At 41.8% G+C, this 57671-nt stretch carries 53 protein-coding genes; 30 read left to right on the forward strand and 23 right to left on the reverse strand.

What is annotated here, in order from left to right; all coding sequences use genetic code 11:
* Positions 1 to 192: 192 nt before the first annotated feature.
* A complete protein-coding gene (locus AAEZ00_RS08245) occupies positions 193 to 759 on the reverse strand; it encodes a GNAT family N-acetyltransferase (protein ID WP_124012408.1) in 567 nt (188 codons plus the stop codon).
* 3 nt (positions 760 to 762) lie between these two features.
* The gene (locus tag AAEZ00_RS08250; protein WP_124012409.1) at positions 763 to 981 is read right to left on the reverse strand and encodes a hypothetical protein; all 219 of its coding nucleotides are present in this window, start codon (positions 979 to 981) and stop codon (positions 763 to 765) included.
* A 122-nt stretch (positions 982 to 1103) separates the two neighbouring features.
* Between AAEZ00_RS08250 and AAEZ00_RS08255 the strand changes: the two genes are divergently transcribed.
* Entirely contained in the window at positions 1104 to 1592 is a 489-nt protein-coding gene (locus AAEZ00_RS08255) for an META domain-containing protein (RefSeq protein WP_335689048.1), read from the forward strand.
* Between the two features lie 195 nt (positions 1593 to 1787).
* Positions 1788 to 2258, forward strand: coding sequence for a transcriptional regulator ArgR (gene argR, locus AAEZ00_RS08260; protein ID WP_101034246.1), 471 nt, complete (start codon positions 1788 to 1790; stop codon positions 2256 to 2258).
* 63 nt (positions 2259 to 2321) lie between these two features.
* Here the strand turns inward: argR and AAEZ00_RS08265 are convergent, their stop codons facing one another.
* The 3 genes from AAEZ00_RS08265 to AAEZ00_RS08275 form a co-directional block, all read right to left on the reverse strand.
* Positions 2322 to 3260, reverse strand: a complete 939-nt coding sequence (locus AAEZ00_RS08265; RefSeq protein ID WP_101034245.1) for a Dyp-type peroxidase — start codon at positions 3258 to 3260, stop codon at positions 2322 to 2324.
* Between the two features lie 293 nt (positions 3261 to 3553).
* Complete coding sequence (locus AAEZ00_RS08270; protein ID WP_101034241.1) at positions 3554 to 4303, reverse strand: ferredoxin--NADP reductase; 750 nt, start codon at positions 4301 to 4303, stop codon at positions 3554 to 3556.
* A gap of 44 nt (positions 4304 to 4347) precedes the next feature.
* Complete coding sequence (locus AAEZ00_RS08275; protein ID WP_101034240.1) at positions 4348 to 4980, reverse strand: DUF5610 domain-containing protein; 633 nt, start codon at positions 4978 to 4980, stop codon at positions 4348 to 4350.
* A 410-nt stretch (positions 4981 to 5390) separates the two neighbouring features.
* On the opposite strand from AAEZ00_RS08275, the gene AAEZ00_RS08280 reads away from it, so the two are divergent.
* Both AAEZ00_RS08280 and AAEZ00_RS08285 read left to right on the forward strand, forming a co-directional pair.
* Positions 5391 to 6878, forward strand: coding sequence for an FMN-binding glutamate synthase family protein (locus AAEZ00_RS08280; RefSeq protein ID WP_351088555.1), 1488 nt, complete (start codon positions 5391 to 5393; stop codon positions 6876 to 6878).
* 148 nt (positions 6879 to 7026) lie between these two features.
* Positions 7027 to 7218: a hypothetical protein gene (locus tag AAEZ00_RS08285; RefSeq protein ID WP_101034238.1), complete on the forward strand. Its 192-nt coding sequence runs from the start codon at positions 7027 to 7029 to the stop codon at positions 7216 to 7218.
* Positions 7219 to 7471: 253 nt separating this feature from the next.
* Here AAEZ00_RS08285 and AAEZ00_RS08290 read toward each other — a convergent pair whose 3' ends face one another.
* Both AAEZ00_RS08290 and AAEZ00_RS08295 read right to left on the reverse strand, forming a co-directional pair.
* On the reverse strand, positions 7472 to 7687 hold the full coding sequence (locus tag AAEZ00_RS08290; protein WP_101034237.1) for a hypothetical protein: 216 nt from the start codon (positions 7685 to 7687) through the stop codon (positions 7472 to 7474).
* A gap of 555 nt (positions 7688 to 8242) precedes the next feature.
* Complete coding sequence (locus tag AAEZ00_RS08295) at positions 8243 to 10036, reverse strand: ABCB family ABC transporter ATP-binding protein/permease (RefSeq protein WP_101034236.1); 1794 nt, start codon at positions 10034 to 10036, stop codon at positions 8243 to 8245.
* Positions 10037 to 10387: 351 nt separating this feature from the next.
* Here AAEZ00_RS08295 and AAEZ00_RS08300 point away from each other — a divergent pair, with 351 nt between their 5' ends.
* The gene (locus tag AAEZ00_RS08300) at positions 10388 to 10564 is read left to right on the forward strand and encodes a hypothetical protein (RefSeq protein ID WP_101034235.1); all 177 of its coding nucleotides are present in this window, start codon (positions 10388 to 10390) and stop codon (positions 10562 to 10564) included.
* Positions 10565 to 10606: 42 nt separating this feature from the next.
* Here the strand turns inward: AAEZ00_RS08300 and aroG are convergent, their stop codons facing one another.
* The 6 genes from aroG to nrfA all read right to left on the reverse strand — a co-directional run bounded on the left by aroG (position 10607) and on the right by nrfA (position 18021).
* On the reverse strand, positions 10607 to 11662 hold the full coding sequence (gene aroG, locus AAEZ00_RS08305) for a 3-deoxy-7-phosphoheptulonate synthase AroG (protein WP_351076377.1): 1056 nt from the start codon (positions 11660 to 11662) through the stop codon (positions 10607 to 10609).
* Between the two features lie 1111 nt (positions 11663 to 12773).
* The gene (locus tag AAEZ00_RS08310; protein ID WP_124012414.1) at positions 12774 to 13994 is read right to left on the reverse strand and encodes a tetratricopeptide repeat protein; all 1221 of its coding nucleotides are present in this window, start codon (positions 13992 to 13994) and stop codon (positions 12774 to 12776) included.
* Positions 13995 to 14185: 191 nt separating this feature from the next.
* The gene (locus AAEZ00_RS08315) at positions 14186 to 14527 is read right to left on the reverse strand and encodes a hypothetical protein (RefSeq protein WP_233768651.1); all 342 of its coding nucleotides are present in this window, start codon (positions 14525 to 14527) and stop codon (positions 14186 to 14188) included.
* 168 nt (positions 14528 to 14695) lie between these two features.
* Positions 14696 to 15946, reverse strand: coding sequence for an ammonium transporter AmtB (locus AAEZ00_RS08320; protein ID WP_124693468.1), 1251 nt, complete (start codon positions 15944 to 15946; stop codon positions 14696 to 14698).
* 10 nt (positions 15947 to 15956) lie between these two features.
* Positions 15957 to 16295 (reverse strand): P-II family nitrogen regulator, encoded by a 339-nt coding sequence (gene glnK, locus AAEZ00_RS08325; protein ID WP_011636110.1) that lies wholly within the window; start codon positions 16293 to 16295, stop codon positions 15957 to 15959.
* Positions 16296 to 16632: 337 nt separating this feature from the next.
* Positions 16633 to 18021: an ammonia-forming nitrite reductase cytochrome c552 subunit gene (gene nrfA / locus AAEZ00_RS08330; protein ID WP_206191826.1), complete on the reverse strand. Its 1389-nt coding sequence runs from the start codon at positions 18019 to 18021 to the stop codon at positions 16633 to 16635.
* 283 nt (positions 18022 to 18304) lie between these two features.
* Between nrfA and narQ the strand changes: the two genes are divergently transcribed.
* Together narQ and AAEZ00_RS08340 are read left to right on the forward strand one after the other, a co-directional pair.
* Positions 18305 to 20020 (forward strand): nitrate/nitrite two-component system sensor histidine kinase NarQ, encoded by a 1716-nt coding sequence (gene narQ, locus AAEZ00_RS08335; protein ID WP_351088556.1) that lies wholly within the window; start codon positions 18305 to 18307, stop codon positions 20018 to 20020.
* Positions 20013 to 20642, forward strand: a complete 630-nt coding sequence (locus tag AAEZ00_RS08340; RefSeq protein ID WP_101034229.1) for a response regulator — start codon at positions 20013 to 20015, stop codon at positions 20640 to 20642. The genes narQ and AAEZ00_RS08340 overlap by 8 nt, the downstream gene beginning before the upstream one ends.
* 54 nt (positions 20643 to 20696) lie before the next feature.
* Here AAEZ00_RS08340 and AAEZ00_RS08345 read toward each other — a convergent pair whose 3' ends face one another.
* Complete coding sequence (locus AAEZ00_RS08345; RefSeq protein ID WP_101034228.1) at positions 20697 to 21068, reverse strand: YacL family protein; 372 nt, start codon at positions 21066 to 21068, stop codon at positions 20697 to 20699.
* A gap of 200 nt (positions 21069 to 21268) precedes the next feature.
* Here AAEZ00_RS08345 and AAEZ00_RS08350 point away from each other — a divergent pair, with 200 nt between their 5' ends.
* Positions 21269 to 22234, forward strand: coding sequence for a zinc transporter ZntB (locus AAEZ00_RS08350; protein ID WP_351076368.1), 966 nt, complete (start codon positions 21269 to 21271; stop codon positions 22232 to 22234).
* 314 nt (positions 22235 to 22548) lie between these two features.
* Here AAEZ00_RS08350 and fkpA read toward each other — a convergent pair whose 3' ends face one another.
* On the reverse strand, positions 22549 to 23301 hold the full coding sequence (fkpA, locus tag AAEZ00_RS08355) for an FKBP-type peptidyl-prolyl cis-trans isomerase (RefSeq protein WP_335686835.1): 753 nt from the start codon (positions 23299 to 23301) through the stop codon (positions 22549 to 22551).
* Between the two features lie 168 nt (positions 23302 to 23469).
* On the opposite strand from fkpA, the gene AAEZ00_RS08360 reads away from it, so the two are divergent.
* From AAEZ00_RS08360 to pepN, 6 genes are all read left to right on the forward strand, one after another.
* Positions 23470 to 24441: a WD40 repeat domain-containing protein gene (locus AAEZ00_RS08360; protein ID WP_351076366.1), complete on the forward strand. Its 972-nt coding sequence runs from the start codon at positions 23470 to 23472 to the stop codon at positions 24439 to 24441.
* Positions 24442 to 24461: 20 nt separating this feature from the next.
* Positions 24462 to 24674: a SlyX family protein gene (locus AAEZ00_RS08365; RefSeq protein WP_101034224.1), complete on the forward strand. Its 213-nt coding sequence runs from the start codon at positions 24462 to 24464 to the stop codon at positions 24672 to 24674.
* Between the two features lie 202 nt (positions 24675 to 24876).
* Positions 24877 to 25389, forward strand: a complete 513-nt coding sequence (gene def / locus AAEZ00_RS08370; RefSeq protein WP_124012420.1) for a peptide deformylase — start codon at positions 24877 to 24879, stop codon at positions 25387 to 25389.
* Positions 25383 to 26753, forward strand: a complete 1371-nt coding sequence (locus AAEZ00_RS08375) for a COG3014 family protein (protein ID WP_124012421.1) — start codon at positions 25383 to 25385, stop codon at positions 26751 to 26753. Before def ends, AAEZ00_RS08375 begins: the two co-directional genes overlap by 7 nt.
* Positions 26754 to 26802: 49 nt before the next feature.
* Positions 26803 to 27396, forward strand: coding sequence for a penicillin-binding protein activator LpoB (gene lpoB, locus AAEZ00_RS08380; protein WP_198554786.1), 594 nt, complete (start codon positions 26803 to 26805; stop codon positions 27394 to 27396).
* 77 nt (positions 27397 to 27473) lie between these two features.
* Complete coding sequence (pepN, locus tag AAEZ00_RS08385) at positions 27474 to 30137, forward strand: aminopeptidase N (protein WP_351088557.1); 2664 nt, start codon at positions 27474 to 27476, stop codon at positions 30135 to 30137.
* Between the two features lie 257 nt (positions 30138 to 30394).
* Here the strand turns inward: pepN and AAEZ00_RS08390 are convergent, their stop codons facing one another.
* A complete protein-coding gene (locus AAEZ00_RS08390; RefSeq protein WP_124012423.1) occupies positions 30395 to 31528 on the reverse strand; it encodes an endonuclease/exonuclease/phosphatase family protein in 1134 nt (377 codons plus the stop codon).
* Positions 31529 to 31892: 364 nt separating this feature from the next.
* Between AAEZ00_RS08390 and AAEZ00_RS08395 the strand changes: the two genes are divergently transcribed.
* The 3 genes from AAEZ00_RS08395 (at position 31893) to AAEZ00_RS08405 (ending at position 33441) form a co-directional block, all read left to right on the forward strand.
* On the forward strand, positions 31893 to 32501 hold the full coding sequence (locus tag AAEZ00_RS08395; protein ID WP_124012424.1) for a CIA30 family protein: 609 nt from the start codon (positions 31893 to 31895) through the stop codon (positions 32499 to 32501).
* 24 nt (positions 32502 to 32525) lie between these two features.
* Positions 32526 to 33131, forward strand: coding sequence for an HAD family hydrolase (locus AAEZ00_RS08400; RefSeq protein WP_124012425.1), 606 nt, complete (start codon positions 32526 to 32528; stop codon positions 33129 to 33131).
* Positions 33132 to 33225: 94 nt separating this feature from the next.
* A complete protein-coding gene (locus tag AAEZ00_RS08405; protein ID WP_124012426.1) occupies positions 33226 to 33441 on the forward strand; it encodes a TIGR02450 family Trp-rich protein in 216 nt (71 codons plus the stop codon).
* Positions 33442 to 33675: 234 nt separating this feature from the next.
* Here AAEZ00_RS08405 and AAEZ00_RS08410 read toward each other — a convergent pair whose 3' ends face one another.
* The 4 genes from AAEZ00_RS08410 to slyA all read right to left on the reverse strand — a co-directional run bounded on the left by AAEZ00_RS08410 (position 33676) and on the right by slyA (position 37778).
* A complete protein-coding gene (locus AAEZ00_RS08410) occupies positions 33676 to 34563 on the reverse strand; it encodes a tetratricopeptide repeat protein (RefSeq protein ID WP_124012427.1) in 888 nt (295 codons plus the stop codon).
* A 506-nt stretch (positions 34564 to 35069) separates the two neighbouring features.
* On the reverse strand, positions 35070 to 36095 hold the full coding sequence (locus tag AAEZ00_RS08415) for a DUF2955 domain-containing protein (RefSeq protein ID WP_124012428.1): 1026 nt from the start codon (positions 36093 to 36095) through the stop codon (positions 35070 to 35072).
* A 143-nt stretch (positions 36096 to 36238) separates the two neighbouring features.
* On the reverse strand, positions 36239 to 37297 hold the full coding sequence (locus AAEZ00_RS08420) for an HlyD family secretion protein (protein WP_101034214.1): 1059 nt from the start codon (positions 37295 to 37297) through the stop codon (positions 36239 to 36241).
* 1 nt (position 37298) lies between these two features.
* Positions 37299 to 37778 (reverse strand): transcriptional regulator SlyA, encoded by a 480-nt coding sequence (slyA, locus tag AAEZ00_RS08425; protein ID WP_124012429.1) that lies wholly within the window; start codon positions 37776 to 37778, stop codon positions 37299 to 37301.
* 438 nt (positions 37779 to 38216) lie between these two features.
* Between slyA and AAEZ00_RS08430 the strand changes: the two genes are divergently transcribed.
* The 3 genes from AAEZ00_RS08430 (at position 38217) to AAEZ00_RS08440 (ending at position 43271) form a co-directional block, all read left to right on the forward strand.
* Positions 38217 to 40505, forward strand: a complete 2289-nt coding sequence (locus AAEZ00_RS08430) for a nitric-oxide reductase large subunit (RefSeq protein ID WP_124012430.1) — start codon at positions 38217 to 38219, stop codon at positions 40503 to 40505.
* A 145-nt stretch (positions 40506 to 40650) separates the two neighbouring features.
* Complete coding sequence (gene norR / locus AAEZ00_RS08435; protein WP_351076350.1) at positions 40651 to 42201, forward strand: nitric oxide reductase transcriptional regulator NorR; 1551 nt, start codon at positions 40651 to 40653, stop codon at positions 42199 to 42201.
* 152 nt (positions 42202 to 42353) lie between these two features.
* A complete protein-coding gene (locus tag AAEZ00_RS08440) occupies positions 42354 to 43271 on the forward strand; it encodes a L,D-transpeptidase family protein (RefSeq protein ID WP_101034210.1) in 918 nt (305 codons plus the stop codon).
* Between the two features lie 148 nt (positions 43272 to 43419).
* Here the strand turns inward: AAEZ00_RS08440 and AAEZ00_RS08445 are convergent, their stop codons facing one another.
* Entirely contained in the window at positions 43420 to 44202 is a 783-nt protein-coding gene (locus tag AAEZ00_RS08445; RefSeq protein ID WP_124012432.1) for a bactofilin family protein, read from the reverse strand.
* Between the two features lie 113 nt (positions 44203 to 44315).
* On the opposite strand from AAEZ00_RS08445, the gene zapE reads away from it, so the two are divergent.
* Entirely contained in the window at positions 44316 to 45518 is a 1203-nt protein-coding gene (zapE, locus tag AAEZ00_RS08450) for a cell division protein ZapE (protein WP_124012433.1), read from the forward strand.
* Between the two features lie 50 nt (positions 45519 to 45568).
* Here zapE and AAEZ00_RS08455 read toward each other — a convergent pair whose 3' ends face one another.
* Entirely contained in the window at positions 45569 to 45853 is a 285-nt protein-coding gene (locus tag AAEZ00_RS08455; protein WP_101034207.1) for a DUF3081 domain-containing protein, read from the reverse strand.
* Positions 45854 to 46245: 392 nt separating this feature from the next.
* Here AAEZ00_RS08455 and AAEZ00_RS08460 point away from each other — a divergent pair, with 392 nt between their 5' ends.
* Positions 46246 to 47199 carry a sodium-dependent bicarbonate transport family permease gene (locus AAEZ00_RS08460; protein WP_101034206.1) on the forward strand — a complete coding sequence of 318 codons (954 nt, stop codon included), beginning with the start codon at positions 46246 to 46248 and terminating at the stop codon, positions 47197 to 47199.
* A gap of 439 nt (positions 47200 to 47638) precedes the next feature.
* Here AAEZ00_RS08460 and glnE read toward each other — a convergent pair whose 3' ends face one another.
* Entirely contained in the window at positions 47639 to 50494 is a 2856-nt protein-coding gene (glnE, locus tag AAEZ00_RS08465; protein ID WP_351088558.1) for a bifunctional [glutamate--ammonia ligase]-adenylyl-L-tyrosine phosphorylase/[glutamate--ammonia-ligase] adenylyltransferase, read from the reverse strand.
* A 161-nt stretch (positions 50495 to 50655) separates the two neighbouring features.
* Here glnE and AAEZ00_RS08470 point away from each other — a divergent pair, with 161 nt between their 5' ends.
* The 8 genes from AAEZ00_RS08470 (at position 50656) to AAEZ00_RS08505 (ending at position 57646) form a co-directional block, all read left to right on the forward strand.
* Positions 50656 to 51618 (forward strand): hypothetical protein, encoded by a 963-nt coding sequence (locus AAEZ00_RS08470; protein ID WP_101034205.1) that lies wholly within the window; start codon positions 50656 to 50658, stop codon positions 51616 to 51618.
* Between the two features lie 13 nt (positions 51619 to 51631).
* The gene (locus tag AAEZ00_RS08475; RefSeq protein ID WP_101034204.1) at positions 51632 to 52531 is read left to right on the forward strand and encodes a DUF350 domain-containing protein; all 900 of its coding nucleotides are present in this window, start codon (positions 51632 to 51634) and stop codon (positions 52529 to 52531) included.
* Positions 52532 to 52534: 3 nt separating this feature from the next.
* The gene (locus AAEZ00_RS08480; RefSeq protein WP_233768622.1) at positions 52535 to 54295 is read left to right on the forward strand and encodes a polyamine aminopropyltransferase; all 1761 of its coding nucleotides are present in this window, start codon (positions 52535 to 52537) and stop codon (positions 54293 to 54295) included.
* 79 nt (positions 54296 to 54374) lie between these two features.
* On the forward strand, positions 54375 to 54788 hold the full coding sequence (locus tag AAEZ00_RS08485; protein WP_101034203.1) for a YjfI family protein: 414 nt from the start codon (positions 54375 to 54377) through the stop codon (positions 54786 to 54788).
* Positions 54789 to 54798: 10 nt separating this feature from the next.
* Positions 54799 to 55488: a PspA/IM30 family protein gene (locus tag AAEZ00_RS08490; RefSeq protein WP_101034202.1), complete on the forward strand. Its 690-nt coding sequence runs from the start codon at positions 54799 to 54801 to the stop codon at positions 55486 to 55488.
* A 6-nt stretch (positions 55489 to 55494) separates the two neighbouring features.
* Positions 55495 to 56148 carry a hypothetical protein gene (locus tag AAEZ00_RS08495; RefSeq protein ID WP_335686819.1) on the forward strand — a complete coding sequence of 218 codons (654 nt, stop codon included), beginning with the start codon at positions 55495 to 55497 and terminating at the stop codon, positions 56146 to 56148.
* Positions 56149 to 56171: 23 nt separating this feature from the next.
* Positions 56172 to 56507 carry a hypothetical protein gene (locus tag AAEZ00_RS08500; protein ID WP_101034200.1) on the forward strand — a complete coding sequence of 112 codons (336 nt, stop codon included), beginning with the start codon at positions 56172 to 56174 and terminating at the stop codon, positions 56505 to 56507.
* A gap of 329 nt (positions 56508 to 56836) precedes the next feature.
* Positions 56837 to 57646, forward strand: coding sequence for a potassium channel family protein (locus AAEZ00_RS08505; RefSeq protein ID WP_101034808.1), 810 nt, complete (start codon positions 56837 to 56839; stop codon positions 57644 to 57646).
* The last annotated feature ends 25 nt before the right edge of the window (positions 57647 to 57671 follow it).

Below are 57671 nucleotides of genomic sequence, written 5' to 3' on the forward strand. Positions count from 1 at the left end.
TGAGCCGTATGCAGTGAAAGTTGCACGTACGGTTCTTAGGAGGGCGGCACTTGGTAACAGGTGTCGCCTATCCGACCTTGTTAGCAAAGCCAATGGCCAGTTTGATATTGCAGACTTGAAATAAATCGGTTTTTATCGATATATCCCTTATACCGCCTTGACGTTAAATAACCACCTTAACGACACAATTGATCAGATACCATTTACCGTGGCAGTGGCAGTGGCAGTGGCCAGTAAACAATAATCACGTTGTTCAAAACTAAATTGATCAATCTCTGTCATCGCCGCTTTTTGTTGATGTGCGGCTAATGAACGCGCATTGTCTGCGGCGACATACGTAATCATAAATGGAAAGGTATTGCTTACTTGTTTTTTTAATTCAGTGACTAACGCCGAAAATACTCCTTTGCCACGTTTTGATTCTTGGATCCAAACCGGCCCATATTGGCATGAATTAGTGGTCGATAAAGTTTGTCCCTCTAAATCGGTAAACTTAATTTTTTGAATAATATGGCGATACAATGGTTGCGCGGAAAGAAAGGACCATTTGGCTGCCATCACATAACCAATGATTTGCTCTTGCTCTTCTGCCACGATAAACCAATGCTGATTGATAAGCTGTATCACCTCGCCTTTGCTGAGTGAATGAGCATGAAGTTGGTTATTTGAACCTAGCAACTCATCATCTACATGAGCACGTTCTAACTGCACAATAGCAGCAACATCGGTTAATAACGCCTTACGGATAATAAATGACAATGATTATTCCTTTGACCCTAAATTGGGAGATTGTTTCTTAGACCATTCTATCACTAGCGCAACAGGCAGCGGAGACATAATTAATGTCCCCACACCAATAAGTAAGGCAATGACTAATATACCACTGACTTGCTGGCCTATATCACTTTGCCAATATAATCCTACGCCCACCAGCAACATGATTAAACCAACGATATGCAACACTTTGAGTAATTTGATCATTTTAGACTCTTTAATACGTTAAATAATGTTCATTAATCCGAAAAATTACAATTATTTACGCTCTTACTCACCTTCAAGTAGTAGAATAACGGCAATTTTTTCGTATTTGGAACTCTCTTCGCATGATAAAGCATATTCTTGGCGCCACCGTTATATTTTTAGGCCTTAGTGCTTGTCAAAACCACACTCAAATTGTCTCAAATGAACAATTAATTGGTACTTGGCATGTAGAAGTCGTCCTTGATACTCCTACCATTAATAATAGCCCAGCAAAATTAGTTTTTGCCCAAAATGGTGAGTTAAGCGGCAATAACAGCTGTAATCAATTTTTTGGTCATTACGATCAACAAGGAAATCGACTCCAAATGGCACCGTCGGGTTCAACTATGAAAGCTTGTGTAGATAGTTTAATGGCCCAAGAAGCGGATTTGATGCACGCTATTGCACAGGTACAACAGATTGATTTCTCAAAAGGCAAACTCAATCTGCTGTCTGAAAAGGGTGATACGCTATTGGTACTAACAAAACAATCATCGCCACGATCGTTATACAAAGAATCGTTATATAACGAGTCGTCCGATAAAGCCTCTTTAAATACTGCACCCTATTAATTTATAGTTTATAACCTCAATACTGTGAATTATTCACTTAAGTCGGTAGACTTATTACTCACCCAAGTGTCAGCTTAAAGTTCCACTGTAAAATGAATTTTTATTCAATAAATCTGATTCTTTCTTGACTTAACAAGCCAATATATTCAAAATATGCTAGTTTTTTGAATAACAACTATAAGATGAATTATCACTATGCCAGCGACAAGAAATCAGGATGAGCTCGTTCGAACTTTTAAGGCGATTCTGAAAGAAGAACGTTTTGGAAGCCAAAGCGAGATTGTTATTGCGCTTCAAGCCGAAGGATTCGGTAATATTAATCAATCTAAGGTCTCTCGCATGCTCAGCAAGTTTGGTGCTGTGCGAACTCGAAATGCTAAGCAAGAGATGGTGTATTGCCTCCCTGCCGAGCTAGGCGTTCCGACTGCGGGTAGTCCAGTTAAGAATTTAGTACTGGATGTTGACCATAACCAAGCCATGATTGTGGTAAGAACCAGCCCAGGTGCAGCGCAATTAATTGCACGTTTGCTCGATTCAATAGGCAAACCAGAAGGCATATTAGGTACCATTGCCGGCGATGATACTATTTTTATTTGCCCAGCAAGCATAAAAACTATTGATGATACTCTCGAAACGGTTAGATCCTTATTCAACTATAGTGAATAAAAAAACCGTTCCAATAAAAAAGCAATGCCATGGCATTGCTTTTTTATTGCCTAGGATCGGCGTTTACACATCATCAAATTGAGTTAAAAAATCCAGTGATGGTACAAAAAATGACGACCCAGTCAACGCTTTAGTAAACGACATTAGATGATCATGATTTCCATGACCATCACCGTGCACCATACTGCGGAGCATTTTTTCGAAGTTATCAGGTGTACGGCATACAGAAAGAAACATTAGCCCTTGTTCTCTAATCGAACCATATGGCATGCTTTGGCGTAAAATCTCTAATGCGTTACCCTGTGGGTCCTTTAAATTGACTCGTTTCGTATGGCTGGTTAATGGCTTATCTTCTGACTCGTACTCAATATCATCAACTTTGGTTCGACCAAAAATATCTTCTTGTTTTTTAAGTGGTAAACGATGCCATTTACTTAAGTTATGCATGTATTTTTGCACATGTAGATAACTACCAGATACAAAGTCTTGATCTTCATCACCGACGAGCGCAACTTGTTGACGATGGCGCCCTTTAGGGTTTTCAGTACCATCAACAAAGCCGGTTAAATCACGACTGTCCATAAATCGAAAACCGCGCTCTTCATCGACTAACTCAACCAAATCCTCAAACATTTGATTAATTTCATTAGCAACAAGATGCAAAATATCATAACGATCGCAACGGATATGAACAAACAGATCATATTCCATCGCGGGAGCATCACGATTACCGTCATTCATTGCAGGAAAAGGTTTCAACAATGCTGGACGAGCTTCTGGATAAAAAGTATCCCAAAAATTGGCCCCAATACCCACAAAGCCATTAAAAGCACTGTCTGCATACTGATCCGTGAGTTCGTAAATGTATTGCGCCACATTAGCAATGGACGGACGTAGTTGATCTTCAACACCGTCATTGGCATTAAACATCAAGTACACACTGTGTAAATTCCCTTCTGCGCAAATCCCTAACTGTTCACGAGGCATAACTTGGTTACCCATATTAACTCATCTACCTTAATACTTTATGTCGGCCTAAATGGTTATAACTTAACGCTTTGATGTAATTAAGTAGTCATTAGATAACCAATAGCTTCTTTTATCAATTCCGCTAATTAATAGCTTATCTTAATTCAATATACATTACCCGAAGTGTACTCACATTTAGCTGATTTGTAATCGATATTGTACTCATATTGGGTCAGGTAAGAGGTTGATCATTCATTACAATTATTATCATACTGTCTGTGAATATGGCGAGCAGGGCCACCACTGCATTCTCATTTACGATACTATTACCAATATTTTTCGACCGTTATTTGCCCAGGAGCACGTCGAAGATTTTTGGCTAATCCTTTATCTACTAGGGCTATTTGAGCGTCACTTATCATCCCTGGGTTACCACAGATCATCACTTGAGAATGTTCTGCATTAATCCCTAACCCCGCTTTTTGTTCAATTAATCCGCTGCTAATGCCATCAGGAATGCGACACGATAACCCTTCAGGATAGTCTTCACGGGTCACAATCGGAATAAACACAAACTGCTGTGGATGTTGTTCAATAAACTGGTTAATGGTTGCTAAATAAGCTAAATCTTCAGCGAACCTGACACCATAAACTAATACGACTTTTTCAAAGCGTTGCCAAGGTTCTGCCGTTGCCAGCATAGAGATAAAAGGACCCACAGCGGTACCGGTAGCAAAGAACCACAAATGTTTGCCTTGCAATACGCCGTTAGGCACTTCATCTAAGGTCATAAATCCAGTCGCTTTGGGCGTCACTTCAATGGTGTCTCCTGGGTTTAATGCTTTTAGATCTGGAGATAATTGCCCATCCTCTACCGACACCGCCAGCACTTCGACATAATCCGTACCTGGAGAATTTACCAGTGAATACGCCCGCGCGACACGCTTTTCATCACGCATTTGGCTGAGCTTAATAAACTGACCTGCGATAAAAGGTTCGACATCGGCTTTGATGCGCAATGAGAATAATTTATCATTCCAATCAATGCGCTCAATTACCTTACCCGTTGTCCACATAGTCACTATCCTTATCGCTGAAAGCCTATCTTAATCATAAGAGACTAAGTAGCTTGAGTCACGCTTTGTGATCCATCTTTAGTCGACTTATCCTGTCTAAATTGCGCTAACCCTTGCTGTATCAGCTCATATGTTTTATCAACACCAGCAGCAATATCGCCCTCTAGTACTTTTAAACCAGACAAAATATCACTTGCCTCTTTAAAGCCGTGATCGATTGCATCTCCAATTTTGAGCATAAAGCTGTCAACTTGTTCATCGAGCACCATAGATTGGTTTTGTTGTTGATGCACAGAGAAAAACGCTGTTGCAAAGCTAACAATACGATCAGCAGTTGCTTCTGGCGAGTAATCCACCCCACTCGCAAGGCTCTTTTGGACTGAGTTTTCTCCTCGCATTGGTGCAAGCTCTTCGTTAATGGCTTCAATCGCGGCGCGATAAAGTAATGCCATGGACTTGTCACCGGCAGCAATGCTCACTTCCTCTTGTGCTGCCAGAATGTTGTTATTCATTATTTGACGACTGAGTTGGCTCGCTGATATTTTGGTGGATAAGTTGACCGCTGAGCTAGCGTTATTGGAAGCGGCTTGAGTTGACGAAGTGGCGGCACGGGTTGAAGTGCTTTTACTTTCTAGTGCAGGGGTCGCATTAGTTGAAGCCGCATTGTTAACATCCATAATAATTTCTCATTTAGCATAATAGATAGCCTAAATATCGACCAAAAAATGAATCTCTGAAGTCATAATAGATAAATATAACGATTCATCTCATTCACCCCCTTACGATATTAATGGCGAACTAAAGGCCTATATTGCATAACGATAATGTAAAGGATAGCCCAAATAACAGCGTTAATGTGTACATTAGCAATAACCGCTAAATTGAAAAAGTAAGCTTCAACGCATCACAATCGCATCAATTAATGCCTTACTACTGCAAAAGAAAACCGTTTGATAACGAGGTCAAAAGTGTAACGATATAGTTACCTCGTATTGGTTATTGCTAATATGGCTAGTTAATAAGATTAATTTTATCATTATCACCCATACTGAGTCTCTCACACTGAATTTTAATTAAGGACAATAATATGCCGCAACAACATTGGTTTATATGGGGAATAGATATTTTCTCTGGTCTTTTATTAGTGTTATTTTGGTTATTACTCATCGCGGTAATTTACATGTTTATTGCTGATAAACTGCAAACTAAACAAGCCATTCGGCATAACTACCCTGTTATCGGCCGTTTTAGGTATATTCTAGAAAAACAAGGCGAGTTTTTTAGACAATACTTTTTTGCCCAAGATCGCGAAGAGCTACCATTTAATCGCGCCGAACGCAGTTGGGTATATCGCGCCGCTAAAAATGTTGACCGCACCATTGCGTTTGGTTCAACTCAGGTCTTAGATAAACCGGGGGCAGTAATGTTCATGAACTCAGCATTCCCCATCAATGATCATGACACCCATAAAACCATCGCTGTCACCATTGGGCCCGATTGTAATCACCCTTACATAACCGAGAAGATTTGCCATATATCAGCAATGAGCTTTGGGGCATTGTCTCGCCCAGCGATTACAGCACTATCCCATGGCGCAGCAAAAGCAGGTTGTTGGCTCAATACTGGCGAGGGAGGATTAAGCCCTTACCATCTAAAAGGTCATTGTGATTTAGTATTTCAAATAGGCACAGCTAAATACGGTGTCCGTAATGCTCAAGGCCATTTAGACGCACAAAAACTCACCGAAATTGCAGCGCATCCTGAAGTCAAAATGTTTGAAATTAAGTTAAGCCAAGGTGCTAAGCCCGGTAAAGGTGGTATTTTACCCGCCATAAAAGTGACTGAAGAAATTGCCATTATTCGCGGGATCCCAGCGGGACAAGACTCAATTAGCCCCAATGGACACATTGAATTAAACAACGTAGCTGACATTGTCGATATGATAAATCAGGTAAGAGGTATTACCGGCAAACCAACAGGAATTAAGGCTGTGTTAGGCGATATGTCTTGGGTAACCGAATTCCTGGATGAAATTGAGCGCCGTGGTATTGAGCATGCACCAGACTTTTTTACCTTAGACAGTTCCGATGGCGGTACAGGCGCAGCGCCACAAGCTCTGATGGATAATGTGGGCTTACCACTACGACAGAGTTTACCGTTACTGGTTGATTTACTGAATGAACGCGGCTTTAAGCAACGCATTAAAATTATTGCTACGGGGAAAATGATCATACCCTCATATGTGGCATGGGCATTAGCCACTGGTGCCGATTTTATTGCTTCCGCCCGTGGAAATATGTTTGCCTTAGGCTGTATTCAATCGCTGCAATGTAACAAAGACACTTGCCCCACTGGCATTACAACTCATAATACACGACTACAAAAAGGCTTAGATCCTAAAGATAAATCGGTACGTGTCGCAAACTATAATCATTTTTTACACTATGATTTAATCATGATCGCACATTCATGCGGCGTAACAGATCCAAGATATTTAACCCGCCACCATGCTCGTATTGTGCAATCGTCTGGGGTCGCAGTCACTCTCGATAAACATTACCGACATATGCAATAGTGTAGGTCATGAACCCCAGTAAATTACAGGGCTCTAGTGCGCGGATTACTTTGCCGAAAATGAGAAAAGGTGTACAATATGTTTGATATTAGTCACAATAAGCAGTCTTAATGTGATTTGAAGAGGCGTCAGTCCAGAGGGTTTCGTATTGAATATAAAAACGAATGCAGTAGATCTAAATGCAAAAAGCTTAAGTTTAAGCTGTAAAAACTGTAATCGAATGACAGAAATCGAAGGAGAATTAGTATGCTTTGAACAAGGCAAAATTAAACGTTTAACACTAGACCCTTCTCCAGCGGCACTGATAAAAATGGTGTGTATTAGTTGGCAGAAAAAGTAATCATTTTTAATCAACAGTCGAATTTGTCATTTTAGACATAACTGACTATATCCCGATCTTCTTCCAAGTGCTTTATCGACCAAAAATCCTAATGTTAGCGATTAAAGCCATAATGGCATCCCAAAAGATACACTGATATCAATTCATTAGCATCATAAGTCAGTGCAAATCGATATAACAGCATGAGTTGATTAGAGCGAGTCAAACAACAAAAGTGTGTCCTGCGTGTCATCATTTTGTTTAATTGGCTAGGTTATACAATACTCTTATCGAGATCACTATCCATCGCCTTAGCTAACGTCACGCCACGAGTCGTCACCCTTAAACCAGCACACAAATCGTTGTACACTATTTTAATTGCATCATCAGACATGTTACGCGTTTTTAGCATTGCCATAATAGCAAACCAATCTGTTGTCACTTGATGCCGGGTGCCTTCTAGCGCCGCAATTAACGCAATATTATGCACAAGTCATCTCCATACACGAATCTGCACCTTTAATAAAATCCAGTTGATTGAAAAACAATGTTATCTGAGATAAATAACTCACGAGTAAGGCTATAGATTAACTGCGTTAATCACTATCGTCAAAAAATTCATTAGCCATAAATCTAACAATAGGGTTTTAACACCATTCAGCGCTGTTAAAATGTTCCATTATAGAGTGCTTACGCTATAAAGAGGTTTTTAATTATGCCCCCACTTAACGACTTCGCTGGTGATAATTCTTACTCATGGTAAGAGAATGATAAACCCAAACGCCCGTTTTTACGCCACATCATCATATATACCTAAACGACCTTGAAATGGAGGAGCCAGCATATCAAGAAGTGACCGCGCTCAAGGTTCAAGGAATAGGGCTGCTAGAGCGACCTTCGATCTGCTAGGTTCTAGAATTTAGCCGCACAGCGTACTGGCATCTAATCCTCTCGCTTTTAGCTTGTATAGGATCTCGCCCCGCTAGCTTCTAGGCCTTTAGCTTCGCTTTTAGTTTATATAACGCAGAAACATGTTTATCGACACTTAGCCCTTCGCCAGATTTTCTTGTTCATTTTGAATATGCCAAAGCCGAGCATAAAGCCCCTGTTGAGCTAATAAACTAGTATGAGTGCCATGCTCAACAATATTACCTTTACTCAATACGACTATTTGGTCTGCATCAATAATGGTCGATAAACGATGGGCTACGACTAAACTTGTGTGACCTTTTGCAGCATCTCGCAAGGCACTTAAAATAGCTTGCTCTGAGCGTGAGTCTAATGAAGACGTGGCTTCATCAAACACTAAAATAGGCGCACCTTTCAACACAGCACGAGCAATAGCAACACGTTGTTTTTCGCCGCCGGAAAGCTTTAATCCACGCTCACCGACCTTGGTATTGCCTTTATCTGGCAATGATTCAATAAAGTCGCTCAAATGAGCCAATTTAATCGCCGCGATAATCTCATCACGGGAAGCATCTGCACGGCCATAGCGAATATTCTCATAAATAGAATCGTTAAATAATACCGTATCTTGCGGTACTACTGCGATTGCTCTGCGTAAAGCTTGCTGGCTAAACTGACGCACATCAATACCATCTATAGTGATCGAACCACTGGCAACATCATAAAAGCGAAATAACAATTTAATGATAGTGGATTTACCTGCGCCACTGTCGCCCACTACGGCAATTTTTTTCCCTGCTGGCACCTCAAAACTGACACTTTTTAAAATGGCTCGTTGATCGTAATGAAAGCTCACATCAGTGAACTTTATCGCTCCAATGGTTGGGCTAATTTCTATCGCATCAACCTGATCTAATACTTGTGGTTGTTTGGCTAAAATATCAAACATGCGTTCAATATTGGCTAATGCACCGCGGATCTCACGATAAACAAACCCTAAAAAATTTAACGGAATAAATAACTGCATCATAAACGCATTAATTAATACAAAATCGCCAATAGTCATGGAATCTTGGCTCACTTCGTAGGCCGCCAACCCCATCATGGCAGTCATAGCAACGGCAATAATTAACGCTTGGCCACCATTAAGCGCAAATAACGATAAACGGTTTTTGCGCTTTGCCACTTCCCATTGCTCAAGCGCAGAGTCATATCGTTGCGACTCAAATTCTTCGTTATTAAAATATTTTACGGTTTCATAATTTAATAAGCTATCCACTGAACGAGTATTTGCCAGCGAGTCGGCTCTAGCGGCATCGCGCACATAACCTGTACGCCATTCTGTCGCCACGACGGAATAACCAATGTAGGTCACAACAGAGAAGAAGGTGATCAGCGCAAAACTCGCGCCATAGTTATAAAAGAAAATACCAATAACTAAGACAATTTCAAGCAGTGTTGGAACGATATTAAACACCATAAAGCGCATTAAAAAACTGACACCACTGGTGCCACGTTCAATGTCACGCGACAGGCCGCCGGTACGGCGATCTAAGTGAAAATCAAGATCGAGTCGATGTAAATGTTCAAAAACCGACCGTCCAAGGCGACGAATAGCACGTTCGGTAACCCGACCAAATAAGGTATCGCGTACCTCACCAATAATGACATTGAGCAAGCGAACCGCACCGTAGGCTAACACCAAACCAACAGGGACGGCGATTAGCTGCGTCGCTGATTGTTTATCGAGCGTATCGACTAAGTCTTTAAGGATAAATGGCAATCCAACACTCGCTATTTTAGCAACGATGAGGCAAATCATCGCCAGCAATACTCGCCCTTTAAATTCTAATAAATATGGCCATAACAATCGTAGAACTTGCCAATTTAACGTCCCTACCGGGCCTTCAAAATACGCAGAAGGTCTCATCTTTACTCCAGTTAATTACCGCTGTTATTGGCAGTGTTACGAATGGTAAACATTGATTGTCTTATTATATGCCATTTCCTTATCAGACTTACGTCACATTATAATGGAATGGATATTATCAAATTTTATTGATGTTAACCTTTTTAACGTCAAGTTTAGTAATACTTAAGGCTTACTAAAAATAGATTTTTATTAGTCAAAGATATAATTTTTGGGTTTATTTGTGTTTTTTTGTGCTTTTTTAAGCTAAATAGAGTTATTTCTGTGAGCATAATTTGCTACTCTTCGAGTACAAATAAAGGCCTGTTTGATGATTAACAGACAAAGATTTACTAACTTAAAGGATGCTTTATGTTGGATAACACAAAAATTCAGTACCCTCCATTACAACTAATACAAACATGGGTATGGATGATGATTGAATCTGATAACCCTGAACTGCAAGACAAAGGCCGTAATAATCTTATCTCGGCCTTTGGTAATCTAGCAAAGGCTAATGAATATCTCGTTGAATATACAAAAAAATAAGGCGCTCATTGCGCCTTATTTTTTGAGTGATTTTGCCAAAGACTATGCTTGACGACGGTCTAGTACACTTTGATTTAGGGTCGCTAAAAGCGACTCGGTGTCATCCCAACCGATACAAGCATCTGTAACACTTTGTCCATAACACAATGCACTGCCTTCAATTAAATCTTGGCTTCCTTCGACTAAATGACTTTCAACCATAACCCCAAATATAGCCTGATTACCTTGAGATATTTGACCGGCAACATCCTTTGCTACCACCATCTGTTTTTTATAATTTTTGCTGCTATTGGCATGGCTAAAATCAATCATAATATTATCAACTAATCCTGACTTAGTCAGCTGATTAGCAATCTCTGAAACATGCTCAGCACTATAGTTTGGGGCGCGTCCACCACGAAGAATAATATGACAATCGGGGTTGCCTTTGGTCGATACAATCGCTGAATGACCAAACTTAGTCACCGACAAAAAGTGGTGAGGAGCATTGGCTGCACCTATCGCATCAATAGCCACTTTAATGGTGCCGTCGGTGCCATTTTTAAATCCAACAGGACAAGACAGCCCCGATGATAGCTCTCGGTGTACTTGCGACTCAGTGGTGCGAGCCCCAATAGCGCCCCAACACATCATATCGGCCACATACTGAGGCGTGATCATATCTAAAAACTCACCTGCGGTTGGTATTCCAGAGTCATTTAAATCGACTAATAATTTGCGCGCAGTGCGTAAGCCATCATTTAGTTGAAAACTATTATCCATATACGGATCATTAATTAAGCCTTTCCAGCCCACGGTTGTTCTCGGCTTTTCAAAATACACCCGCATCACGATTTCAAGCTGATCTATATACTGTTCACGTAACTTAACCAAGCGTTGACCATATTCTAAAGCCGCAACAGGATCATGGATTGAACAAGGACCAATCACCACCAACAGACGATCATCTTTACGGGCTAAAATGTTATGAATGCTGTTGCGTGCATTGAAAACGGTTGCTGATGCATTTTCGGTTGCCGGAAATCGCTCTAGAATCGCAATAGGAGGAAGCAATTGTTTTATTTCATCAATACGAATATCGTCAGTTTGGTAATGCATAGTGGTTACAGCTCCGGCAAAACATTTTATTTATCTGATCCATTAAAAGGTAAATCAGATGATACGATTCATTAAAAATGATCAAAAACCATCGAAAAAAATGAACATGAATCTCCAATTTAACCAGTATCTATCGACAAATCAATCAAGTATTATTCATCGATACCGATAACAGATGCTATAGCAAGTCACGGGCAATACGGTAATAGGAAGTAATAGCGAATGAGACACAGTACCCCGATGTAAACTGAGTATTAAATAAGCCTATTTATAGATTTTTAGTAACCAATCACACTGCCAATCACACTGCCAATCAGCAGTATTATGAAAAGACACACTCATGATATTAATATGCTTTACCTTGGTTATTAACCTCATTCAACTCAACACAAACAAGATGAACCATTTAATATTCAGCTCGTTATCCAGAAGGTAATCACTGATTGAAAAACTAAAAACACCCATTACATTCAGCAAGTTACCATGGACATCAACCCCTCAGTGGCCGCTTCCATTGAGCCTAACGAAGGTTAACACCCATTAGTCGAATTTAACTCGTTGAGTGACAGTGGAACATGGGTTCAGGGCATCGGAAGATTTAGTTTATGCCGATAATATTAAATGACTATTTGATACCCAAAACTTGATTGAATATCAAAAATAGCGGGTTCTGCTTATCAAGCATTAACTTCCATATTGAATAAATTAACGATCTTAATGCTTTGTCTTTTTTAGGGTTTCAAAACTGAAAACAATACTTAGTCGATATGTTTAACGATTTGAGCAATGCCAATCCTCATATTAGTGAAATCACTGATCACAAAGCCAAGTGGTGAGGTTATTTAATCGTTACGTACATGAAATTATATTAGAAAAACAGATATTTGAATATTATCGCCATAAACTAAAATTAAAGCTCGACCCCCTTACCCCCGAGCAAAATCGCATTGTTCAACCCTGCCCAACCAACATTGTCTGTCATCAACCCATCATGACTAATCGAGTTAATAATGCCATTACGTCACCCAAGCAGTCATATCGCGACCTAAAAATACTCGAACTCGCATAACAAAAATAATGTTCAGCCACATCATTAAGCCCCTAAAAAGCATTAGTTCTGCTTCATTGCTTGCAGCTTAATTTGGTAGCGTTGTTTATTATTGGTGTCACTGAGTGCCAATGCACGTTTAAGATTTTTCTCAGCGAGTCGCTCCTCACCCGTTGCCCAATAAGCCCTAGACAAACCAAAATAAAACTCGTGCCGATAATCCGCTTTCTCAACAGCGCGCTTATACCATACGAGTGCATCTTGATATTGCTTATCAAAATACGCTTGTTGGGCCATGTCAAAATAATAAAATGGATTATTAATTCTCGCTAACTCAAGTACTTTATGCACTTCACGCCATTCCTCTAAACGACCTTGTTCACCTAAAATTAACGCTAAGTTATACAGTGTCGACAGATCTTGATCGTTAACGTGTAACGCCGAGCGGTAGACATTTTCAGCCTCATCCTCATAGCCCTTATGTCGATAGATAACCGCCAGTGTATTAATCGCAGCAACAAATTGAGGGTCTAGCTGAATGCTTTTTTTAACTAACGCATAAGCCAAATCGTAATCGGCTTTCACCAACGCTTCGGCGGCGATATTGTTATAGAACATTGCCGTTAATTGATGCTTATTGACTCTTTTTTTATGGTAAGCACGAACAGAGCGTTCAGGCAAAAAGTCCACTAGCATTTCAGATCTGCTAAATAGCACAATGTTGCTATTAACCGGAGGTAACAAACTTAAATTCACATGACCGTTAACTAAATAGAAACCACCGCGCCTATCCCAAATAGGTTCAACATCAATATCATGAAATTCAACCGGCACATTTAATACATCCGCTAACGCAGCCGACAATACAACTAAAGACATGCAGTTACCTTGGCGGCTGAGTACCGTTTCAGCGGCTGTGCGGGTAAAATGGTCTCGATATTCAAAGCCACCATTTTGTGCACCGATATACTGAGCCAACCACTCATTGGCCATCACACCTTGGCTACGGATAGTATTATCGGCTTGAAATTGTCGCCTGAGTTGTGTCACAAAATTTTCTGGCAATCGATAAATATCGTCAACAGTCACAACGTCAACAGGTGTGAACAGTTCATCATGAAACAAGTTATCAATATCAATTTTGTTGACCGACGACGGGGCTGATTGGCAGGCACTCAAACTAAAAAATAAAAACAAAAACAAGATATTAACCCACGCAGGTAATAAGTCATCACCATAATACGGGGGATCAACCTCTATTCCTTTTGAGTGATAAGTGAACATAATTCAGCCCTTAGATAGAAATAAGCTATCTAAAAGTATAGTCAACAGATGACCTCTCGGTCAAAAAGAACCGTCACAAGGTTGTAACGACTTATTAACCAACCGCTATTGGGATAATAAACGCTTATCAAACAGCTGAAGTATTCGAACTCTACCCTCTTTGCCCCCTTTATTAATCCCAGTGGGATTAACTATTGAGATGGGCCATCACTCATAGGCGGATCAATTTGTATATAAACGGGTTTATCTTGGTATTGGTAGGGACGATAAGATTGCAGGCCACAGCTAAAGTGGTCAAAGGGTAACGTCACGGCGACACAACCCAGGGGTAAGGATTGCAAAATGTTAATTTGCTCTTGCTGCCTTAACAATTCTTGCCATTGATGCTGTTGTGACACCAAATCGCGAACCGCAAATGCATCAAAGGCTTGTGATGACGGACGCACCACAACGGTGCCAGAGTAGCTATTGGCACTTAATAACACGACTCCAGCTAACAGACAAATCATCCATGGCTTCATTAATAATGTCATCACTCTTGTTATCCCAAAATGGCTATCTCATAACGCTAGCACATTGTCTCAGCTTCCCCAACAAAGCTTGATAACCTCTTTATTCTGGTGCATAAAAAAACAGAATCCTAATGTTAGGATTCTGTTCCAGGGTTATGTTTTATAATACGAATAAAGCGTATTAATCACTTAACCAGCGGTTTTAACACTAACAAACTCAGGGTAAGCATCTACACCACAGTCAGAAGCATCCATCCCGTTATACTCTTCTTCTTCTGTTACGCGGATACCCATGGTCATTTTAATCACAAACCAAACAACAAGAGATGCTGAGAATACCCAAGCGAAGATAATCGCGGCCCCGTATAGCTGGCTACCAAAACTCGCGTCTGCATTTGATAATGGCACCAGCATTAATCCTAGGAAACCAGCAACACCGTGCACCGAGATAGCACCAACAGGGTCGTCAATTTTAACACGGTCAAAAGCGATAACCGAGAAGATAACAACAGCACCAGCAACCAAGCCAATCACACCTGCCATTAACAATGACGGCGATAATGGGTCAGCGGTAATCGCCACTAACCCGGCTAACGCACCGTTTAAAATCATGGTCAAGTCTGCTTTACCCCATACCACTTTACACACGATAAGTGCTGAGATGGCACCAAATGCAGCAGCGGAGTTGGTGTTGACAAAGATTTTAGCAACTGCACTGGCGTTTTCTGCATCTGAAACTAACAGTTGCGAGCCACCGTTAAAGCCAAACCAACCCATCCATAAAATAAACATACCTAAGGTAGCCATAGGCAAGTTTGAACCAGGGATTGGATGAATTTGACCATCTTCACCGTATTTACCTTTACGAGCGCCAAGCAGCAACACACCAGAGATGGCTGCGGCAGCACCCGCCATATGCACAATGCCACTACCAGCAAAATCAACAAAGCCAGCTTCAGAGAGAAAGCCACCGCCCCATGTCCAATACCCTTCAACAGGATAAATAACCGCGGTCATTACCACTGAAAAAGTAAGGAATGACCACAGCTTCATCCGCTCAGCAACCGCACCAGACACAATTGACATTGCTGTGGCAACAAACACCACTTGGAAGAAAAAGTCAGATTCAAGAGCATGATCCGCACCTTCAGCTTGCGTGCCTATTAGTGAGCCAAAAGAAGGAATAAAGCCACCTTCAACATTATTTACATACATAATGTTATAGCCAACTAATAGAAACATGACACACGCAATGGAGTATAAGCACACGTTTTTAGTTAAAATTTCAGTGGTGTTTTTTGAGCGAACTAAGCCAGCTTCTAACATGGCAAAACCCGCTGCCATCCACATCACAAATGCGCCTGAAATAAGAAAATAAAATGTATCTAGTGCAAAACGTAATTCAGTTACCGTCAGCCCTAATTGAGTTAATTCTTCCATCACCGCCCCCTTATAATGCTTCGTTATCAAGTTCACCCGTACGGATACGGATCGCTTGTTCTAAATCAGTTACAAATATTTTACCATCACCAATTTTGCCGGTATGAGCGGCACTGGTAATCGCTTCAATAAGCATGTCCAAGTTTTCATCCTTGGTGGCAATTTCTAATTTTACTTTTGGTAAAAAGTCTACTTGATACTCTGCCCCACGATAAAGTTCTGTGTGACCCTTTTGACGTCCAAAGCCTTTTACCTCAGTTACAGTCATACCCTCAATGCCCATGCCTGCAATAGCTTCACGGACATCATCCAATTTAAATGGCTTGATGATAGCGCTGACGAGTTTCATCTCGACCTCCAAAAGTGTGAAAAAAAATGGTTGTTGTTTTGTTGTTGAATGAGTTAATTCAATCATTAGGCCACTTTTTCAACAGTCTGTTATATATGGTTTTTATTTTATTTTGTATTTTATTTGTTAACAGAACAGCACCAATCGAGTGCACAGAAAACAGCGCCGCATTGTTTTGGTGCAACTATTACCCCACCATTAATGGCACATAACAGCAATCGATTGATCTGCGACTTCTACGCCAAACACATAAAAAAACAGCCCTCAAATGAGGGCTGTTTGCTATATTGCTTCTGGTTTTACATGAGGTGAGTGTTAATGCTCACCGTAAAACTTATTAGTAAGTCGCTTCACGCTTTTTAGCTTCTTCTTTCCACTGAGGAACCAGTGTTTTCTTAAACTCAGCTTTTTCAGCATTCATGGTTTTCATGTTCATACCTAAAGCGGCTTGTGCTTTTGCTTTAGTTGAAGTGTCAGGGTATGCAATAGGTTGCTTAACACCTTTAGCACCTAGTAGCTGAGCCAATTTAACACGAGCATCAGCCGCTTTATCCAATGAAGTACCTAAAATACGTAATACTTCAGCAGGAGCATGAGTTGATGCACCATGAGAAGCAGTTGCGTAATCCCAACGCCATTGTGAATGACGAATATCCATTAGGATTGGCTTCATTTCAACTTCAGTTGCACCAGCATCCCACGCAGCTTTAGCTTCAAAGTGAGCTTTAACTAATTGAGTTTCAACACGTGCTTTTAAGTCTTGTGCTTTCTTTTTGCTTTCATTAACTTGCTTAACCATAAACTCTTTGCTTTGACTGTGACAAGTTGCACAGGTTTCTTCAAAGCGATCAAATGGGTTACCCACTTTATGGTCTGTAAATTTGCGGCCTTTGTCGTTAGTCACTTTAGGCATATGACAATCAATACAACTCACGTTATTTTGACCGTGCACGCCCATTTTCCAAGTTTCATAACCAGGATGTTGTGCTTTTAGCATAGGAGTTTTAGACACAGCATGGGTCCAATCAGAGAATTCCATGCTGTCGTAATACACTTCCATTTGCTCAACAGTCGTCCCCATATCCCAAGGGAATTTAACGAAACCAGGACGTTCTGCGGTTTTCTCGAAATAGTATTCTACGTGACATTGAGCACATACCATTGATTGCTTGTCTTTACGAGAAGCTTTATCAAATGGCGTATTCAATGTATCCATTGCGCGAGCCGCAAATGGACGTGACATGCGTAACTTTGAAGAACCTTTTTCATGACAATCGCCACAACCAAGCACATTGACTATTTCTGGACCGCCTTTAGCCCACTTACCACTGAAATAACCATCTTCACCTTGCTCTTCAATCACCCGAGGTACATCAGGGCTTTTACAGCTCCAACACGCCATTGGCATTGGACCATCTTGAGCATTTTTTGGCGCACCGGTACGTAATGAGTTAGTTACGTCAGTAACCGCATACATATGACCACGTGGTGCATTGTAATCTTTAGCGAAGCCGTAACCTGCCCATAATACAACTAGGCTAGGTACTTTTTCTAACATATCAACAACTTCTTTGCTTTCCTCAGTAGCATGCCAGCTGTCATATTGCTTTGAAAATTTATCTTTATAAACCTCATTACGCGGTTCGGTTTTATCACTCGCCATTGCGCCTGCAGCCATAAAACTGGCTGCAATCACTGCACCCAGTGCAATTGATTTTACATTCATCTTCATCACCCTTTATCTCCGTGTTACATTATATTTAATTTAATAATCACGACATCTCCAAAGTCAAAGTTAGCTATTTAATTCCATTTTAAATATACCCCTTATGGGGTATAGCGAAGAAAGTTTGCGCCAGATCAACAAGTAAACAGGATGTATTTCACAATTTTGTAAACTTGTTAGTACTATCAAGCCATGCCTAATGTAGAACACACTATTGGACACGATATAAAACAATACTTTTGGCTTATTTTTAATCACTAATCACTATCAACAACAGGATTTTATGTTTACTCGTGGCAGCCTTACTTCCACCATTTTAAGCTTAATGCTTATGTTAATTTTGTTGTCATCAAGCTTAGCGGTGTTTTCTATCGTCAATTTAACCTTCAGTTTAGGCGATGCCAAAGGGATTAATGCGTCGGGCTCACTGCGAATGCAAAGTTACCGACTATTGCTGTATACCAATGCGGGCAGTCATAATACCGATAAAAAAATTACTGAATTTGAAAACACACTTAACTCTGAAGCACTTAAACGTTCCTTTGCTTGGTATAGCCCTGAAGAACTCAGAAACCAATACTTGGTGGTTATCGACAAATGGCAAGTAATGAAAGTCTATATAGAACAAGGAAATACACGACTTTATTCTGATTCGTTGACCGACTTTGTCGACACCATTAATACCCTAGTATTAAAGATGGAACAGTTCGCGGCCTTTAAACTTAAGCTATTGGTTATTGGACAGATTATCGGCTTATCCATTTTGTTAGTTATCGCTTTCTTTGCTGTAGTGTTCACTCGTAAACGCGTTGTTAAACCGTTGCAATTATTAATGGACAGCGCCGCAACGATTTCTAAAGGTAACTTCAACGTTGAAATGCCTAAAACGGGTTATATTGAGCTGACGGCTCTAGGTAACGCATTGCAGAAAACGGCGGCTGAATTAGCCAGCTTATATGAGGATTTAGAAGACCAAGTAACGGAGAAAACCTTGGCATTAACCCGAGCAAATAACGAGTTAAAGTTTTTATACGACAACCTCTTAATGCTACATGCCGATAAACTCGACTATAAAGCATTGCAATCTGCAATCAACCAACTCAAATATTATGAAGACTTAACCTATCTCAGATTAATCGTTGAACATGATGACGGCTCTGAAGATGTCATTGAAGCAGAAGGCGGTTGGCCTAAAGAGTTACAAGCTGAATCGGTACATTTTCCACTATTGATAGAAAAGACACAGTTGGGCTATTTAGATGTCATTTCTAACCGACCATTAAACCAATTATTGTTTGAAAACTTTGCCATGATGTTAACGCGCTCCATTACCATCCATAATGCAAGTGAGCAACGCCAACAACTGGCGCTATTAGAAGAGCGAGCGGTCATCGCAAGGGAATTACATGATTCTATTGGACAATTATTATCATTTTTGAAAATTCAAGTCAGTTTATTACGTAAAAGCCTTGGTAATAGTTGTCGTAGCCCTGAAGTAGAAAGCCAGTTGATGGAAATCAATGAAGGTGTCAGTACTGCTTATGTACAATTACGTGAGCTGTTATCCACCTTTAGGTTAACCATTAAAGAGCCTAATTTAAGTCAAGCGATTGAAGTTATGTTGGATCAATTACGTCATCAAACCAATATCGATATCCAGTTGAACTACACACTATCCGCACATTTACTTGAAGCTAAACAACACATTCATATCTTGCAATTAATTCGTGAAGCGACATTAAATGCAATAAAACACGCAAAGCCTGCCCATATAGTGGTAGATTGTCAGTTGACTGAGAATGGCATGATTACTATTTCAATTTGTGATGATGGTATTGGCGTGACACATTTAGCAGAACGAGACCAACATTTTGGTATTGGTATCATGCATGAACGCGCCAACAAACTGAATGGTATCGTTTCGTTCAATAGTAATCCGCTTGGCGGCACTACTGTCACGCTGAGTTTCCCCCCTCAACAGGAGCCTTTAAATGGGTAAGCCGTATTCCGTACTTGTTGTCGATGATCATCCATTATTACGTCGTGGTATTTGCCAATTAATCACCTCCGACAGCGACTTTTCGCTTTTTGGTGAAACAGGCACAGGCATAGAAGCTCTTACAGCCGTAGCCGAAAATGAACCCGATATTATTTTGCTCGATTTGAATATGAAAGGCATGTCTGGCCTTGATACTCTTAACGCTATGCGTCAAGAGGGAGTGACAGCAAGAATTGTCATTTTAACCGTATCCGATGCAAAACAAGATGTCATTCGATTATTGCGCGCGGGTGCTGATGGTTATTTGCTCAAAGACACTGAGCCTGATTTACTATTAGAGCAACTTAAAAAAGCCATGCTGGGTCACAGAGTCATTAGTGATGAAGTCGAGGCTTATATTTATGAGTTAAAAAACACCATTGACGATAATAGCTGGATAGAAAACTTAACCCCTCGTGAATTGCAAATATTACAGGAACTAGCCGAAGGTAAAAGTAATCGAATGATCTCTGATGATTTACACATCAGCGAAGGGACGGTCAAAGTTCACGTGAAGAATTTACTGCGTAAAGCGAATGCGAAATCACGCACTGAAATGGCTGTACGCTACCTTAATAATTAGCGCGTTAACAACCAAGTTCATACTCAACAAGGCCACTTCAATGTGGTTTTGTTATTATTTATCGTTAATAAACGCTAACCAACTTTGCAGTACTGACTCAAAGTCTTCCAAACCACAATAAGACTCAGACTCGGCATCATATAAGTTCATAGCATCTTCGAGTTGGTATTTTTCATCAAAATCAATCACATTGGCAAAAACTCTAACCTGCTCAGTGTCGATGTCGATGGTTAAATCCCCACTGATATCTCGCCAATGAGTGAGAGTCCCTTTTTTAATGGCCGCTATTTGGCTAAGAATATAATTAGCTTTGCGATTATCATCACCGAGTTGTTCAGCAAACCATCGGCCTAGCACCTCGTGATCCATACTAAATTCAGCAAAGAAATTGCCTTCTAGGCGGTTACGACGAAACTGATATTCCATACTAGTACTCTTTTATTAGCATTTTTTCTATTTTAACCGATGATTGGCCACTCTGCTGATCGTTAACTGATTAAATCGTGTATTTGATGGTTAAATGCTCGATAAATAAAGAGTTTCATTCTACAAGCTCGTTTAAAACTTGGGCATGATTAAAAAGTAGCGTAAATTATTGCGATAGTGATCACATGGAGTCTCTGATAATGAATAATGGTTTTATATACAGTTTGTTGCTTACAGGGCCAAATGCTGGCCAGTCACTTACCATTGAACAAATAGCACAATGGCAGCCCACTGATGGGCTTTTGTGGCTACATCTTCGCTATCGTGAACCTAAAGCTCGTCAATGGCTCCTCAACTCTGGCTTGGATAGAGTTGAGATGGATACCCTACTAGCAACCGATACTCGTCCACGAGTATTAAGCTCAGAAAAAGGTATATTACTAGCATTGCGTGGGGTTAATTTAAACCCCGGGTCCGATCCTGAAGACATGGTTGCGGTGAGGATTTACGCAGAAGAATACAAAATCATTTCGACCTGCGAGCGTCAATTACAATCGGTGATTGATGTTGCTGATGAGATCACTCAAGGCAAAGGCCCTATTGATAGTGCGGCGTTTATTATGGCCATTTGTGAGCGGCTGACGCAGCGTAAAGTGGAGTTTATTGGCAAGCTTGAAGAACAGCTTGATGAATTAGAAGAACGGGTTGTCACTCAAGTGAACAAAACCTTGCGTACCGACATTGCTGAGCTGCGCAGGCAAACGGTTGTGTTAAGACGCTACTTAGCACCTCAGCGTGAAGCATTTTATCGTATGCTACAAGAAGCCAGTGAACTGTTTGACCATAATGACAAAGTCCGCTTACGAGAAATTCACGAAACCCTGATTCGGGTCATTGAAGACCTTGATGCGATACGAGATCGTGCCAGTGTCACCCAAGAAGAACTGCAATCGCAACAATCAGAACAAGTGAACCAAAGACTGTATTTTTTATCGTTGATTTCGGCGGTGTTTTTACCATTAGGGTTTTTAACTGGGTTATTGGGCGTCAATATTGGCGGCATTCCAGGGGCTGAATCTAACTGGGCTTTTGCTGCATTCTGTGGCGGGTTGTTTGCGCTGATTGGCTTGCAAATGTACTTATTCTACCGCTTGAAATGGCTATGATCAGTGAGTCATCGCCCTTTTTATTCATAACGCGCCACGGAACCGCAATGAAGCACTCGCGGGATGAGGCCAGGTGATCGTTATAAGATGATCGACAAGGTGGGCAGCAAGCTAATGGCAATACCATTATTAGCTCGGTATAGCGAATGTAGCAAACCACCTAAGGTTGAGTCATGTCAAAAGGCTAAGTGAATCATTTATCCTGAGCCAAGATCAAAGGTTAAACACACTACATTGTAAACAAAAAAAGGACGCCGGAGCGTCCTTTTTGATATCCATATTTCAATCACTGAGTGACGGTAACATAGATGATATTATTTGGTTTCTGTTGCTGCAGGCATTTTTTCTACTGAGATTAATTCAACTTCAAAAACCAGTGTTGAATTAGCAGGAATAGTGCCCGTATCACGTTCGCCATAAGCTAATTCTGATGGGATAACAAACTTATACTTAGCGCCTACAGGCATTAACTGTAAACCTTCAGTCCAACCAGGGATAACACGGTTTAGTGGGAATTTAGCCGTTTCGCCGCGAGCATAAGAGCTATCAAACTCGGTACCATCGACTAATGTACCACGGTAGTGCACTTCAACAGAGTCTTCTGCTGCAGGTTTGTCGCCGCTACCGGCTTCTAATACTTCATACTGCAAACCAGATTCAGTTGTGGTCACACCTTCTTTAGCTTTGTTGTCTTCTAAGAACTTTTTGCCTTCAGCAATCGATTTAGCGGCTAACGTTTCTGCTTGCTCTAAACGCTTGTCGTTTAATTTTTTGTCTAGGTTTTCTAATACAGTCTTCATTTCTTCTTCAGTTAACTGCATTTCTTCGCCTAAGCCATCGCTAAAGCCTTTAATCACCATGGTGCGGTCAACAGCAAAACCTAATTCTTCTTGCTCTTTAATGTGGCCCGACATGTATTTACCGATTGAACCACCAACACTATATGCTTCTTTCTGAACATCAGTTGTTAGCTCAACTTTCTTTTGGGCAACGTCTTGTGGTTGATTACACGCAGTAAGGCCTACAACGGCTAATGCAACTAACGATAATTTGTAAATAGATTTCATTAAAGCTTCCTCAGCATCCTTTAGTGGTTACAATAACCTTAATACATTCAATCAATGAGATGTTTAAGTGGTCATGTTTATTTGCCACTCTATACTAGTTAAAACGGTTATACCATTGGGCAAACCTTATATGACAATGTTTAGGACAACAATTCAAGGAGCAAGTTCATGATACGCGTTCCAATGCTGCTTTTTTGGTCAATATTTGTCCTAACAGGTCTATTAACGGCATGCCAGCCTCCAGCCACCAAAGTACAGGTGATTACTACCGATGCCAGTTACAGTGCAAGCCTATCTAATGATGCCAGTATTGCCCTGGTTAGTACGGCTCACAACGGTGTACAAGTATGGGATCTCACCACCTCAACCCTGTCCTATCAGTGGCTGCAAGGTCAGCAGAAAAATACCAGTAACGTCATTGAGACCGCAATATCGGCTAATAACCTCTATGCCGCGACAATCAGCAGTCACTCGCTGGCAATATGGCGATTAACCGATGGGTCTTCCGTGGGATGGTGGTCGTTACCCTCTTATGCACAAAGCGTCGCCATAGCCAATACAGGCCAAACACTTGTTGGTTTAGTCGATGGCTCAGTGATGTCATTGTCACCAGAAAAAGCGCGCCTAATCCAATTTTTGGGCCATCAAGAAAAAGTCAATAGTGTCTCCATTAGTGCCGATGGTAATAAGGCACTCAGTGGCGGTAATGACGGTAAAGTGCTTCTTTGGCAAGCCCAAACGGGTCAACCAATCCAGCAATGGCAGTTAACCTCTCGTATCACTAAAGTGGTGATTAATGATTCTGGAACACTCAGCTTTGCCAGCGATATCACAGGTAATGCAACGCTATGGCAATCGGGTACAGGTAAACCAATCAGTCATCTGGATATTAACCGACGCCAAATGACCTTTTCAACTGCTCGCTTTGTTAATCATGACCAGCAATTACTGACAGGCACGCCATCAAGAGAAATTTTTTTATGGCAAATTAACTCAGGCAAGCGACTTTCACGTTGGCAAGTTCAGCTGAGTAAAAACACCCAAAACAAAGGCGCTGTAGTATACTCTGCCGCAATGATAGCACCAGGATCAATAGTCAGCATTAGCAGCCAAGGTCTCGTTGAGTATTGGCAGCATTAATTAATCAATAAGAGGTCAACATGGATCGCGTTTTACAAAAGATTGATGATCTTGAAATGAGATTATCATTTCAAGACATCACCATTGAAGAGTTAAACCAAGAAGTGATAAAACTCAATGCACTGGTTGCCAGACAGCAACAGCAAATGCTATTAATGGTTAATAAACTACATGCTATTGAGCCCAGTAATATGGCGTCTCAGGTAGATGAAACACCGCCACCGCATTACTAAAGCCTTGCTGCGAAGCGGCATAACTCAGGTTAATAGATGGCTATCATCTTAAGCTGATGTTGAGCCAATGTGGCATAGACAGTCATCAAACCGAGTGGATCATAAGTAAGTATGAATGACCTATTTGCAAGTAATAACGATCTTAAACGATAGATTAATGCAGCTCGTCGTTAAACGCGAACAACAAGGATAGCCGTCACCTATGCAGCTAAAGCCATTACTCAGCATTGCTACCACAGGCGAAGAAATACTGACTCAAATTGCTGAGCCCGTGACGGTTTTTGACCAAGCATTACACACTTTAGCCGACAGCATGCTCAGCACTATGCAAAATGCAAACGGGGTCGGTATTGCGGCAACGCAAGTGTTCAGTCGCGCGGCGATGTTCATCATGGCATCAAATCCAAACGAACGTTATCCCGATGCGCCCTTAATGGCCCCAACTGTGGTAATAAATCCTCAAATTTTATCGGCGTCTACCGCAACAGAAGCGGGTATAGAAGGCTGCTTGTCGATTCCAGGTCAGCGGTTATCTATTTGGCGACATAGTGAAATTGAGGTTCAATATCAATCACTTGATGGCCAGTTATATCAACAAACATTAACGGGTTTTGTGGCGCGTATTTTTCAACATGAATATGACCACTTACAAGGCATTACCTTACTTGAACGGGTCAACCTTATCGCAACGCAGGTACAGGTGACACAATGTTAAGAACATTCTGTGCTTGGTTGATCCTCTGTTTTGGCCTGTCCGGTTGCGCCTTTAACAGTGTCTTTGTTAATTATCCGTCGCAAATAGCGTCATACAAGCAGCAACTCAGTAGCGAGACGCCAACCGCAAACATCACCGATTTGGCCGGCAATATTAGTGGCAATGATGGCTTACTTTATGCCCAAGAATCTGGACGTATTATGCAAATAGCGGGTGACTTTACCCGCAGTAAGACTTATTACCAGCAAGCCATAGACGCCTATCAAGTCTTTGACGATAAAGCCACTGTCAGTGCCAGTAAACTCGGCGCAGGGGCCAGCAGTATTTTATTAAATGATAATGCCATACCTTATCGAGGTCCGGGATATGAGCGCATCATGCTGCATCAATATCAGGCGCTTAATTATTTATTCAGTGGCGATGCTCAAGGAGCATTAGTGGAAGTTCGTCGCAGCAATGAACTGCAAAGCATGGAACAAGCTCGCTATCAACAATCTCAAAAGTCAGTGCAAGATATGGCTAATGGCACTATTAATTCGCAAATGGCGCAATTAAGTAAGGACGCTGGCAGTGTCACCAGCTCGTTTCTTAACGCCTACAGTTATTACACCACCGGGTTATTACACGAACTCGCTAGCGAACCTAACGACGCGTTTATTGATTATCGAAAAGCAGCCCAAATCACCCCAGATAATGTCTTTTTACAACAAGATTTAGTCCGTTTAGCCAAACAACTGAATATGCCTCAATACGATGAATTTAAACGTCGCTGGGGAGATGCTGTCTTACCGACACCGGAGCAAGGACAAGTCGTATTTATTGTTGAACGTGATTTTGTACCAGAAAAACAAAGTATTACAGTACCGTTCCCCATCAACGGTAATTTACAATCCGCCTCATTAGCGACTTATCAAGCGCAACGTCAGTTAGTCAATAACAGCCAAATTCAAGGTTTAGGTGCGCCACTAACCGCTCAAACTATTGCTAACATTGATGCTTTAGCCATTAATGCGTTAAAAGAAGATTTACCCGCGGCTCTGTTTCGCCAAGCCGCAAGAGTTTATGCTAAATACCAAATGAACCGAAGTGTCCAAAGCAGTGGTCAAGGTGGCAATAATCCAATTGACGCCGGCGCCATTGTGATGCAACTTTTTAATGTAATAACCGAACAGGCCGATCGCAGAAGCTGGTTAACCTTGCCACGCCAAGCACAAATCGCCAGACAATTTATTGATGCCGGCAACTATAATATTCGCTTAAATAACAGCCAAAGTGTAAAAATAGAGGTAAAACCACAGCGATCAACATTAATTTGGGTCATCGAGACTGGCAATCGTACCCGTTTTTATTCGATAATCATCTGATGGACGATAATCGTTTATCAACTGTCACTCATCACCAATGGAATTTATTATGAAAAATTTGAAACTGATATTTGTATTAGCTGCAGTGATGGCACTTTCCGCCTGCCAATCAAAAGTAGAGTATGGTGACGCCACTGAAGTCGAAACCGTCAATGAAAACTTTGGCTCAACCGATCTGCAAAACATTGCCGCTAAGATGGTCGACAGTATGATGGCATTCCCTCCTGTGGTGGTGATGACACAAAGTAACCGCCCAATTGTGTTTGTGGATAAAATCAAAAACAAAACCTCTGAGCATATCGATACAGAATCAGTGACCGACACCATTAGCAACAAGTTATTACGCTCTGGTAAGTTCCGCTTTATTGATATGACTAAGGTTGATACCGTACGTAAACAACTTGATTATCAAAACAATGCTGGCATGGTAGACCCATCAACTGCGATTAAATTTGGTCGCCAAATTGGCGCGCAGTATATGCTTTATGGCAACTTATCGAGCATCGTTAAACAAGATGGCAGCACCAAAGACGTATATTACAAAATGACCATGCGCTTAATGGATCTTGAAACAGGCCTCATTGAATGGTCAGATGAAAAAGAAATTCGTAAAGTAAAATCAAAGTCATTTTTAGGCTTGTAAAACGCCACCACATAGCACTAAAGCCGACATTGTTGTCGGCTTTTTCATACATTTAATAATAAGTTAGGAACACTAACGTGAAATTGTTATCCACCCAATTGTTTCGTTCACTAGTCATCAAAACCAGTCTCATCGCATTATGTTGTGCCAGCGTTATCAGCTGCAGCAGTTCACCGACTACCTCATCATTACAACGCAATGGCTCAGCCAACATCAGCCAAGGGCAGGCACAAGCCAGATCCAGCCTAGTATCGAATGTACAATATGAACTAACCTTCTTTTTAAGTGAACACAGCCAATTCAGTGCCAAATCCATAGCCCACTTTGACTTAAGCAGCGTACCTAAATTACTCACACTCGATCTCAGTAAAGTCAATATTAAGCAGTTTTTTATTAACGGTATTAAGGTCTATCCTAATTACAATGGTGCTTATATTACCCTTAATCAAAGCTTATTGAATGAAGGTAGTAACACTATTGAAGTTGAGTTTACCCGTGAACACAGCACCAATGGCGAAGGCCTACATCGTTTTGTCGACCCAGTAGATGATAAAGTTTACTTGTACTCACATTTTGAACCGGCCGCGGCACAACAAATGTTTGCAGTATTTGATCAACCGGATCTTAAAGCCAGTTATCAAATTAATGTGCATGCTCCAAAAGACTGGCAAGTGATCAGCGCCATGCGCGAAGCCAGTGTGGTTGACCAAGGCGACAGCAACTTATGGACTTTCCCTGCTACGCCCAAATTAAGCCCATATAACTTCTCTATGCATGCCGGCCCGTACCATGTGTGGGAAGACAATTCAGGCCGTTACCCCATGCGCCTGTTTTCACGTCAATCTGTTGCTAACCAAGTTACCCCACAAGATTGGTTTACCTACACCAAGCAAGGTTTAGACTTTTTTGACCGCTATTTTGGCATTGCCTATCCGTTTAAAAAATACGATCAAGTATTAGTGCCAGACTTTCTCTATGGTGCGATGGAAAACGCCGGCGCGATTACCTTTTCTGAAGACCGTTTCTTATTTAATGCCAAAATGACGGGTGAGCAAAAAGAACGTTTAGCTGGCGTTATCATGCACGAAATGGCCCATCAATGGTTTGGCGATCTAGTGACCATGAAATGGTGGAATGGCTTATGGTTAAATGAAAGCTTTGCTTCTTTTATGGGCACGCTGGCAACGAGTGAAGCCACCGAATTTAGTCATGCATGGCGCACCTTCTACGCCTCTGGTAAACAAGCCGCTTACCATCAAGACAGCTTAGTGACCACTCACCCCATTGAAGTGCCCGTGGCCACCAGCCAAAATGCCTTTGATAACATTGATGCCATTACGTATCAAAAAGGCGCATCGACCATCAAACAATTGCGTCATTTACTCGGTGAAGAAACCTTCCGCCGTGGTGTGAGCCAATATTTACAACAGTACAGTTACCAAAATGCTGAGCTCAATGACTTTATCAACAGTCTAGCCAAGGCCAGTGGCCGCGATCTGCGTCAGTGGACTCAAGAATGGTTGTATGCCGCTGGCGTCAATACCATCAAGGCGCAATACACTTGCCAAGACAAGCAAATTGACTCGTTTGCTTTAGTGCAGACCGCTGATAATAGCCAACACCCCACACTGCGCGAACAACGGGTGCAAATTGGATTATTTACTCAAAATAGATATGGCCTAGAAAAACAACAATCAATTGCCGTTACGTACAAAGGCGCCTACACCGAAGTAGAGCCATTAATTGGCGAGGCTTGCCCAGATTTAGTCTACCCAAACTATGATGACTGGGGATTTGTGAAAGTGGCGCTAGACGCTAGTTCATTTAGCACGGCCAAACAGTCTCTAGGCCAAGTGAGCGATCCGCTATTACGTTCTATGTTGTGGCAAAGTATGTGGGACAGCGTAATTGATGGTAAGACATCACTGGATCAGTTCATCAATATCGCATTAATTAATGCCCCACTGGAAAAAGACTACACTATTTTAGGTCAAGTACTTGGCAATCTGCAGCGAGCCAAAAACTACCTTGATCTCATGGCTCCAATGCATGGGAGTTACAACAGCAGAATATCAAAAGCATTAAGCCAAATGAGTCTGCGTATGAGCATGGAAAGCTACCGCAATCGCGACTTCCAACGCCGTTGGTTCGATGCTTACATTAGTTTATCTAGCCATGGTGATGCGTTAAAACATATTCAATCTTTACTGCAAAGTAAGAGCCATATTAAAGGTCTAAACATAGATCAAGACATACGCTGGGCAATGATCAGACAGTTAAACCGTTATGATTATGGCGACGCTAAGGCGTTACTCGCCCAGGAAAAACATCTTGATCAATCTGACTCAGGTGAAAAAGCGGCGATTGCAGCTGAAGTGATCCGCCCGCAGTCATCGCTTAAACGTCAGTGGTTAAACACCATTGAAAATAATGACAACATGCCTTTCTCTAAAATTCGTATCGCGATGAACAATCTCTACCCTGCAGAACAAAAACTATTCAGTGCCGCAACCGCAGATCAACGCTTTGCCAACTTGGCATTAATGGACGACAAAGGCCCAGTATTTATGCGCAGTTTTGCTGCGCAATTAATTCCGACAGATTGTAGTTCAGTGAACATTGATGCGATTAGCTACGCCTTAGATACGCAAACGGGCTTATCGCAATTAGCGAGACGCGCGCTACTCGAAACCCGCCAACAAGAGCAGCGCTGCATAAAGATAAAACAAACGTTAAAGTAATCCGTTTTTAACGATTTATCCCCTCTCTTATTCAGAGTTGAGAGTAAAGTCACTATTGCCAACTTATTGTCCTTTTCAATGGCGAATAATTTGCCTTAAACCCAAAAAAGCGCTGATAAACATCAGCGCTTTTTTTACTTTGATTAGATGAACTTAGCTCTCAACTCATAGTTATTATCTTTATCTCTTAGCTCTTAGCACATTTATTTGACCATGATGTTTGACAACACATCAGTCATCATCCTTATTGCAAGCCACTAATTACGCACGCGAAAGCTCATCATCACAGGAGCATGATCGGTACTGTCACGATCCCGATCATAGTCAGGCCGAACCAGATGTCGGTCAAAGGTTTGATAATCAATGACATGAGCAAGGTTTTGCTGCTGAGTAGGATTAAACTCACTCGACACTAATATGTAGTCCAGTACAGATCCACTGTTGCCATAATAATGAGTCGGCTGTCTGGCAGGATGGGGTTGCTCATCCACTAATGTGCTTGATTCAAACTCATCTTGGGCCAACGTCGCATTACACTTGGTTGCAGCAATAAACAACTCATAGCTGTCAAACAAACTGCTTTGGTGTAATTCTGCCATCAATGACGTTTCGCCTAGCTTAGCCAGCCCGGGGTCTTCAATGTCACTGCGATACACTCGCAATTGATGATTAAACGCGGCTAAGAGTTCACTGCCCATGGTGTCATTAAAGTCACCCATTAACATGAAAGGTTGCTGACTTTGTTGTCGTCTCATCAGCATTTGATGGCACAACAATGCAGATTCACTGCCTCGCTGTAAACTCGATGCCCAGCGCCCAAGCACTTGCCTTGCAACAAAATCTGCACCGCCATGTAAACCACTGTCATTGATATCGTCACGACTCACGCCACTTCGTTTAGACTTAAGATGAATAACATAACAATCACATGGACCAAAAATCGGTAATTGTATGGTTGCTCTGAGCGGTTTACGACTAAAACTAAATGACTCTGCTAAGCCTAACTGGCTCACCCATTGCTTATCTGGGGTGACATTGACGGAATCGATAATAGGATACTTTGATGCAATAGCCACCACAGGACTGCGATACACATAGTCACTGACCACTTCAGGTAAATCTAACGCCACAAAATGCTCATAACCCAGCGACTGAGTCAGTTTGGCTAAGGCGTCAGGACTAAAAACCTCTTGAAAAGCAATAATATCAGGTTGATTTTGGTTAATAAAATCACTTAACCAAGCACACTTTTTTTGCCACTGTTTATCGCTATAGATATTTTCAAAGTCGTAGAAAGCATGAGGCGGTTCAATAAAATTAAATAAATTGATGCTTACCACACTGAATGTAAGCCCGGGTGATGGAGCGGATGATGTGCTGTTTACTTGCAAAATATGTTGTTCCCAGTAAAACCTTCATTAAGGGTACTGGCAACATTCTGATTTGTCGAATATAACGGCATTCATTTGGTGAATAGCCACAAAAACTAAATAAACTAAGAAATAAATGAACCTAAATTAACTCGCTTGCGTAATGCATGAACAGATAAACCGTTAGATAACACCTGATGTAATAACACCTAATGCACTAATATTTGATGCACTAAATCCCCAATTGACTGACACCCGATGTACTGTATGCAATTATCATCCGTATGACCCTTTATGGCTTATCTCTCACCCTGATAAGCCATTTTTTTTACGGCAATGTTTGCTACAGTGTAAGTGTTTATCGAACGATAATTTACAGGAGTATATGATGGCATTACTCAATACACATAACGGGCATATTAGCCGGATAATACAAATAGGCATCCATGCTGCAGTTGGGGTTATATTATTAATTAGCCAACCCGTATGGAGTGCAAGTGAGGACACTATGCTATTTCACTTTACTGATCCGAGCCACTTTACACAATGGAACATCAATAATGACACTGTGATGGGCGGCGTCTCGCAAAGCCAAATTGAGCTTACGCAGCAAGCGTTATTATTTACTGGCACAGTGTCATTGGAAAACAATGGCGGCTTTGCGTCGATAGAGTCGACTCTACTACATCAAATTGCAGATGCATCATTACTCGTCATTGCGGTTAAAGGTGATGGAAAAACCTATCAAATTCGGCTAAAAACACCGAATTTATCTTATGGTGAAGCCTATGTTGCTAACTTTACCACTAGCGCAGACACACTCACTCAACATGCTTTTACCCCTGCAGATTTTACGGTCAGCTTTAGGGGACGCGCAGTCGCGAATGCACCAACATTACATTTAAATGATATTAATCGTGTTGGATTTTTAGTCGCACAAAAACAACAAGGTCCATTTGCAATTGAGTTACACTCTATGCAGTTTGACCGATAAATATTGAGAAAAGAAAGGAATTCATTGAATTTACCCATGCAAATAAAAGGCATTATTTTTGACTTAGACGGCACCTTAGTTGAGTCCAGCTTAGACTTCGGCTTAATTCGCCAGCAAATTGGTTGCCCTGATGGCATAGACTTACTTAACTATGTCGACGACTTAAGCTGCAAAGCCACTCAAGCCGATGCCAAGCAGATTATTCTAGATCATGAATACCAAGATGCGTTGAGTGCCAAGCCCATCAAAGGAATGACCGAGCTGATTAATGCCATTGAAGCGGCAAAATTACCCATCGCCATCGTAACGCGTAACAGCCTTGCCGCAAGCGCATTAAAGGTAAAACAGAATAATATTGCTATCGACCACGTGCTAACCCGCGAAGATTACCCAGCAAAACCGGCACCCGATGCTCTACTGGCGATTGCAGCCCAATGGCAAATAGCCCCTCAAGATATTATCTATGTGGGGGATTACCTATACGACATTCAAGCGGCTAATAATGCTGGCATGATCGCCTGTTTTATTAATCATGGGATTGAAAGTACTTATCAACATTTGGCCGATATTATTATCAATGATCTAAGCCAATTGCAGCAGTTATTAGTTGGTCACTCTCACAGTGACTAACACCAGTACTGATCAGGTACGCCATGAGTTACTGTATGAGTCATAACATGAGTGTTAATACGGGCAACGAAATACTGTGAACATGAGAACGAATATGAACCTAATTCATCCTAAAAAATTACTTAATAGTAAGTGGACCAAGGTTAACGTGGTTCAAAAGCTGAAGCATTTTACTGTCGCTAAAGTCGAGTATGACGAACAACAAAACGTGGTTGAATGTCTTATCCGTGCAGAAATGAATGCACAAGAGTTTGTCATTGACTGGCGCGATCTTAAAGACCCGCAACAGTGGAAAATTGGCTGGCAATAATCTACTGTAAAACACATTCATTATGGGATTTGAAAATAAAAAAGTGACGCTTGCTTAAGCACAATGAGTCACTTTTTTATACTAGCGTTAGCATAACCTTATCTAACGAATTTCAAGATAATAAACGGTTATCAAACCGCTTGTTGATCGGCTTACTATGACATTGACTACAACAACCCACTATTGCTCTGTCATTGGCCTTGCTAACAAAAATAACCAGTTTGTACTCAGCTATTAATTGATAATAAATATTGAACCTTCAAGCCTAAATTGAAGTGTTTCTAGGCCCCAATCAGATAACAGGACGTCCTGGATACGTTCGCCGTCGCCTTCACTACTACACCCCCACATTGTGGCACATGTCTGCCCTGCTATATTTGATCCAGTGCCTTTTGAAGTGTCAGGGATCATATTGTTTAACTGGGCGATATGAGTTCCAAACATACCTTCAAATGTATCCATTTTCACATCAAGGGTTTCCATTTCACCTTCAGGAAAATTGATCACTGCAGTTTGCTCATTTGAACCAGTTTGCTCTGGGGTTAAGGTGACAACATCTTTTGAAATTAAATCGTAAAGTTTTCTGAGTGGTAATTTTTTAGTTGATTCATGTAAGTAAAGTTCTTGTCCATAATTTCTGGCTGCAAAATTTTTTTCTTCATAAGCTCTAGCAAGATATTGATCTGCACGCGCCAAATCTTGCTCTACCATACCACCACCTAAATACATTTTGCCTAACAAATACGAAGACTGTCCATGCCCTCTCTTTGATGCGTACTCTAAATATTCAACGCCTTCGTCAATATCTTTTAAATGCGTATCTTGTAAGTACAATACACCCGCTTTGTATTTGGCATCCATAACGCCATATTTACCTGCGCGACGATACCATTTTAATGCTATGTCTATATCTTTATCAGTACCATAACCAACATAGTAAAACTCACCTAACATGCCCATCGCTGAGGAGTGACCTCGTTTAGTTAAAATACGATAGGCTTTAAAGTATTCGACACATTCGGATGTACTGCACTCAGGCAATTGGTTTGCTTGGCTTTTAAATGGAGCGAAAGCGAGAAAGCTTAATATTAAGCTAAAAATAATAGTATTTTTTGTCATCATGTTAAATCCTTTTATATACGATTCATTACTATTAGCATTTATATACCGAATGTATATAGTAATTATGTCTATAAAACTAACCGTACCTAATATCTAATACTTAATACTTAATACTTAATACTTAATACCTAATATCTAATATCTAATATCTAATACCTAATACTTAATACCTAATATCTAATATCTAATACCTAATACTTAATACCTAATATCTAATATCTAATATCTAATATCTAATATCTAATATCTAATACCTAATACCTAATACCTAATACCTAATACCTAATACCTAATACTTAATACTTAATATCTAATATCTAATATCTAATATCTAATATCTAATATTGTCAGTTAATAAGCACATTATTCTTCAAAAGCAGTCTAATACTTTAATAACCACTTACCTATCGCAATAGAAGTAAGCCCACTGTTGATAAATATCGGTAAGCAAATAAGCAAATAAGCAAATAAGCAAATTAGATCGATTTACCGCACACATCAATTGTTCACCCAAATCGAGTCGCTGCAAATTGATTCAATAAACGATGCATTAGATAACACAATAATAATGTCGCTACTATCGCAACCAAAATGCTACTCACACGGTATAAAGCACTAAAAATCAGATCATTTTGGGGGGTTAAGTACTGACCAAACAAAATACCTAAGGTCGTCATAGCGCCAAACCCTACTCCTGAACCACTCGCCTCTCTCACATGCACTTGGCTAAATAACATAAGGCCTATCCACAATAGTGGTATAACAAAAATAAGTAACCCAGACCAATCATAAAGTAATCCTTGCACCAGCAACCCAAATGTTACCCCAAACAAGGTGCCGATAGCCCGTTTTCGGGCGTAACCGAGTGCGCCATTCCAATGCATTGGGAATAACAATAACAAAGTGGTGGCTTGGGCTGACATGGAATCTTGTAAATTAAACACCTGAAATACCAAAAATGATGCGGTGGCAATTGATGCCCCCAACAAAGCTTCGTGGCGCATACGGTTAGGCGCTTTAACCACGGCTGCCATTGGCGAGCGAGGTTCAACATCGGGCCATAGGGCGGTCATGGCATAAGCAATGATCACCGACGCTGCCGTCGCCCAAAAATTGCTAAAAATAAGATTGTTAATATCCACACTCGGATAACTGGCAAAGTGCAGCATAATACTTAAGCTGATCACCCCATTAGCACCGAATAAAAACAAGCTTCCACGTGACATTGCCGCAAATCGATACAAAAAAAGCCCAAAAACGATGGGCAATATCATCCCTGGGTGAGAACCAAATAAACCACCTAGAATACCGACCTCAATCCCAGCCATGACCGATGATGCCAACAGTTGACGCATCGCATGCGCATTCATCACGGGCACAAGTCCGAGTAATAGCATTGGGGTTACGGTAAAAAACACCCCATAACTTAGGTCGAAAAACTTACAAATCGCAAACCCTAGCGTTGCGCCTGTTGCAATGCGCAAGCATTGACGTAAATCGTTTTTAGTCAAAGGACTATGGCGTAACAACATCTGAAATACCTACGCGTCGGGGAAAATATTCCACAATAAAGAACTCATCCTGATTGATGCGTTTGCTAAAAAAAGCAACCACCAAAGAGAAAGTCAGCCATTGTTATGGATTAGAGAAATACTGATTAAATGTAAGATGTCATTTAATAAATATAGTGCAGCACACTAATGACCTTAATTTGCACCTTGGCAATAAAGCCAAGCAAACCACTATTGGGCACTAATTGTACAGTGGCACGCGCGCCTGCTGGCAGTAGATTAACGGCTTGCTGGTCAAGCTCAAGGTGTAAACGTAAGCGCTGAGCATTGCGTACCCAACGAGCAGATTCTTGTGGTGCCGCCAAACGACCATTCGCTTCAAACTGTCCGGCGCTGACTCCAGCATCAATTGAACTCACTTGCGCACGATATAAACGTCCAGGTTCGCCATCAAATGCAATAAAAGCACTCGACTCAATATCAATACCGCGAAGACTTTTTTCCCTAAAATCAGCAATGATATCAACCTTATCCGACACTAATGCTAATAATGGTTGACCGACAGAAGCAAAACTACCTACCTGCAGCTGTAAATTAGTCACGATACCATTTTGATCGGCTCGAATTTGAGTATATGACAGATTCAACTCAGCTTGCTCTAAGCGATTCTGTGCTTGGCGAACTTTTAAGTTTCCATCACCATAACGACCACGACTGACTTTTAGTTTTGCTAAGCGCGCATTGGAGGCCTGTAAGTTGGCCTCTGCAGTCGTCGCATCACTGCCAGTCTGATCGTTAAGTTGTTGAGACACTCCGTGAGTCAAAAATAAAGAGTCAATTCTCTTCGCCTCACTGCGCTTTTGTTTGGCATTGGATCTATTGGCTTGCACATCTGCTTTGGCCGCTAATAAGGCAGCATCAAGTTCAGCGTTATCTTGTTTTGCTTGTTCCAGTGCTAACTGTGCTTGTTCTTCGGCAAGCTCGTAAGGAACTGAGTCAATCTTAAATAACACATCGCCTTTTTTTACCACTTGATTATTGGCTACGGCAATAGTCGCTATTTTCCCACTGACTTGGGGGGTGACTTTTGTCACTATTCTGGTCGCCATCGCTTGAGGGGTTAAAGGGATAACGGCATCAGCAAACATAAAGTAGCCGAAGACCATAACAAACATCAAAATGGCTATCTTAACGAGGCGGGCAAATTGTTGATCTGGAGTCATGTTATTTCTCACCAAAAGGGTCGGCAGACGGATCAAGTTTAGCCATGGCATTATCACTAATCAGACTGATCACACGTTCAAACTCACTTAATTCTTGACTGCTAATGCCATTGAGTAATTCAGCACGAATTTGCATAATCCGTGTTTCTATTTGTTTAAGAATGTCGATCCCCTGCGGTGTCAAACTCACTATTCGAGCGCGCTTATCGTTTTCGCAACAACGCCTTTTAATATAGCCTTGCGCTTCTAATTGACCCAAGGTACGCATTAACGATGGCAGCTCTATTTCTAACGCATCGGCTAGCACTTTTTGACTCACATCGTCACCCAAACGTAATAGTTTCCATAATGCAGTCCAACGAGGATGAGTTAACCCTAGTGGAATTAATTCAACATCTGCGGCTGTGCGCCATAATCGATGCAATCTTCCTAGTTGCTCCGCAAGATGCAGCTCTTTTAGTCGTTCTAATTCGTTATACATATTAACTTGCCATTTAGTTAGCTTGCTAAGCATTATAACTAGTTAGCATGCTAAGTAAATAGCTCAATTGCTTACTTGAAGTTAAAAAAGCTTAATAAATTAACTAAATACTTGATATATAGACTTTAAAATATTAATCAACTGAATATTAGTCTGACCTAAAATGCCTATCATCGGCTTTATCTATTCATACTCGACATGTTCAACCCATTCTCCCTTTGTAATAAAACAAGGTGACCATGATCACATTTAATAATTGTAAATATGACAACGGTGTCATATTTACAATTATTAAACAATGTCTAAATGACAATTTAATTCAATTGGGATTAAATTAATATACATATATATCAATACTTTAATTAACTAAAAATAGTTGGCACGACTTATGCTATTACATGCTATCTGTATCAAAATGACTTTGCGCTAAGAGGATTTATGAGCAAAAACAAACTCACCGGCATTGCACTGCTAATCGTGCTCGTTGCTTCCTTCACTGTATTACTCAGTTTAGGCAGTGGCATATATCGAGAAAAACCCCCTATTCCAACGGCTTTTACTGACACCAGTGGCCAACCCATATTTACCAAAGATGATATTGAACAAGGTCAACTTGTGTGGCGTTCTATGGGCGGTCATCAATTGGGATCGATCTGGGGACATGGGTCGTATGTAGCACCAGATTGGACTGCTGATTGGTTACACCGTGAAGCACAAGCTTGGTTATCAATCACCGCAATTGATCGTTATAATCGCGATTTTGCTGAACTTGATTCTGAGCAGCAGGCAGGTTTAGAACAAGGCCTCAGAAATGATATTCGTCATAATACTGTCATTGAAGGCGCTGATGGCAATACATATGTCGCATTATCAAATGTGCGTATTGCTGCGATAAATGAAGTCAGTCAACACTATTTATCACTCTTTGGTGACGACCCAGCACTGTCATCACTGCGCGAACAATATGCCATGAAAGAAGGGACCATCACTGATGCCGAGCATCGTGAATTATTAAACGGTTTTCTCTTTTGGGGAGCATGGGCAGCAGTAACCGAACGTCCTGGCTATGAGTACACTTACACCAATAACTGGCCGTATGATCCCCAAATCGGCAATATACCGACTTCAGATAACATTGTTTGGTCAGTATTAAGTTTGGTGACATTGATCTTAGGTATTGCCATGTTGATTTGGCACCATGCCTGCTGCAAAGAAGAAGCATTACCGGAAGCGGCCAAAGATGATCCATTATTTTTTACCAAACCGACGCCATCACAAAAAGCCGTCGGCAAGTATTTTGTAACCGCTATTGGCCTGTTTTTACTGCAAATATTAGTGGGCGGTATTACCGCGCATTACGCAGTTGAAGGCCAAGAGTTTTATGGTTTCCCATTATCAGAAATACTCCCATACTCGGTCACTCGTACTTGGCATACTCAACTAGCGGTATTTTGGATTGCCACAGCTTGGTTAGGCACAGGGCTGTATATCGCGCCAGCACTATCAGGATACGAGCCTAAGTATCAACGCTTAGGAGTAAACATTCTGTGGGGCGCATTAGTTGTTATCGTACTCGGTTCTATGGCCGGTGAATGGCTTGGCGTACAACAATACTTTGATCTGGACATGAACTTCCTATTCGGTCACCAAGGATATGAATACATTGATTTAGGTCGCGTTTGGCAAGTGTTATTGCTGGCGGGCTTATTAATTTGGTTAGCGTTAGTGACCGCATCAATGCGTCCAGCCTTAAAAGTCAGCAACGACATGCAACCGGTGATTTGGGTTCTGTATGCCTCTTGTGTCGCGATTGGCTTATTTTACGGTGCCGGCCTGTTTATGGGCAAACACTCAAACCTAGCGATTGCTGAATACTGGCGTTGGTGGGTGGTGCACTTGTGGGTTGAAGGCTTCTTTGAAACATTTGCCACCTCTGTCATTGCGCTTATGTTAGTTCGCTTAGGTCTTATCCGTGCCCGCAGCGCCAATGGTGCAGTATTGTTCTCAACGGTAGTGTTTTTAACCGGCGGCTTAATCGGTACTTTACATCACTTATACTTTACCGGTACCCAAACTTCTGTCATTGCATGGGGTGCTATCTTCTCGGCGCTTGAAGTCGTGCCGCTAGCGTTAATTGGTTTTGAAGCCATGGAAACCTATCGCTTACGTAAAGCAAGTCCTTGGATGGAACGTTATCACTGGGCGATTATGTTCTTTGTGGCCACTTCATTTTGGAACTTGATTGGCGCTGGGGTATTAGGTTTCTTAATCAATCCGCCTATTTCGTTGTACTTTATTCAAGGCTTAAACACCACTGCAACTCATGCTCACGCTGCGTTTATGGGAGTGTATGGCATGCTAGGCATAGGGCTAATGCTATTCTGTCTTCGTGGATTAACTGGCAATATGCAATGGAACCACAAATACCTTAAAGGGGCATTCTGGACGCTCAATATTGGTTTAGCGGCAATGGTATTTATGTCGCTACTGCCTGTGGGTATCGTGCAATTTTTTGCGGTTATTGACCACGGCTACTGGTATGCCCGTTCACCAGCGGTGATCCATAGCGACTTGGTTGAAAACCTCGTCTGGATGCGAATGTTTGGTGATATTATCTTCAGTATTGGTGGGTTATTGATGGCGGCGTTCTTATATGACCTTATCAAGAAAGCTATCGTCAGCAAAGGGGCAAAAGCTAACCAAGCTGCCGTATTAACCAATAGCTAAGCTATACATTGATAAACATGTTTTGATAAATATCATATAAGGGGCCATCGAGGCCCCTTTTTGTATCAAGATTATGCTCTTTACCCTTGTTGTTATATTCACACTTGTCATAATGACATCACCCTGTAGTTAACTGGAGTTTGACATGGCATTGAGTCAAGCAGACTTAACCCGTATCGCACTTGATATTACCGCTAACTTGTCTAATCGCGATCGTTTTTCACGTTTAGTCACCACAGTAAGAGAAACCCTCGATTGCGATGCGGCGGCGCTATTATCATTTCAAGGTCATCAATTTACCCCTTTGGCGATTGATGGACTCAGTGCTGATGTACTGGGGCGGCGGTTTATTTTAAACGAACACCCAAGGCTTGAAGCCATTGCCAGAGCGGGTGATATCGTAAGATTTCCTGCCGACAGCGAACTTGCCGATCCTTACGATGGCTTAATTCCTAATGTAGAAGGTAACTTAAAAGTACATGCCTGTATTGGCCTACCATTATTTGCCAATGAACAACTCATTGGCGCATTAACCATTGATGCCATCGATCCCCATAAATTTGATCAATACAGTAATCATCAGTTACGCAGTTTTAGCGCCATTGCGGCAGCGTCTCTAAACAATGCATTACTGATTGATGAGCTTGAAAAACAAGCGAGCAACCTTACAATCCCCGACGCAAAACCATCAGGACAACTTAACCCAGACACCGAAATAATCGGTCAAGCAGATAATCTTTTATCGCTGCTTAATGAAGTTAATGTGGTCGCGGCAACTGAACTCAATGTGTTGATTTTAGGAGAAACGGGTACGGGTAAAGAGCTGATAGCTAAAGCTATCCATCAACATTCAGTGCGAGCCAATAAGCCCCTGGTATATTTAAATTGTGCCGCGCTGGCTGAATCCGTTGCCGAAAGTGAACTCTTTGGTCATGTCAAAGGCGCCTTTACTGGCGCCATTAGTCATCGTAGCGGCAAATTTGAAATGGCTGATAAAGGCACATTATTTTTGGATGAAATTGGTGAACTCGCGCTTAACTTGCAAGCCAAGTTACTGCGAGTACTACAATTCGGAGATTTACAGAAAGTCGGCGATGATCGCAGTCTAAAAGTGGATGTGCGTATTATTGCCGCGACCAACAAAGATCTCAAAAGCGAAGTATTAGCAGGTCGATTTAGAGCCGACTTATATCATCGCTTAAGCGTGTTTCCCATTGTCGTACCACCGCTAAGAGAGCGCCAGCAGGATATTCACTTGTTAGCAGGCTTTTTTATCGAGCGCTATCGCCAACAGTTACACTTAACTCATTTAGGGTTAGAACCTGCATCACTGCAATTACTTGAACAATATGATTGGCCTGGTAACGTGCGAGAACTTGAACATGCTATCCATAGAGCCGCCGTATTAGCCAAATCCCAAAGCCAAAAAGATGGCATGTGTATGATTAAAAATAGCCATTTTGAATTTGCAGATACCTCGCACTCTGTTGCGTTCTCATACAAAAAACTCACGGTTAAACAGTCGATAACCTCTTTACCACAAACAAGCTTACGCGATGCAACCGATCAGTTTCAAAATCAATATATTCAACAAATATTTACCCAACAAGGGAGTAATTGGGCTGCAACCGCACGCCAATTGCAAATCGACTCAGGTAACTTACATCGGCTTGCTAAACGCTTGGGATTAAAATAGCCAAAGTGAAAAAATGAGTTGAATTATTAGGCGTAATAAGTGAGGATGCGCCCTAATCATCTGTACAAATGACCTGTACAAAATAGTCATGCTTGGTAAGATATTGTAGTCTGACTAACTTAACGCCTGTTTTTAGGAATGATATAACCCTTATGATAAATTCGTTACGCGCTTCGTTAATTGGAGCGACTGCCATTATATTAAGTTTTTCCTGTGCAGCAGTTGAATATCGTCTACCTGCCAAAGGCAGCAATTTAGTGGGTGAAAATCAATATTATGTTGTTCCTGAGGGAAAGCTAACCCTAGAGCAAATTGCTTCAGAATTTCAGCTAGGGTTAACTAACTTATTAGAAGCAAACCCAGATGTTGATCCATTTTTGCCAAAAGTCGGTAGTACTTTATTGATCCCACATCAGTTAATTCTACCTAACACTAAGCATGAAGGTGTGGTGATTAACAGCGCTGAAATGCGTTTATATTATTTCCCTAAAGGAAAAGACACTGTTGAAGTATTGCCTATCGGTATTGGTCAAATTGGTAAAGACACCCCAGAAAATTGGGTGACAACAATACAACGAAAACGGGCAAACCCAACTTGGACACCCACCGTTAACATTCGTAAATCTTACGCTGCAAAAGGGATAACATTACCGGCAGTATGGCCTGCTGGCGCTGATAACCCAATGGGTTTATTCGCACTCTATGTGGGTAACTTATATGCTATTCATGGCACTAATGCCACGTTTGGTATTGGTTTGCGGGTAAGTTCTGGTTGTGTTCGTTTGCGTGATGAAGACATTGAATATTTATTTAACAGCATACCTGTTGGCACTCGCGTTGAGTTTATTAACCAACCGATTAAAGCCACTGAAGAGCCTGATGGTAACCGTTATCTAGAAGTGCATGAGCCACTATCACGCACTCAAGCTGAATTTGATTCACAAGAGCCCGTGGCATTATTATTAGATAAGCAAATAACTCGCTTTATTGCTCACCCAGACACTGACTCATTCACATTAAAGCGTTTGCTTGAACAACGCACCGGAATGCCAACTCGGATTAATCCGTAAGCATTAACCCATAAAGGTGTTTGGATTTCTGCAGACATAACAACAATGGCTTTGTTAATTCAGTAAACACTGTGATTAACAAAGCCATTTTTTATAAGCTTGATAGCAAAAATTATGACTTAACCTCAACTCCGGATAAGAGATGAGGTTACTTATCAGGTGTGCTTATGGTCGACCCGCTCTGCTCTACATTATCGTTATCATTCACATTCTGACTATCACCGAGTGCCTCAGTGGTTTTCGTTAACGCAGGTAAATCTTCCATGGACATGTTTAAGTCAGTTTGATCTACATTGATTAACGCTTCGCTCTGCTTAGCCAATTCCGCAGAGTCTTCTGTGACACTCGATGTTGGTTGCAGATATTGCGCCACGTTAGCTTGAGTGATATCAAAAGATAGCGCTTGGTCATTATCTAGCGCCAAACTGATTGTGGGCTGTAATACTACGCCAGCAATAATCACGATGGCAGCAACTGCCGCGTAAGTGAATTTTTTACGGGCATAAAAAGGTGAATGGGCTGCAGTAACGGCACTCGATTGATGTGAATGTTGATATGACGGTTGATCTGATGTTGGTTCGTCAGCTTGAGGTAACCCCAACGCATCGGGTCCCTTGGTGCGCATACCGATAAATTGGCCACCATCATAAATTTCCATTTGATGGCTCGACACCTCACCTTCAACAATGCCCGAGCTGACAATGACTAACTTATTACAATGTAATTTGCCTTTAAATAAACCCGAGACACGCATCTCTTGACAAAAAACGTCACCTTCAACCACACCACCCAGCTCAATTTTTATTTGATCAGTTGAATTAATGGTACCTTTAGTTTGGCCTGCGACAATGGCAGGGCCTTGGATGCGGACATCGCCTTCCAATGCCATATCGGCACCAATATAGGTCATCCCCTTATTTTTATTATTCATTTCTAGGTCCTTGTTAGGATTAATGCTCAGGGTTAATGCTCAGAGTTAATGATTTGTTATTTTTTGTCACGAGAGCTTAAAGGAAATGCACACCATAATAAAGAGAACCGTTAATGGTATACTACCCAGGTCAACAATTTACCTTAAGTGTTATGTCTCCATTACAAGCCTACCAGCAGCGCGTTCAACAAAATATTGTTGATGATCCCGCGCAACATCAAGCAATACTCGCCTTAGATTCGCTCTATCAGCAATATACTTCAGCACAACCGGTCATTCGGGGCTTATATTTGTGGGGGGATGTCGGCCGAGGAAAAACTTTTTTGATGGATTTGTTGTATCAGGGCCTGTGTGATCGGAGCGAGTGTGGTGGGTTACTTAAAGCAAAAAAAACGGTATTACGCCTACACTTTCATCGTTTTATGGCCATGCTCCACCAGCAATTAAATCAGACATCGGGGATCCGCGATCCCTTAACTCATATTGCTAAGCAGATCGCGGCGAAATACTCTGTAATTTGCTTTGATGAGTTTTTTGTATCTGACATTGGCGATGCTATTTTACTGGGCCGATTATTTGAAACCTTATTTCAATCAGGCGTGACCTTAGTAGCAACCTCAAATGTGCCCATAGTGGACTTATATAAAAATGGTTTACAGCGCGATCGTTTTTTACCGACGATCGATCTCCTGCTTAAATACACCCAGACAATCCATTTAAACGGCCCTGTTGATCATCGTTTACCAACCAATGCCGCAACACTATCTGCAATTGCAACGCCAGCAGCTTGGCTGAAACTGCCTTCATCAACGAAGCCTGAAGCCGTTTTTCAACGATTATGTCAACAATATCCACAAGCTAATGCCAGCATCATAAGTCATCCAGATTCAATTGAGGTTTGTCATCGCGATATTGCCATTGCGGCCCAATATGGACAACTTGCTTGGTTTGAATTTTCAGCCTTGTGCCAAGGTCCGCGATCGGCATTGGATTATATTGAACTGGCGGGACAATTTAGCCATATTTTACTCAGCAATGTGCCTACATTAGGCGGCGAAGTACGCAGTTGGATTAAAGCGCGCGGCACTGAAGATGGCGCGGTAGCGACGACCACAGGCGAAAGACAACTGGCGTATGCCAGTGAAGACGATCCCACTCGGCGCTTTATCAGTTTAGTGGATGAACTCTACGATCAAAAAGTGAGGTTAATCCTCAATAGCCATTCCAGCTTAGAAGATTTGTATCTAAATGGGGCATTACAGTTTGAGTTTCGACGCACTTATAGTCGCCTTATTGAAATGCAACAATGGGCGTAAAATAAGCCTGTATGACTAAGGCTAACGGTGCTTAGTCACCTAGCGCTAGACTAAGATGCTTGGTAATTTTCAACGTCATTAAAACGACGTAAGAAGTTGTCAAGGGCATCACTGGTCGGATATTCGAACTGATATTTATTGTGAAAAAACACCGTTAAGCTGACCTGAGCGTCAGATAAGGTAATAGTATAACCATCATGGTCTGTTTGCGCGCTAATGCCACATAACCAATAATCATGGCCAAAATGACCGTCTTCAATGGCACGCTTTTCGCCATGTTGGGTGACTTTGTTAAATACTTTTAACGCACGGTGAATATCAATTTCATTTTTCATGTCATGCTCTGCTGTTAATTTTTTATGTTGCTATTTAAAGATACTATACGCCGATTGCCTTTAATAGATCAGCCCTCAATAGATCAGTATTTAATAGATCAGTTTTTAATAGGCCAGTCATTAATCGATCTGCACTAAATAGATCAGTCATTAATCGATCTGCATTGAATAGATCCCTCAGTAATCGATCTGCACTAAATAGTTCAGTCATTAATCGACCTACATTGAATAGATCCCTCAGCAATCGATCTGCATTGAATCGATCAGTCCTTAATCGAACGGCTTAGTTTAAAGCGGCTCAGTATTGCAGTTTCTTTTTCAGTTAAAACATTTCCATTTGTTAACACAACAAGGCAAAATCACCATACTTTATAACAGACTGAACCTATACCATGCCTGATATTGTGATTGCCTTTTTTGCCCTAGGTTTGCTTGCTGGACTGATCAAATCAGATTTAAAAGTCCCTAAAGCCACCTACGAAACCCTGTCCATCTTGCTAATGCTGACGCTAGGACTTAAAGGCGGAATGGCACTGCATGGTGAAACCAAAAATTTAGCGATCACTGAATTACTGTCTATTATTGCACTTGGGTTTATTATCCCACTGACTCTTTACCCTTTGCTTCGAAAATTAATTCAATTACCACAAAAAGAAGCCATTAGCATTGCGGCCCATTATGGCTCAGTCAGTGCGGGAACATTTGCCGTGGTGATGACCATGGTCGATCAATCTCAATGGCCTTTACGACCTGAAACAACATTGTATCTGGTGTTACTTGAACTGCCTGCGATTATTATCATGTTATGGCTACATCGTTATTTACAAGCCAAAACCGCAGGAAATAGTCAACACGCTTCGGCTGGCAGCGTATTGCACGAAGCCCTGACAAGTCGCGGAGTTGTGTTGCTCTGTGGTGGGGTGGTCATAGGCTGGATATATGGCTCCAGCGGCATGGCACCACTCACACCAATGTTATTGGCGGGTTTTAAAACCTTGTTAGCACTATTCTTATTAGAAATGGGGATTAGTACCGCTAAAGTGTGCTTACCGATCCCATACAAGCAATGGCGTTTATTATTATTTGCAGCGGTCATTCCATTTGTACTGGCTTGGGCGGGTATCGGTTTAGGGGTGTTACTTGATTTACCCTCTGGCAGTATTTTGGTGCTTGCAGCCCTAAGTGCCAGTGCATCTTACATTGCGGCTCCTGCAGCAATTAAGGCGGCGATACCGGATGCGAATATCGGCTTGGCTATGTTGGCGTCGCTGGGGATAACGTTTCCGATTAACGTATTAATAGGCCTACCCGTCTACCAATTGTGGATTGCGCAGATACTAGGGTAAACCGTTATAAATTAGCTTAACGCCCATATTATTTGAACCAAAACGAATGCCTCAAGTGAGTATTGGTTTATCTCATCCGGTATTATTTAGCCTGATGATGAGCGGCTTTATCAACCAACATCGCGTTATCGACGTTAAGCTGATAATGGTATGAAGTTAATCACGGCTTTGCTGGTCGATGCACCACAGCTTTACTAATACGCGTGGCGCTAAGGCTTGCTGTATCCAAGCTGATGTTGAACCACCTTCTGCTCAAAACGCGCTAATACCTTGCAGGTTAATGGCATGACCACAACATGAAATATCTTGGTGGATTTCGCATACCTCTTCACATTGCACAGACTTAAATCATTAGCACTGGGAGTCGATTAAACTTATCAACCCAATCGATGCTGAAAACCGCTGTTAACTGACGAGATATCAACCTGGATCCATTTAATTAACCGTCAACCCCTAAAATATGATTATAAATCTCCACCACACTTTCTGTTTTTTGCTGCACGCTTTGCTTGGATAATTTACTGGGTAATTGTTGCAATGTCAGTTCATGATTCTCGTCGCGGAGCCAGCAATAGGTTTGAGTTAACTGCTGGGCTTGCATGATAGGCAATAACTCCAACTCAGCTAATACTTCAAATATACGCACATTATCAGACCAAATGGTTAACTCTTGATATTGGTAGGCATAGGCTAAGACTAGGTACTGAGCGATAAATTCGATGTCAGCAATCCCACCAGCACTCTGTTTTAAATCAAATTGCCCTGGCTCAACGCGGAGCAAGTGCTCACGCATTTTGATACGCATGTCCCTGACGGCTTTGGCCAATACCACTTTATCTCGCTCTATTTGCAAGACTTGCGAGCGTAGCTCACTAAAGCGTCCTGCCAGCGAATAATCACCAAACACAAAACGAGCCCGCACTAAAGCTTGATGCTCCCACGTCCAGGCTTCTTGTTGTAAATAGGCACCAAAATGCTCAATTTCACTGACTAACAAGCCAGATGCGCCAGAGGGTCGTAAACGCATGTCGACTTCATATAATTCACCCGAGGTTGTGCGGGTGGCAAATAAATGCACAATTCGCTGCGCCAGTTTTAAGTAAAAGTAGCCATTGTCGATCGGGCGTTTGCCATCTGTAGTGCCAGAACCGGTATGACCGTGTAAAAAAACCAAATCTAAATCAGAACCATAACCTAGCTCAATGCCACCGAGTTTACCGTAACCAATCACCGCAAACCCCATGTTGCTAGGGCTAGTTTCCTCGGGAATACCGTGGCGAGACGCCACTTGATGCCAAGCTTGCAGCACGACTTGCTCGATAATGGCTTCGGCTAAAAAGGTTAAATGATCACTTACCTGCATCACAGGTAAAACGCCAGTCACATCGGCGGCAGCAATCTTGAGCTGTTGAGACAATTTAAACTGCCGCAACGCTTCCATTTGCTGTTCCATGTCATCTTCTGGTACCCGTAACAAGTACTGACGTAATTCGCTAGGGTAATCATCAATCGAGGTAATGTCATACAGCTGCGACGGATCAATTAACTCATCTAGCAGCATCGGGAAATTGGCCAGCTCGCGCGCAATCCAAGGACTTGCACAGCACAAACTGACTAACTGCTGTCGAGCGCCCGGGTTTTCACACAAAAGCTCTAGATAAGTGGTACGGGTTAAGATTTTATCCAGCACTTTTGACACAGGTTTAAACGCTTGACTCGGTTTAACTTGATTGACTAATTCTTCCAGCAACTTAGGCATTAGCTTATCGAGCGTTTCACGTCCTCGCGGCCCGATAGAACGTTTGGACACCGTTTGATGCCACTCATTTAATAGTGGCCATAATTCGGCATCATCGATTTGTTGCTCTTGCAACAAGGCATTAGCGTGTTCATCTTGCTGAATATTCCAAAATAAACAGGTCCAATGATCATTATGTTCGTGGCTGTCAGCCCCGCCTACTGTGTCATTGAAGTGACCATGAATGGTTGCCATCGCCTTGTTGATTTTTTGGCGAAGTGCCGCTTCGTCTTCTACCCCTAGCGGGTAACATAAACGCTGCCAATCGAGTTCATTATTGGGCAGGGTTTGCGTTTGTTTATCGTCAATGGCCTGCAATAAATTCTCCACGCGACGCAATAAAATATAACTGTGTTTAAGCTCATCGACGGCTAAATATTCCAACTGCCCTAGGCTGTACAAGGTATCAATGGCGCCAAATAAACTTTGCTGTCGCAATGCAGGCTCGCGTCCGCCACGGATCAACTGAAAACTTTGCACCACGAATTCGACTTCACGGATCCCGCCAGCACCAAGCTTAATATTGTCAGTTAACTGACGACGCCTAACTTCTTGGGCAATCAGTTGCTTCATTTTACGCAGTGATTCAATGGCAGAAAAATCAATATAACGCCGATAAACAAACGGGCGTAATAAATCATGGAGCTCGTCACAATAGCCCGACCAAGGACCAAGCACTCGCGCTTTGACCATGGCATAACGTTCCCAATCGCGACCTTGCTCTTGGTAATAGTCTTCTAACCCACTAAAGCTGACCACCAAAGGACCACTTTCACCATAAGGACGTAAACGCATGTCGACCCGAAATACAAATCCATCTACAGTCACTTGGTCGAGTAGATTAACCAAACGCTGGCCCATGCGAATAAAAAATTGTTGATTGTCCTGAGTCCGTCGACCGCCAACGGTTTCACCATGTTCTGGAAAGGTAAAAATTAAATCGATATCAGATGAAAAATTAAGCTCACGTCCGCCTAATTTCCCCATCCCCAAAATCAATAAAGGTTGTGGCTTACCTTCTGCACTCATCGGTGTACCGTATTGCTTACACATCTCTTGGTATAACCAATCTCGCCCAGCAATAACCAATGCCTCTGCTAATGCAGACAAATCGAGTAATGACTCTTCGACTGGGGTGTAATTTAAAAAATCACGCCACGCTAAGCGAACCATTTGCACATTACGATAACGACGTAAAACCGATTTAACTTGTTCTTGTTGCGTTAATTCCGCTAACAGCGAATGTAACCCAGCATCAAACTCACTGCGCACAACATCATCTAATAAGCCATTAAATAACTGCACAATCCATTCTGGATGACGGCAAAGTTGCTCTCCCATATAATCACTCAAGCCAAATACGGTCTTTAACTCTTGCTGTTGCACGGCGGTCAGTGCTGTTTTAGCTTCAGGCCAAACATCACAGAGTCTTAACCAGTAACGATCTGCACTGGCTAACATCGCGGCAGATAATACCTTGTCACCTTGGTTTTGCATGGCAATAATGATCCCTAAAGAAATGAGTGTTGGACATATTATGTCGCGAGTGGTATATCTATCAGTCAGTCTAATGTTCAGATTAATATCATTGACACCCAGATTACTATAACCTGTGTCATATTGAATTAGCACATGAAAAATCTACATTTGGAGAAAACATGGTAGGTCACCTCCCCCGTGTACTCACATTGATAACCGTATTGTTTGTCACGTTAACCCTTGGCGGTTGCGGTGATAACAGACCGGAACAAATTGCTCAGTACCAGCAACTTGCCCAACAACGTCTTGATCTGTTGGCTAGTTCGCTCAACAACAATCAGCTGCGTAATGCGACATTACTCAAACAATACTGCCGTATTCTCGCTCAGCGTCAATCCGATTTAACCCCATTGCTGGAAGAGTTGGCTAAAGATGCTGGCACAGAAGGTCCAATGTTTACGTCATTAACCCGTCGTAATAAAGACTTAAACAACAGCGCTAACTTTATTGATTTAGACCAGCAATTAGCTGAAGCACAGAATATTTATCAAGCCGCCGACAGCAGTTTGTATAACGATATGCTGTCCGATCCCGTCAATGTAGTTGCCGATATGTCTAATGGGCAACTGGCCAGAGTCAATGCTATCAGCCGTGAAGCTGAAGCGCTGGCAAATGGCTCCGAAGGCAGTGGTGCTGGTAGTCAGCTGGTGGGCAATCCGTCTTACGGTAGTTGGCAAAATAATTCAAGCGGCACCTCAATCTGGGCTTGGTATGGCATGTATGCGATGTTTTCTAACTTCTCTCGTCCAATAGGTTACGGTCGTTGGTCAGGTAACCGTGGCTACAGCTACTACAATGATGTAGGACGTTACCGTTACACATCACCAAGCCAAGCGACCTCGCAAGCAAAAACCTTTGAACAAACCAAGAAACGTTTTAACAGCCAAGGGAAACGATTCGATAGCCCTTATGCCAAAACTCGAACAGGCTCAACAAGCTTGTCACGTCAAAGTGCGAGCGTACCCAAAGCCAGTAGCACTACCCAAAGCGCGAGTAGAAAATTCCGTTCGAGCTATTCAAAAGACAGTAGTTTCCGTAACTCAAGCAGCCGCACTAGTCGCGGTGTTAGCCGTGGAAAATAGGTAAGGACTCACCATGACATTTTTTCAAGAATATGGCTTAACTCAACATTTGGCGATTATTTTAGCCATTGATTTAACCATCGCTATAATTTTACTGGCGTTGATGCGTTATTTGCAAGGTTGGAGCATTAAAGTCAATAGCAGTGCTGAGCTTGCAGAGCGCGACAATTTTGCGTTTGGTATTAGTACCGCAGGTGCGATCGCTGCATTAGGGATTGTGCTTACAGGGGCCATCACTGGCGAAGCTGCACCGTCTTATTTAACCGAAGCTATTGGCATGTCGGCTTACGGCTTGTTTGGCTTAGTGCTAATTAAATTAGGCCGGTTTTTACATGATAAAATAGCCTTAAATGAATTTGCTAAGAACGATGAAATTCTTAAAGGTAATGTCTCTGTTGCTGTGGTTGACGCCGCGGCTGCCATTGCCACTGCGATTATTATTCGCGCAGTATTAATGTGGGCAGAAGATCTTACCCTAGATACCTTTATTGGTATTTTTAGTGCATTTTTAATCTCACAATTGATGCTAGTCATACTCACTCGATTACGTGAAAAACGTTATGCTAAACGTAATCAAGGCGCCTCAATGCAACAAGCATTAACCCAAAATCAAACCGCATTAGCACTACGTCACAGCGGCTATATGATAGCGATGGCGTTAAGCTTTAAAGCGGCCAGCCATTTCATTGTTTATGACCCAAGCGCCCATTTAAGCAACATTATTAGTTGGTGCGTTTTTTCACTGATCATGCTGGTGGTGTTATCGCTGTTGATCGCCATAGTGAAAAAACTGGTGTTAGCCGGTATCAATCTGGCTGAAGAAGTTGAAAAACAACACAACATTGGTATTGCAGCCGTTGAAATGGCAATTAGTATTGCTGTTGCTCTTATTCTTACGGCGTTAATGGCTTAATTTATGACAACACCTTTGCTCGATGATCTTCCCGTTAACACAACACCGGGGGACCCACAGCAAAGTTCCCTTCCCTCCCGTGAAGTATCGTGGCTTGATGATGCCTTATTGCTCGGCATCATGGCCTCGCTGGCGGGATGCGGTCTTATTTATGAATACTTATTATCGCACTATGCGGGGCGTATTTTAGGCGCGCTAGAAGCCGCTATTTACACCATGATAGGTTTGATGATTGTGTCTATGGGCGTAGGAGCATTTGCCGCCCGTAAAATAAAATGCGCATTCACAGGCTTTGCCATGCTCGAGTTAACAGTAGCACTGTGCGGCTCGTTTGCCATTATTGTTACCGCTGCGGTCATTGGGTTTGGCCAACAACTTCCTTTAGCTATAGCCAATACGCTGGGTCTGCCTCCTGATCATTTACCCAATGGCGGCTTTATTGCTGGCCTGCAAACCCTCAGCAAATACTTACCTTATGTATGGGGTGTATTGCTTGGGTTAATGATTGGTATGGAAATTCCGCTTATTGCTCGCGTTCGGCAATCCTTATCTGAAGCGCACTTACTGCATAATGCCGGCACCATATATGGTGCCGATTACATTGGTGCAGGTATAGGCGCGGCTATTTGGGTCGGCTTTATGCTAGCCATTGATATTCAATTAGCGGCTGCGCTAACCGCAAGTGTTAATTTACTCGCTGGACTAGTATTTATTTGGCGCTTTTGGGCCAAAATTCGTCATGTTAAATGGCTGCTTATTGGCCATATTATTGCCAGTGTTGTGATTGGAATTTTAGCGGTTAAAGGCCCTAATTGGGAACAACATTTTAATAATCTATTGTATAAAGATCATGTAGTGTATGCCAAAGCAACCCGGTTCCAGCAGCTCAACTTTACTGAGCGTTTACGTGGTGGAGGGTTAGCGCCAGTTTATAATTTATACATCAATGGGCGTTTGCAATTCTCTAGTAGCGACGAGCATATTTACCACAGCTTTTTAGTTCATCCAACATTAGCGGCCAGTGCCCGGCACAATAACGTGCTCATTATTGGCGGCGGCGATGGTTTAGGCTTAAAACAAGTGCTCAAATGGCAACCTAAAGCGGTTACATTGATGGATTTAGATCAAGACTTGTTGAGCTTATTTACATCACCGCCAGCAGATATGCCGCAACGTTTGAGCGATGCATTACTAGCATTAAATGGAAATTCGTTAAACGATCCACGATTAACGCTGGTCGTTGACGATGCGTTTAATGGGGTTGATAAGCTGATCCAAAAAGGCCAAATGTTTGATGCCATCATTGTTGACTTACCCGACCCAAGCCATCCTGACTTAAACAAACTCTATTCGGATTTATTTTACCGAAAACTCAATGAGCTGCTCAGCGCCGATGGTGTCATCACAGTGCAATCAACCTCCCCCTATCATGCACGCAAAGCGTTTATGTCTGTTGGCAAGACACTGACTGCAGCAGGATTTAATGTAAAACAGTATCATCATAATGTGCCTAGCTTTGGTGAATGGGGCTGGAGCATGGGCAGTAAAATGGGCAAAAACCCACAACAACGACTCGCGACATTACAGACACTACCAGTGCCAGAAGAATGGTTAACCCCAGGCTTAATCAAGGCTTCATTTGAATTCCCGGGTGATTTTTATGATGATATCGATAGCATTAACGTAAACGAAATTGGTTCATTACAGCTGTATCATTACCACCTAGCAGCTTGGTCAGAATATGAAGTAATTAATCTTTTTTAATTGAACCAGATAGCGCTTGACATATTATGTCTAGATGCTATCGTTACTCACAGACATAATATGTCAATTAAGGACAAATATGAACATCCATACCATTGCAAGTCACCTAAATGGACTTTGCGATCAAAGCAAAACCGGTTTTCAGTTTGATTGTTATCCGATTGACGGTGATGTTGAAGTGTTACAAGTCAATATTGTCAGCCGTGAAGAAATTCCGGTGTTTGTATCAGTAACTGACAACCAAATATTGTGTATCAGTTATCTGTGGGGCGAAAACGAAGTAAACCAAGATCGCCGCGCTGAAATGTTTGAGACCATGTTAGAGCTCAACATTCCAATGCCATTATCATCATTTGCGAAAATCGATGATAAATATGTGGTTTACGGTGCTTTGTCTGTGCAATCAAGCATGGAAGAAATTGAACAAGAATTAGCCGTTCTGTCAGACAACTGTCTGGAAGTTATCGACGAACTCGTCGAATTTTTAAACTAAGGAGCCAATTATGGGCATTCTAAACAAGATTCTTACAGCGTTTCGTGGTGGTGCAACCGAAGTTGGCCAGACTGTCGTTGACGCAAACTCAACCCGTATTTTTGAACAAGAAATTCGTGATGCAGAAAAGCATTTAACTCGCGCAAAGCGTGAGTTAACTGATGTCATGGCAAAAGAAATGCAGGCCAGTCGTGAAATTGATCGCTTAAAGCGCAGCGTTACCGAACACGAGGGTTATGTGGCCCAAGCGCTAGACAAAGGTAATGAAGCATTAGCTATTGAAATTGCTGAAAAGATTGCTCAGTTAGACGAAGAGTTATCCGAACAACAAACTGCCAATGACAGCTTTAGTTCCCATGCGCTGCGTTTAAAAGACTTAGTCAAAAAGACCGAGCGTCAGTTAAATGATTACCAACGTCAATTAACCATGGTTAAAACCACTGAAAGCGTGCAAAAAGCAACCGCGACTATTACTGACTCGTTTGCCTCAAGCAACTCTAAACTGCTTAATGCTAAAGATTCACTTGAGCGTATCAAAGCACGTCAACAGCAGTTTGATGACCGCTTAAAGGCGTCAGAAACATTAGCGGATGAAAGTAGCGACAAGTCATTACATGCCAAACTAGCTCAAGCAGGTATTGGTGAGCAAAAGTCGAATGCCAATGCCGTGTTAGATCGCATCAAAGCACGAAAAGGCTAGGCGAATATGGGATTTCTTAGCGGCCTATTTGGCAAAAAAGAAGCCCCGAAGCGCCAGCTTGACCATCCCAATAAACTGCTCAAGGGTGATATGATCACCTTTGATGACAGTTTTGCTTTGCCCACGCAATTGCGTGGGCAACAGCTTAAGGTTGAGGGTATTCATACTTATGAATACCAGCGCTCGCAGCTTTGTGAATTCTTATTACGTGGCCATAGCGGCAGCGCAATTTATTTATCCTATATAAAAGAAGATGAACCCTACTTAAGTATTTCAATGAAAATCAATCGCGCGGAGGTTGAACAATTGTTTGATCTTGAGGCCTTTGCTGAAATATTTGAAGAACCAGGCAAAGCAACACTCAGCGTGCAAACGCTTCCCGCCGAGCTAAGTGCTGAGTGGGATAAATGGCTTAGTGATGAATATCATCAAGTCGAATTTGGCTGTTTTGGTTATTTTCATCGTCAAGATTATCGAGACCTTAAACCGCCTCAAAATGACGATGATGCCCGCGGTGAAGGATTTGAAGGCTATAGTTTAGTTAATTCTGATGACTCTCACGCCGTGGATATTGAAGTTTACGAAAGTGGAGATACCGAAGTGATGTTAACTTTATATCGACCACTGACCGATATTAGAGAGTACTGGCCAGCAAGCTGATACAGCTAGGAGACGATTTTCGAATGAGCTCAGGCAAACCGTTACCAGAGAAATGGCTTAAAAACCAACAAGCGGCAAAAGCGACTCAAGTGGCTTTTGATCTGGACGAGAAGTTTCAATACTCTATCCGAAAAGCGGCCTTAGACAAAGGCGTAAGTCCTTCAGACCAAATCCGCACTATACTCGGACTGTCAGTATCTAAACGTCCTAAACGCCCCCGTTTGACCGTATCATTAAATGCTGAAGACTACGTGATTTTAGCGCAAAGATACGGTTTAGAGAGTGAATCACAGCTGGAAATCAAGAAACGGGTATTAGATGACCTAGTCCATTTTGTTGATACTAAATCAGCAAAATAAACACGGTTTTACGCTAATTATGCCAAATAAAAACAACGCACTAGACTCCTGTCTTGTGCGTTTTTTTGTTATGATAAAGCTAATCAATTAACAAAGCCTATCGGTTAACGAACGTAAGCGGACTTAACGACCCCTAACGCTGGATAAGTGAGGGGATAAATCGTTAAAAACGGTTTGGTTTTAAGTCTGCAATATTAAGCTTTCCATGTGTTTTGCCAACAAGGTGTATTGACGTATCAATAGCGGGCTTATTGTTAGTTGATACCACTCCGGTCGCGCAACAAAGGCTATTTGATAACCATTTATTATCCAGAGTTGAGGTTAACTACATGCTTGGATCTAAAGCTTGGTCGCTAAAAAATGTCGATGGTCCTAGTCCGTTCGAACTTGCGATGATGGTGTTATCATTAGTGTCAGTGGTCATAGTGCTCACCATTACCTTTGGTCGATTAGACGCCGAAACCAACAAAGTGCTGCTGTATATCGACAGTGCAATATGCATGGTTTTTATGAGTAATTTTTTTGTTGGCTTATTTAAAGCACGCAGTAAAACCTACTACCTCCAGCATCACTGGATAGACTTTATTGCCAGCATCCCTGCCATTGAACCATTGCGATTTGCACGCATATTCCAAATATTACGCGTGATCCGACTGATCCGCATGAGCCGATCTTTATTAATCCCATTATTGCGCCAACGAAAACAAACAACGCTAGCCAGTTTACTGGTGGCAATGATATTAATTTTGGCCGCCGCATCGGTGCTTATTTTATTGGTAGAAAGTGCAGAACCTAACGCCAACATCCAAACCGCAGAACAAGCAATTTGGTGGGCATTAGTGACCATATCAACGGTTGGTTACGGTGATTTTTATCCCGTCACTACGGTCGGTCATATCATTGGTGGACTGGTGATTATCAGTGGTGTTAGCTTTTTTGGGGTTATCTCCGGTTATATGGCATCTGTTTTCGTCGCCCCAGATGAGCAAGAACGTAATGAAGCACAAGAGGCTCAAGAAGCCCATAAAGCAGAAATCAATACCAAGCTAGAATTAGCCCTTGAACGCATGGAACAAAATCAGCAGCAAATGCTCAAAGAGATCACCACATTACGTAACCAACTCAATCAGCGAAAATAATCCCAACTCGGGATAAGAGATTAGA

This window comes from Shewanella sp. S1-49-MNA-CIBAN-0167, from assembly GCF_040310145.1.
GTDB classification, from domain to species: Bacteria; Pseudomonadota; Gammaproteobacteria; order Enterobacterales; family Shewanellaceae; genus Shewanella; species Shewanella psychromarinicola.

Bases quoted from the DNA above. Each gene is read 5' to 3' on its own strand.
- AAEZ00_RS08250 (WP_124012409.1), bottom strand. From the start codon at position 981: ATGATCAAATTACTCAAAGTGTTGCATATCGTTGGTTTAATCATGTTG.
- AAEZ00_RS08255 (WP_335689048.1), top strand. From the start codon at position 1,104: ATGATAAAGCATATTCTTGGCGCCACCGTTATATTTTTAGGCCTTAGT.
- argR (WP_101034246.1), top strand. From the start codon at position 1,788: ATGCCAGCGACAAGAAATCAGGATGAGCTCGTTCGAACTTTTAAGGCG.
- AAEZ00_RS08265 (WP_101034245.1), bottom strand. From the start codon at position 3,260: ATGGGTAACCAAGTTATGCCTCGTGAACAGTTAGGGATTTGCGCAGAA.
- AAEZ00_RS08270 (WP_101034241.1), bottom strand. From the start codon at position 4,303: ATGTGGACAACGGGTAAGGTAATTGAGCGCATTGATTGGAATGATAAA.
- AAEZ00_RS08275 (WP_101034240.1), bottom strand. From the start codon at position 4,980: ATGGATGTTAACAATGCGGCTTCAACTAATGCGACCCCTGCACTAGAA.
- AAEZ00_RS08280 (WP_351088555.1), top strand. From the start codon at position 5,391: ATGCCGCAACAACATTGGTTTATATGGGGAATAGATATTTTCTCTGGT.
- AAEZ00_RS08295 (WP_101034236.1), bottom strand. From the start codon at position 10,036: ATGAGACCTTCTGCGTATTTTGAAGGCCCGGTAGGGACGTTAAATTGG.
- AAEZ00_RS08300 (WP_101034235.1), top strand. From the start codon at position 10,388: ATGTTGGATAACACAAAAATTCAGTACCCTCCATTACAACTAATACAA.
- aroG (WP_351076377.1), bottom strand. From the start codon at position 11,662: ATGCATTACCAAACTGACGATATTCGTATTGATGAAATAAAACAATTG.
- AAEZ00_RS08310 (WP_124012414.1), bottom strand. From the start codon at position 13,994: ATGTTCACTTATCACTCAAAAGGAATAGAGGTTGATCCCCCGTATTAT.
- AAEZ00_RS08315 (WP_233768651.1), bottom strand. From the start codon at position 14,527: ATGACATTATTAATGAAGCCATGGATGATTTGTCTGTTAGCTGGAGTC.
- AAEZ00_RS08320 (WP_124693468.1), bottom strand. From the start codon at position 15,946: ATGGAAGAATTAACTCAATTAGGGCTGACGGTAACTGAATTACGTTTT.
- glnK (WP_011636110.1), bottom strand. From the start codon at position 16,295: ATGAAACTCGTCAGCGCTATCATCAAGCCATTTAAATTGGATGATGTC.
- nrfA (WP_206191826.1), bottom strand. From the start codon at position 18,021: ATGAATGTAAAATCAATTGCACTGGGTGCAGTGATTGCAGCCAGTTTT.
- narQ (WP_351088556.1), top strand. From the start codon at position 18,305: ATGTTTACTCGTGGCAGCCTTACTTCCACCATTTTAAGCTTAATGCTT.
- AAEZ00_RS08340 (WP_101034229.1), top strand. From the start codon at position 20,013: ATGGGTAAGCCGTATTCCGTACTTGTTGTCGATGATCATCCATTATTA.
- AAEZ00_RS08345 (WP_101034228.1), bottom strand. From the start codon at position 21,068: ATGGAATATCAGTTTCGTCGTAACCGCCTAGAAGGCAATTTCTTTGCT.
- AAEZ00_RS08350 (WP_351076368.1), top strand. From the start codon at position 21,269: ATGAATAATGGTTTTATATACAGTTTGTTGCTTACAGGGCCAAATGCT.
- fkpA (WP_335686835.1), bottom strand. From the start codon at position 23,301: ATGAAATCTATTTACAAATTATCGTTAGTTGCATTAGCCGTTGTAGGC.
- AAEZ00_RS08360 (WP_351076366.1), top strand. From the start codon at position 23,470: ATGATACGCGTTCCAATGCTGCTTTTTTGGTCAATATTTGTCCTAACA.
- AAEZ00_RS08365 (WP_101034224.1), top strand. From the start codon at position 24,462: ATGGATCGCGTTTTACAAAAGATTGATGATCTTGAAATGAGATTATCA.
- def (WP_124012420.1), top strand. From the start codon at position 24,877: ATGCAGCTAAAGCCATTACTCAGCATTGCTACCACAGGCGAAGAAATA.
- AAEZ00_RS08375 (WP_124012421.1), top strand. From the start codon at position 25,383: ATGTTAAGAACATTCTGTGCTTGGTTGATCCTCTGTTTTGGCCTGTCC.
- lpoB (WP_198554786.1), top strand. From the start codon at position 26,803: ATGAAAAATTTGAAACTGATATTTGTATTAGCTGCAGTGATGGCACTT.
- AAEZ00_RS08395 (WP_124012424.1), top strand. From the start codon at position 31,893: ATGATGGCATTACTCAATACACATAACGGGCATATTAGCCGGATAATA.
- AAEZ00_RS08405 (WP_124012426.1), top strand. From the start codon at position 33,226: ATGAACCTAATTCATCCTAAAAAATTACTTAATAGTAAGTGGACCAAG.
- AAEZ00_RS08410 (WP_124012427.1), bottom strand. From the start codon at position 34,563: ATGATGACAAAAAATACTATTATTTTTAGCTTAATATTAAGCTTTCTC.
- AAEZ00_RS08415 (WP_124012428.1), bottom strand. From the start codon at position 36,095: ATGTTGTTACGCCATAGTCCTTTGACTAAAAACGATTTACGTCAATGC.
- AAEZ00_RS08420 (WP_101034214.1), bottom strand. From the start codon at position 37,297: ATGACTCCAGATCAACAATTTGCCCGCCTCGTTAAGATAGCCATTTTG.
- slyA (WP_124012429.1), bottom strand. From the start codon at position 37,778: ATGTATAACGAATTAGAACGACTAAAAGAGCTGCATCTTGCGGAGCAA.
- AAEZ00_RS08430 (WP_124012430.1), top strand. From the start codon at position 38,217: ATGAGCAAAAACAAACTCACCGGCATTGCACTGCTAATCGTGCTCGTT.
- norR (WP_351076350.1), top strand. From the start codon at position 40,651: ATGGCATTGAGTCAAGCAGACTTAACCCGTATCGCACTTGATATTACC.
- AAEZ00_RS08440 (WP_101034210.1), top strand. From the start codon at position 42,354: ATGATAAATTCGTTACGCGCTTCGTTAATTGGAGCGACTGCCATTATA.
- AAEZ00_RS08445 (WP_124012432.1), bottom strand. From the start codon at position 44,202: ATGAATAATAAAAATAAGGGGATGACCTATATTGGTGCCGATATGGCA.
- zapE (WP_124012433.1), top strand. From the start codon at position 44,316: ATGGTATACTACCCAGGTCAACAATTTACCTTAAGTGTTATGTCTCCA.
- AAEZ00_RS08455 (WP_101034207.1), bottom strand. From the start codon at position 45,853: ATGAAAAATGAAATTGATATTCACCGTGCGTTAAAAGTATTTAACAAA.
- AAEZ00_RS08460 (WP_101034206.1), top strand. From the start codon at position 46,246: ATGCCTGATATTGTGATTGCCTTTTTTGCCCTAGGTTTGCTTGCTGGA.
- glnE (WP_351088558.1), bottom strand. From the start codon at position 50,494: ATGCAAAACCAAGGTGACAAGGTATTATCTGCCGCGATGTTAGCCAGT.
- AAEZ00_RS08470 (WP_101034205.1), top strand. From the start codon at position 50,656: ATGGTAGGTCACCTCCCCCGTGTACTCACATTGATAACCGTATTGTTT.
- AAEZ00_RS08475 (WP_101034204.1), top strand. From the start codon at position 51,632: ATGACATTTTTTCAAGAATATGGCTTAACTCAACATTTGGCGATTATT.
- AAEZ00_RS08480 (WP_233768622.1), top strand. From the start codon at position 52,535: ATGACAACACCTTTGCTCGATGATCTTCCCGTTAACACAACACCGGGG.
- AAEZ00_RS08485 (WP_101034203.1), top strand. From the start codon at position 54,375: ATGAACATCCATACCATTGCAAGTCACCTAAATGGACTTTGCGATCAA.
- AAEZ00_RS08490 (WP_101034202.1), top strand. From the start codon at position 54,799: ATGGGCATTCTAAACAAGATTCTTACAGCGTTTCGTGGTGGTGCAACC.
- AAEZ00_RS08495 (WP_335686819.1), top strand. From the start codon at position 55,495: ATGGGATTTCTTAGCGGCCTATTTGGCAAAAAAGAAGCCCCGAAGCGC.
- AAEZ00_RS08500 (WP_101034200.1), top strand. From the start codon at position 56,172: ATGAGCTCAGGCAAACCGTTACCAGAGAAATGGCTTAAAAACCAACAA.
- AAEZ00_RS08505 (WP_101034808.1), top strand. From the start codon at position 56,837: ATGCTTGGATCTAAAGCTTGGTCGCTAAAAAATGTCGATGGTCCTAGT.